General features: G+C 48.4%; 62 protein-coding genes and 1 other annotated feature. Of the genes, 37 read left to right on the top strand and 25 right to left on the bottom strand.

Going from position 1 to position 47,379, the window contains the following annotated elements; all coding sequences use genetic code 11:
* From N7387_RS16725 to N7387_RS16685, 9 genes are all read left to right on the top strand, one after another.
* Positions 1 to 499: phage baseplate protein (locus N7387_RS16725; protein ID WP_347815239.1), on the top strand; the 499-nt coding region annotated here is incomplete at its 5' end.
* On the top strand, positions 496 to 834 hold the full coding sequence (locus N7387_RS16720; RefSeq protein WP_279800370.1) for a hypothetical protein: 339 nt from the start codon (positions 496 to 498) through the stop codon (positions 832 to 834). The genes N7387_RS16725 and N7387_RS16720, both read left to right, overlap by 4 nt.
* Positions 809 to 1,648, top strand: a complete 840-nt coding sequence (locus N7387_RS16715; protein ID WP_279800369.1) for a hypothetical protein — start codon at positions 809 to 811, stop codon at positions 1,646 to 1,648. The genes N7387_RS16720 and N7387_RS16715 overlap by 26 nt, the downstream gene beginning before the upstream one ends.
* A complete protein-coding gene (locus N7387_RS16710; RefSeq protein ID WP_279800368.1) occupies positions 1,635 to 2,291 on the top strand; it encodes a Gp138 family membrane-puncturing spike protein in 657 nt (218 codons plus the stop codon). The genes N7387_RS16715 and N7387_RS16710 overlap by 14 nt, the downstream gene beginning before the upstream one ends.
* Positions 2,291 to 2,653: a hypothetical protein gene (locus tag N7387_RS16705; protein WP_279800367.1), complete on the top strand. Its 363-nt coding sequence runs from the start codon at positions 2,291 to 2,293 to the stop codon at positions 2,651 to 2,653. The genes N7387_RS16710 and N7387_RS16705 overlap by 1 nt, the downstream gene beginning before the upstream one ends.
* Complete coding sequence (locus N7387_RS16700) at positions 2,637 to 3,761, top strand: baseplate J/gp47 family protein (protein ID WP_279800366.1); 1,125 nt, start codon at positions 2,637 to 2,639, stop codon at positions 3,759 to 3,761. The genes N7387_RS16705 and N7387_RS16700 overlap by 17 nt, the downstream gene beginning before the upstream one ends.
* Positions 3,754 to 4,413, top strand: coding sequence for a DUF2612 domain-containing protein (locus tag N7387_RS16695; protein WP_279800365.1), 660 nt, complete (start codon positions 3,754 to 3,756; stop codon positions 4,411 to 4,413). Before N7387_RS16700 ends, N7387_RS16695 begins: the two co-directional genes overlap by 8 nt.
* Positions 4,355 to 5,386: a hypothetical protein gene (locus N7387_RS16690; RefSeq protein WP_279800364.1), complete on the top strand. Its 1,032-nt coding sequence runs from the start codon at positions 4,355 to 4,357 to the stop codon at positions 5,384 to 5,386. The genes N7387_RS16695 and N7387_RS16690 overlap by 59 nt, the downstream gene beginning before the upstream one ends.
* Before the next feature lie 2 nt (positions 5,387 to 5,388).
* A complete protein-coding gene (locus N7387_RS16685) occupies positions 5,389 to 5,805 on the top strand; it encodes a tail fiber assembly protein (RefSeq protein ID WP_279800363.1) in 417 nt (138 codons plus the stop codon).
* Positions 5,806 to 6,318: 513 nt separating this feature from the next.
* Here the strand turns inward: N7387_RS16685 and N7387_RS16680 are convergent.
* Positions 6,319 to 7,401, bottom strand: a complete 1,083-nt coding sequence (locus tag N7387_RS16680) for an acyltransferase (RefSeq protein WP_279800362.1) — start codon at positions 7,399 to 7,401, stop codon at positions 6,319 to 6,321.
* A gap of 238 nt (positions 7,402 to 7,639) precedes the next feature.
* Positions 7,640 to 7,864, bottom strand: coding sequence for a DNA polymerase III subunit theta (locus tag N7387_RS16675; protein ID WP_279800361.1), 225 nt, complete (start codon positions 7,862 to 7,864; stop codon positions 7,640 to 7,642).
* A gap of 318 nt (positions 7,865 to 8,182) precedes the next feature.
* Here N7387_RS16675 and thrS point away from each other — a divergent pair, with 318 nt between their 5' ends.
* The 19 genes from thrS to N7387_RS16580 all read left to right on the top strand — a co-directional run bounded on the left by thrS (position 8,183) and on the right by N7387_RS16580 (position 28,397).
* Positions 8,183 to 10,114, top strand: a complete 1,932-nt coding sequence (gene thrS / locus N7387_RS16670) for a threonine--tRNA ligase (RefSeq protein WP_279800360.1) — start codon at positions 8,183 to 8,185, stop codon at positions 10,112 to 10,114.
* A gap of 3 nt (positions 10,115 to 10,117) precedes the next feature.
* Complete coding sequence (infC, locus tag N7387_RS16665; RefSeq protein ID WP_262859392.1) at positions 10,118 to 10,657, top strand: translation initiation factor IF-3; 540 nt, start codon at positions 10,118 to 10,120, stop codon at positions 10,655 to 10,657.
* Positions 10,658 to 10,748: 91 nt separating this feature from the next.
* On the top strand, positions 10,749 to 10,946 hold the full coding sequence (gene rpmI / locus N7387_RS16660) for a 50S ribosomal protein L35 (RefSeq protein WP_004235358.1): 198 nt from the start codon (positions 10,749 to 10,751) through the stop codon (positions 10,944 to 10,946).
* Positions 10,947 to 10,986: 40 nt separating this feature from the next.
* Entirely contained in the window at positions 10,987 to 11,343 is a 357-nt protein-coding gene (gene rplT, locus N7387_RS16655; RefSeq protein ID WP_004235362.1) for a 50S ribosomal protein L20, read from the top strand.
* Between the two features lie 145 nt (positions 11,344 to 11,488).
* Positions 11,489 to 11,611: a sequence feature (Phe leader region), on the top strand.
* Between the two features lie 88 nt (positions 11,612 to 11,699).
* On the top strand, positions 11,700 to 12,683 hold the full coding sequence (gene pheS / locus N7387_RS16650) for a phenylalanine--tRNA ligase subunit alpha (protein WP_072868437.1): 984 nt from the start codon (positions 11,700 to 11,702) through the stop codon (positions 12,681 to 12,683).
* A 14-nt stretch (positions 12,684 to 12,697) separates the two neighbouring features.
* Complete coding sequence (pheT, locus tag N7387_RS16645; protein WP_262882330.1) at positions 12,698 to 15,085, top strand: phenylalanine--tRNA ligase subunit beta; 2,388 nt, start codon at positions 12,698 to 12,700, stop codon at positions 15,083 to 15,085.
* Positions 15,086 to 15,089: 4 nt separating this feature from the next.
* Complete coding sequence (gene ihfA / locus N7387_RS16640; RefSeq protein ID WP_004235369.1) at positions 15,090 to 15,386, top strand: integration host factor subunit alpha; 297 nt, start codon at positions 15,090 to 15,092, stop codon at positions 15,384 to 15,386.
* 111 nt (positions 15,387 to 15,497) lie between these two features.
* A complete protein-coding gene (gene btuC, locus N7387_RS16635; RefSeq protein WP_262859331.1) occupies positions 15,498 to 16,508 on the top strand; it encodes a vitamin B12 ABC transporter permease BtuC in 1,011 nt (336 codons plus the stop codon).
* The gene (locus N7387_RS16630; protein ID WP_279800358.1) at positions 16,508 to 17,281 is read left to right on the top strand and encodes an ATP-binding cassette domain-containing protein; all 774 of its coding nucleotides are present in this window, start codon (positions 16,508 to 16,510) and stop codon (positions 17,279 to 17,281) included. The genes btuC and N7387_RS16630 overlap by 1 nt, the downstream gene beginning before the upstream one ends.
* A 142-nt stretch (positions 17,282 to 17,423) precedes the next feature.
* Positions 17,424 to 18,569, top strand: coding sequence for a UDP-4-amino-4-deoxy-L-arabinose aminotransferase (arnB, locus tag N7387_RS16625; protein ID WP_279800357.1), 1,146 nt, complete (start codon positions 17,424 to 17,426; stop codon positions 18,567 to 18,569).
* On the top strand, positions 18,570 to 19,559 hold the full coding sequence (arnC, locus tag N7387_RS16620) for an undecaprenyl-phosphate 4-deoxy-4-formamido-L-arabinose transferase (RefSeq protein WP_279800355.1): 990 nt from the start codon (positions 18,570 to 18,572) through the stop codon (positions 19,557 to 19,559). It abuts the gene before it with no gap.
* Entirely contained in the window at positions 19,559 to 21,544 is a 1,986-nt protein-coding gene (gene arnA, locus N7387_RS16615; RefSeq protein WP_279800354.1) for a bifunctional UDP-4-amino-4-deoxy-L-arabinose formyltransferase/UDP-glucuronic acid oxidase ArnA, read from the top strand. The genes arnC and arnA overlap by 1 nt, the downstream gene beginning before the upstream one ends.
* Positions 21,544 to 22,437, top strand: a complete 894-nt coding sequence (gene arnD, locus N7387_RS16610; protein ID WP_262862009.1) for a 4-deoxy-4-formamido-L-arabinose-phosphoundecaprenol deformylase — start codon at positions 21,544 to 21,546, stop codon at positions 22,435 to 22,437. The genes arnA and arnD overlap by 1 nt, the downstream gene beginning before the upstream one ends.
* Before the next feature lie 6 nt (positions 22,438 to 22,443).
* Positions 22,444 to 24,105, top strand: coding sequence for a lipid IV(A) 4-amino-4-deoxy-L-arabinosyltransferase (arnT, locus tag N7387_RS16605; protein WP_279800353.1), 1,662 nt, complete (start codon positions 22,444 to 22,446; stop codon positions 24,103 to 24,105).
* 6 nt (positions 24,106 to 24,111) lie between these two features.
* The gene (arnE, locus tag N7387_RS16600; RefSeq protein WP_262859325.1) at positions 24,112 to 24,462 is read left to right on the top strand and encodes a 4-amino-4-deoxy-L-arabinose-phosphoundecaprenol flippase subunit ArnE; all 351 of its coding nucleotides are present in this window, start codon (positions 24,112 to 24,114) and stop codon (positions 24,460 to 24,462) included.
* Positions 24,459 to 24,854, top strand: coding sequence for a 4-amino-4-deoxy-L-arabinose-phosphoundecaprenol flippase subunit ArnF (arnF, locus tag N7387_RS16595; protein WP_279800371.1), 396 nt, complete (start codon positions 24,459 to 24,461; stop codon positions 24,852 to 24,854). The genes arnE and arnF overlap by 4 nt, the downstream gene beginning before the upstream one ends.
* A gap of 195 nt (positions 24,855 to 25,049) precedes the next feature.
* Positions 25,050 to 26,747, top strand: coding sequence for a lipid IV(A) 4-amino-4-deoxy-L-arabinosyltransferase (gene arnT, locus N7387_RS16590; RefSeq protein WP_279800352.1), 1,698 nt, complete (start codon positions 25,050 to 25,052; stop codon positions 26,745 to 26,747).
* 91 nt (positions 26,748 to 26,838) lie between these two features.
* Positions 26,839 to 27,324, top strand: coding sequence for an NlpC/P60 family protein (locus N7387_RS16585; protein ID WP_262882326.1), 486 nt, complete (start codon positions 26,839 to 26,841; stop codon positions 27,322 to 27,324).
* 56 nt (positions 27,325 to 27,380) lie between these two features.
* Positions 27,381 to 28,397, top strand: coding sequence for a lipoate--protein ligase A (locus N7387_RS16580; protein WP_279800351.1), 1,017 nt, complete (start codon positions 27,381 to 27,383; stop codon positions 28,395 to 28,397).
* Positions 28,398 to 28,487: 90 nt separating this feature from the next.
* Here the strand turns inward: N7387_RS16580 and N7387_RS16575 are convergent, their stop codons facing one another.
* Positions 28,488 to 28,856 carry a helix-turn-helix domain-containing protein gene (locus tag N7387_RS16575; protein ID WP_025153017.1) on the bottom strand — a complete coding sequence of 123 codons (369 nt, stop codon included), beginning with the start codon at positions 28,854 to 28,856 and terminating at the stop codon, positions 28,488 to 28,490.
* Between the two features lie 240 nt (positions 28,857 to 29,096).
* Between N7387_RS16575 and N7387_RS16570 the strand changes: the two genes are divergently transcribed.
* Entirely contained in the window at positions 29,097 to 29,786 is a 690-nt protein-coding gene (locus tag N7387_RS16570; RefSeq protein WP_279800350.1) for a hypothetical protein, read from the top strand.
* Here the strand turns inward: N7387_RS16570 and N7387_RS16565 are convergent.
* From N7387_RS16565 to hemP, 5 genes are all read right to left on the bottom strand, one after another.
* Positions 29,720 to 30,520 (bottom strand): heme ABC transporter ATP-binding protein, encoded by an 801-nt coding sequence (locus N7387_RS16565; protein ID WP_279800349.1) that lies wholly within the window; start codon positions 30,518 to 30,520, stop codon positions 29,720 to 29,722. The two genes, N7387_RS16570 and N7387_RS16565, sit on opposite strands and share 67 nt — an antisense overlap.
* A 1-nt stretch (position 30,521) precedes the next feature.
* Entirely contained in the window at positions 30,522 to 31,514 is a 993-nt protein-coding gene (locus N7387_RS16560) for an iron ABC transporter permease (RefSeq protein ID WP_279800348.1), read from the bottom strand.
* A complete protein-coding gene (locus tag N7387_RS16555; RefSeq protein ID WP_279800347.1) occupies positions 31,511 to 32,338 on the bottom strand; it encodes an ABC transporter substrate-binding protein in 828 nt (275 codons plus the stop codon). Before N7387_RS16555 ends, N7387_RS16560 begins: the two co-directional genes overlap by 4 nt.
* Positions 32,335 to 33,402 carry a ChuX/HutX family heme-like substrate-binding protein gene (locus tag N7387_RS16550; RefSeq protein WP_279800346.1) on the bottom strand — a complete coding sequence of 356 codons (1,068 nt, stop codon included), beginning with the start codon at positions 33,400 to 33,402 and terminating at the stop codon, positions 32,335 to 32,337. The genes N7387_RS16555 and N7387_RS16550 overlap by 4 nt, the downstream gene beginning before the upstream one ends.
* A gap of 107 nt (positions 33,403 to 33,509) precedes the next feature.
* Positions 33,510 to 33,578, bottom strand: coding sequence for a hemin uptake protein HemP (gene hemP / locus N7387_RS16545; protein ID WP_262859390.1), 69 nt, complete (start codon positions 33,576 to 33,578; stop codon positions 33,510 to 33,512).
* A 207-nt stretch (positions 33,579 to 33,785) separates the two neighbouring features.
* Between hemP and N7387_RS16540 the strand changes: the two genes are divergently transcribed.
* Positions 33,786 to 35,009 carry a site-specific integrase gene (locus N7387_RS16540; RefSeq protein WP_279800345.1) on the top strand — a complete coding sequence of 408 codons (1,224 nt, stop codon included), beginning with the start codon at positions 33,786 to 33,788 and terminating at the stop codon, positions 35,007 to 35,009.
* Here N7387_RS16540 and N7387_RS16535 read toward each other — a convergent pair.
* From N7387_RS16535 to N7387_RS16455, 17 genes are all read right to left on the bottom strand, one after another.
* Positions 34,966 to 35,172 (bottom strand): hypothetical protein, encoded by a 207-nt coding sequence (locus tag N7387_RS16535; RefSeq protein ID WP_279800344.1) that lies wholly within the window; start codon positions 35,170 to 35,172, stop codon positions 34,966 to 34,968. The two genes, N7387_RS16540 and N7387_RS16535, sit on opposite strands and share 44 nt — an antisense overlap.
* Positions 35,169 to 35,486, bottom strand: a complete 318-nt coding sequence (locus N7387_RS16530; RefSeq protein WP_279800342.1) for a hypothetical protein — start codon at positions 35,484 to 35,486, stop codon at positions 35,169 to 35,171. Before N7387_RS16530 ends, N7387_RS16535 begins: the two co-directional genes overlap by 4 nt.
* Complete coding sequence (locus N7387_RS16525; RefSeq protein ID WP_279800341.1) at positions 35,473 to 35,727, bottom strand: hypothetical protein; 255 nt, start codon at positions 35,725 to 35,727, stop codon at positions 35,473 to 35,475. Before N7387_RS16525 ends, N7387_RS16530 begins: the two co-directional genes overlap by 14 nt.
* On the bottom strand, positions 35,724 to 35,945 hold the full coding sequence (locus tag N7387_RS16520) for a hypothetical protein (protein WP_279800340.1): 222 nt from the start codon (positions 35,943 to 35,945) through the stop codon (positions 35,724 to 35,726). The genes N7387_RS16525 and N7387_RS16520 overlap by 4 nt, the downstream gene beginning before the upstream one ends.
* Positions 35,942 to 36,550 (bottom strand): hypothetical protein, encoded by a 609-nt coding sequence (locus N7387_RS16515; protein ID WP_279800339.1) that lies wholly within the window; start codon positions 36,548 to 36,550, stop codon positions 35,942 to 35,944. The genes N7387_RS16520 and N7387_RS16515 overlap by 4 nt, the downstream gene beginning before the upstream one ends.
* On the bottom strand, positions 36,547 to 36,960 hold the full coding sequence (locus tag N7387_RS16510) for a Lar family restriction alleviation protein (protein ID WP_279800338.1): 414 nt from the start codon (positions 36,958 to 36,960) through the stop codon (positions 36,547 to 36,549). Before N7387_RS16510 ends, N7387_RS16515 begins: the two co-directional genes overlap by 4 nt.
* A gap of 10 nt (positions 36,961 to 36,970) precedes the next feature.
* Positions 36,971 to 37,699: a Rha family transcriptional regulator gene (locus N7387_RS16505; protein WP_279800336.1), complete on the bottom strand. Its 729-nt coding sequence runs from the start codon at positions 37,697 to 37,699 to the stop codon at positions 36,971 to 36,973.
* 2 nt (positions 37,700 to 37,701) lie between these two features.
* On the bottom strand, positions 37,702 to 37,917 hold the full coding sequence (locus tag N7387_RS16500; RefSeq protein WP_279800334.1) for a hypothetical protein: 216 nt from the start codon (positions 37,915 to 37,917) through the stop codon (positions 37,702 to 37,704).
* Entirely contained in the window at positions 37,917 to 38,123 is a 207-nt protein-coding gene (locus N7387_RS16495) for a hypothetical protein (RefSeq protein ID WP_279800333.1), read from the bottom strand. Before N7387_RS16495 ends, N7387_RS16500 begins: the two co-directional genes overlap by 1 nt.
* Positions 38,110 to 38,457: a hypothetical protein gene (locus tag N7387_RS16490; protein WP_279800332.1), complete on the bottom strand. Its 348-nt coding sequence runs from the start codon at positions 38,455 to 38,457 to the stop codon at positions 38,110 to 38,112. The genes N7387_RS16495 and N7387_RS16490 overlap by 14 nt, the downstream gene beginning before the upstream one ends.
* Positions 38,458 to 38,530: 73 nt before the next feature.
* A complete protein-coding gene (locus N7387_RS16485) occupies positions 38,531 to 38,929 on the bottom strand; it encodes a hypothetical protein (RefSeq protein ID WP_279800330.1) in 399 nt (132 codons plus the stop codon).
* Positions 38,926 to 39,204 (bottom strand): hypothetical protein, encoded by a 279-nt coding sequence (locus tag N7387_RS16480; RefSeq protein ID WP_279800328.1) that lies wholly within the window; start codon positions 39,202 to 39,204, stop codon positions 38,926 to 38,928. Before N7387_RS16480 ends, N7387_RS16485 begins: the two co-directional genes overlap by 4 nt.
* A gap of 10 nt (positions 39,205 to 39,214) precedes the next feature.
* Positions 39,215 to 39,424 carry a hypothetical protein gene (locus tag N7387_RS16475; RefSeq protein ID WP_279800326.1) on the bottom strand — a complete coding sequence of 70 codons (210 nt, stop codon included), beginning with the start codon at positions 39,422 to 39,424 and terminating at the stop codon, positions 39,215 to 39,217.
* Positions 39,417 to 39,596: a hypothetical protein gene (locus N7387_RS16470; protein WP_279800325.1), complete on the bottom strand. Its 180-nt coding sequence runs from the start codon at positions 39,594 to 39,596 to the stop codon at positions 39,417 to 39,419. Before N7387_RS16470 ends, N7387_RS16475 begins: the two co-directional genes overlap by 8 nt.
* Before the next feature lies 1 nt (position 39,597).
* Positions 39,598 to 39,786, bottom strand: coding sequence for a hypothetical protein (locus N7387_RS16465; protein ID WP_195433393.1), 189 nt, complete (start codon positions 39,784 to 39,786; stop codon positions 39,598 to 39,600).
* 1 nt (position 39,787) lies between these two features.
* Positions 39,788 to 40,015: a host cell division inhibitor Icd-like protein gene (locus N7387_RS16460; RefSeq protein WP_279800323.1), complete on the bottom strand. Its 228-nt coding sequence runs from the start codon at positions 40,013 to 40,015 to the stop codon at positions 39,788 to 39,790.
* A gap of 176 nt (positions 40,016 to 40,191) precedes the next feature.
* Positions 40,192 to 40,899: a LexA family transcriptional regulator gene (locus tag N7387_RS16455; protein WP_279800322.1), complete on the bottom strand. Its 708-nt coding sequence runs from the start codon at positions 40,897 to 40,899 to the stop codon at positions 40,192 to 40,194.
* Positions 40,900 to 40,987: 88 nt separating this feature from the next.
* Here N7387_RS16455 and N7387_RS16450 point away from each other — a divergent pair, with 88 nt between their 5' ends.
* From N7387_RS16450 to N7387_RS16420, 7 genes are all read left to right on the top strand, one after another.
* A complete protein-coding gene (locus tag N7387_RS16450; RefSeq protein WP_279800320.1) occupies positions 40,988 to 41,221 on the top strand; it encodes a Cro/CI family transcriptional regulator in 234 nt (77 codons plus the stop codon).
* Positions 41,190 to 41,477, top strand: coding sequence for a hypothetical protein (locus tag N7387_RS16445; RefSeq protein ID WP_279800319.1), 288 nt, complete (start codon positions 41,190 to 41,192; stop codon positions 41,475 to 41,477). The genes N7387_RS16450 and N7387_RS16445 overlap by 32 nt, the downstream gene beginning before the upstream one ends.
* Positions 41,478 to 41,742: 265 nt before the next feature.
* A complete protein-coding gene (locus N7387_RS16440) occupies positions 41,743 to 43,320 on the top strand; it encodes a DEAD/DEAH box helicase (RefSeq protein WP_279800318.1) in 1,578 nt (525 codons plus the stop codon).
* Positions 43,317 to 44,303, top strand: a complete 987-nt coding sequence (locus N7387_RS16435) for a toprim domain-containing protein (protein ID WP_262868499.1) — start codon at positions 43,317 to 43,319, stop codon at positions 44,301 to 44,303. Before N7387_RS16440 ends, N7387_RS16435 begins: the two co-directional genes overlap by 4 nt.
* The gene (locus N7387_RS16430; RefSeq protein WP_279800317.1) at positions 44,303 to 45,082 is read left to right on the top strand and encodes an antitermination protein; all 780 of its coding nucleotides are present in this window, start codon (positions 44,303 to 44,305) and stop codon (positions 45,080 to 45,082) included. The genes N7387_RS16435 and N7387_RS16430 overlap by 1 nt, the downstream gene beginning before the upstream one ends.
* A gap of 169 nt (positions 45,083 to 45,251) precedes the next feature.
* Positions 45,252 to 45,881, top strand: coding sequence for a hypothetical protein (locus N7387_RS16425; protein WP_279800316.1), 630 nt, complete (start codon positions 45,252 to 45,254; stop codon positions 45,879 to 45,881).
* Positions 45,882 to 46,341: 460 nt separating this feature from the next.
* The coding region (locus N7387_RS16420) for a site-specific DNA-methyltransferase (protein WP_279800315.1) at positions 46,342 to 47,379 on the top strand (1,038 nt) is incomplete at its 3' end.

Below are 47,379 nucleotides of genomic sequence, written 5' to 3'. Positions count from 1 at the left end.
TAATGACCTGGCTTTTATGGACGAATATCCGATGCCGATGGAAATACGTGCCAGCACCCGACAGGCCGAGGCCATGTACAACCAGATAGTCGGACAGACGCAGGATATCAAAGAGCAGGCCGGTAAAGTTCTGGCTCCGTGGTACCCGGAAGCCGCAGGCATGGCTAACGATTCGTCACCGTCACTGGACAGGGTAGGTAAGGCCTATGAGGACTTACTCAGCATCCAGAAGAAAGGTGAACCGATAACCGTACAGACCGGCATTAAGCAGTACGAAAACATGCTGATAGTGAGTATCGGTGTCACGCAGCAGTATGACGGATCTGCGGAGTTTTCACTGACACTGCGGGAGATATTCATCGTTGAGTCACAGAAAGCACAGGGTATTCACCCGGACGTGAAAGCATCATCACCCACGAAGAAGAATATGGGTAAGACGCAGCCTAAGAAAGCCGAAAGCAGATCGGCTCTTGAGTCAATAAAAAGGAGTGTGAAGTGACATACGAAATACCGGTATCAACCGAAGAAATTCAGGAGCAGTCGTTTGAAATGTCCGGCCTGAATGTCCGGCTCACGCTGTATTTCAACCGCATTACTCAGTGCTGGCAGTTCGACCTGTACGACACCAATGAAAACCGGTTCATCACGCAGATGCAGGGGCTGGCTGTTAACGCTCCGGCACTGCTGGAGAAAAACATCCCGTTTCTGCTGATTCTGTCTGACGGATCCGGAACAGGTATTAACTCCATGAGCCGCAGTGAACTCGGTAAAAGACTAACTCTGTACGCAGTGGATAAGGAGGAATGGCGTGAAGCAATTCGGGCGATTAATTAATCTCCGCATCGGTAACGAAAAAGAATCCATCGAAATAACCAATCTCCGCATTTCATTCAGTGTTGAAAAAACCTTAACCAGCGAGCCAAACCCGGCTGTTATCCGCATCTGGAACCTGAACGGGTCTAACCGCAATCTGATCACCAGTAAAATCTATAACCGCCTGTCGCTGTCTGTGGCGTACCGGGAGGATGAGCTGCGGATGATTTTCAGGGGCGACATCACGGATGTGGTGACGCTGCGTGACGGGACGGACTTCATCACCGAAATGACCTGTGGTGACGGGCATTCAGCCTACACAAAAGCGAAAGTGAATAAAACGCTGAAAGCCGGTTCGACAGATAAAGACATCATGAACGAAGCCGCAAAATCGATGGGCACTGAAAAAGGCGTGGTATCACTGCCAAAAGACAGGGCTTTACCTCGCGGAAAAGTCATCACCGGCAACGCCCGGGACGTGATGCATAAAGTCGGCCGTAATAATAATGCGGACTGGTCAATACAGGATGGTCAGGTAACCGTGCTGCCAAAAGATAAAGTGGTATCGGATAACGAAGGGTTCGTGGTGTCACAGACAACCGGCATGATTAACAGCCCTGAAAAAACAGATGACGGCTTACAGATAACCATGTTGTGTAATCCGGCACTACATATCGGCGGGCTGGTTCGTGTTGAGTCCATCATTCCGGAGTACAACGGCGATTACAAAATCACAGAGCTGGAGCATGCCGGTGATTTTATGGGTGATGACTGGTACACGAAAATAACCTGTACCGGCGGAAAATATCAGAAGGTGGAAAATGGGAAATCCTAGTTTACTGGATGTATTGTCGCGCCATTCTGCCAATGAGCGAAATGATATTCACACGGCATTACCGGCTAAAGTGGTGTCATGTGACGGGCACAGTGCAACTGTGCAGCTGATGATTACTCAGGTTATGAGGGGAGGCGAAACACTGGCGCTTCCCCCGCTGGTTGATGTTCCGGTCGGGTTTTATCGCGGCGGCGGGTTTTGTGTAACGGTGCCGGTTAAGGCAGGTGATGAGGGGCTGGTGATATTTGCGGAGCGCTGTATCGACGGCTGGTATGTGTCAGGGCAGCAGTCAGCACCGCTTGATACACGGTTTCACGATTACTCAGATGCGTTCTTTTTACCGCAGGGCAGCAGTCAGCCAAACCGTATACCTGATTACTCCGCTGACTCTCTCTCAATGCAAACCGATGACGGATCCACATTCATCCGCATAAAGCCGGGAAAAATCATCATGCAGGGTGATATTGAGCACACCGGTAACCGGACGCAACAGGGAAATTCACTGGTGAACGGTAACCATTCCGTGAAAGGCAACAGTGAATCTTCCGGCGGCACCATCAAGCACAACGGTAAAGATATCGGCGACACGCACACGCACAGCGGCGTTGAAACAGGTGACGGTGATACAGGGGAACCAAACTGATGAGAATGCGACGATTAGACGAAAATCACGACTGGACATTCGGCAGTGGCCGCAGCGACTACGCCACGGAATCCGAGGCCATATCTCAGTCAGTTAAGACGCGGTTACTGTCACTGCACAGTGACTGGTTTCTGAATCGTGATCACGGTTTGAAATGGTTCGATTATCTGAAAAAGAATCCGAATCTGGTGAATATGGAATCCGAATTAAAGAAAACCGTACTGAATACAGACGGAGTAACTGAAATAACCGGATTCAGTATAGCTCTGGATCCGGATACACGGAAAATCACTGTCAGCGTTGATTATATTGATATTTACGGTAACAGCATGGGGGTAAGCACAGATGCTCCAGATAACTGAGACAGGGGTTGTTATCGACCGTCTTGCAGACGTTCATCAGCGGCTTTCTGACGGGTTTAAGCGTATCTATGGTGATGACATCAACCTTGATGCTGACAGCCCTGACGGTCAGATGATAGGGCTGTTCTCGCAGGAGATAGACAACATCAACCAGGCAATCGCAATGATTGTGCAGATGATGGATCCGTACAAGGCAACAGGCTCCTGGCTGGAACAAAGAGCTATGTATGCCGGAGTGGTTCGCCGCGGCGCTGATTACAGCTACATCGATGAGGCCATTTTTACCGGCACGCCCAATATTCAGGTGCCGAAAGACTCGGTACTGGTTGATGATAACCGCGTCAAATGGGTGATGTTGTCAGAAATAAAACTCGATATGAACGGGTCAGCGCGAGCAGGTATGCGAAGTGCAGAGCTTGGCGTGTTCTCACTCCCGGCAGGCAAAGAACTGAAAATGGAAACGGTCACCATCGGCGTTGATAAAATCATCACCACGAAAGCGGCTAAAGAGGGAGCATTTGAAGAAACTGACGGCAATATGTTGCTGCGGTTTATGCGCTCACACTCCATCAATAACCATGATGACCAGCAGGGGCTGGAAGGGGCGCTGCTTGATGTACCGGATGTTAAGCAGGCTAAAGTATATGAGAACTTTACTGGTCAGACGGATGAGAAAGGTGTTCCGGCACACTCACTGAATGCTGTTGTGATCGGCGGCAGCGATGACGACATCGGTCTTACCATCCTGAAAAAGAAAATCGGCGGCTGCGGTGTGTTTGGTGCCATAGAAAACACGCAGATATACGCTGATGTGCCGCGCACCGTCAGATTCGACCGTGCTGAGATGGTCAATGTGAAAGTCCGGCTGTTGCTTGAGCGTACCGGTGGGTTTCATGACATCGACACAGATGGCATTAAATCTGCGCTGTCGGCAACAGAGTTCGGGATCGGTGACTCAGTTTATGCAATGCGTCTTACCTGTCAGGTCAATTCAGTACCCGGTTTTTACATCAAAACTATCAGAGTAAACGGGTCTGATACGGTACCGATCGGATTCCGGCAGTGCGCACAAATCAGGCCGGAAGATGTGGAGGTGCTGATTGAATAAACAACGGGAAGATTTCCTGATATGGCAGTACAGAGGAAAACCCAAAGCCCGGCAGACAGCCGGGCTTTTGCTTTCTGAAACAAAGCGGGCGTTTGAATCGGTTATTGGGTTGTCAGTGATTCTGAATGTAGACCAGTCAACCGGGTATGGACTGGATTTGGTCGGAAAGCACGTTGGCATCAGCCGGATCATGAAATCGTTCATCCCTAAGGAGTATTTTGGCTGGCTAGGTGTGGAGGGGGCGAAAGGTTTCGGCGCCGGAAAATTTTACCGCCACGGAGATGCGCTGACGGAATCATCACTACTGGGTGATGAAGATTACCGGTTTTTCATCAAAGCCAAAATTATCAAAAACTATCAGTCGCCAGATGTGGCAAGCATCACCTACTCAGTCAGAAACCTGCTTGGTGATGAGTCATACATCATCGACAACAATGACATGACGATGAACGTCGTCGTACCTGATACACAGTTAACCCCGTTCCGGATATATGCGATCAGGCAACTGGATATTCTCGTGCGTCCTGTCGGGGTGAATTACCGGTATCTGGTTATCACAAGTGAACGGACGTTCGGCTGGCACGGCGTAAAAGGTGCATACGGATTTAACAAAGGAAAATTTGCGAGGCTACTCAATGTCAGTAATGAATAAACCGGATTACAAAATCTTTGCACAGGACGCAAAGTCAGGGGAGTACGTAGCATTTCCTGATATTTTACGCGGCTGGGGCATCACCCTGGAGCAGTACAACGGTTTTCCGCCGATGGAATTATTTAACTCTGCAGCAAAGCGTATTGATGAATGGCTCATGTACCTGACCCAGCGCGGATTACCGGAGTGGGATGCAGCAGTCGATTACCCGAAAGACGCCATGATCCAGCATGCTGGCATTTATTACGTGTCGCTGAAAGTGACTAAAGGTGAGCAACCGAATAACTCACAGGCATCGTGGAAGAAGCTGACAGAAGCCCTGGGTGTTGATAAAAAGCTCGACAAAACTGCAGTACTTCAGGGGCCGGGTACATCAACAACAGGTGTCATGAGCCAGAAAGCGGTGACTGACCTGGCAAACACCAAAGCCGATGGCGCCCGGTTTTCAACAAGAACATCGGCGGTGATTATGACATCACCGAACGGTAATTATGGGGTTGAAATCGGTAATACCGGAGTTTTTGGTGTTACCGACCAGTCAGGTGAAGCTCCTGTACCGATATTTCGCGTTTCCCCAACCGGTGAAATTAATGACGGTTCGATAGCGCTGGGGAAGGTGATCGGAGCAGGCTCGGCGGCATCAAAAAATACTGGTACAGGTCCCGGACAGATACCTGACATGTCTTTCTTCGGGTTTGCCAACGGCGCTTACACGTTTCCTAACGGGTTAATTTTGCAGGTTTTCAGCGTGACGCCGTCGGCAACAAACACGGTCACTCCGATTACCTTTCCTGTACCGTTCCCGTACGGGCCACATGGCGTGTGGCCTACACATAACTCCAGTTCATCCGGGCAGTACATGACGCTTGATGCGCTGACGAAAACGGGTGCCAATATGCGCGTATTCCGTTCCGATTCAACCAGCCCGGTAACCGGTGCAGGCACTGTAACCATTATGGCATTAGGGAGATAACCATGAATTATGTATATAGCCCGTCAGAGAACCTTTTTTACGCGAAAGACTGGATTGATGATTACGGTGATTCGTACCCTGCTGATGCTATTGATGTTGATGAAAGTGTCTTTATCGAATACACATCAGCGGCACCGGTTGGTAAAGTCCGTGTGGCGGGTAAAAAAGGGATGCCGCAGTGGGTCGATGAACCGCCGCTGACGCATGAACAGCATGTTGCCATTGCTGAATCACAAAAACAGGCACTGATTGCTGAGGCCAGCGAAAAAACGGAACTATGGCGGACTCAGTTAATGCTCGGAATTATTACGGAGGAAGATAAAGCCAGCCTCAAAGAATGGATGCTGTATGTACAAAAAGTTCATGCTATGGAGACCTCGATTGCACCTGATATCAAAATACCATTAAAACCAGTTTAACGACACTGAGAACTAAATTAAAAAACCATGTAGTTTGATAAAAATTGCGTGGTTTTATTTTCTCATTTACAGAGAAATACTTTTTTATTTGACGTGTCGCCACATGCTCCATTTTCGAGAAGCGCCCATTGTTGCCAGATAAATGAATTTTCGTACCGAATCGTCAGTCTGTAATACTTTTAATTTTTTATCGATTATCTGCTCACGCTGCTCAGAGATTCTATCGCTTTTGTTGTGCAAGTAACTTTACTGATATCAGGCAAATAGCCGAAGTACGTGCGGATATTTCCTAGAAAACACGCTAATTTTTGCTGATTTGCGGGTATTTTTATCCCAGATGCCGGTGGATTTACCTAGGCCAGTAGTGCCGGGTCTTGGGTTGCTGCCTGGTATATCTCTTTTATCCCTTTACTTACCTCAACAGCAAGGGGGTTTAGTTTATTTTCGTCCATAAATTTCCTGTCTTTGTTATTGAAGTGAAAATATCAAAAACAGGAAATTACAAAATTTAAATTACAGGGCCTTACTTTTTATTTTCCATTCAATTTTCTTTCCATACTTAATGAATGGCTTTTCAATAAACACATATAATAAAGCTGCAGCCAATATACATAGTGTAGTGACTGACAAGAACTTAGATATGCCAGCATCACTCATCCACCATTCTGGTCTATATTTATTCAATATTTGAATGATGATGTAATGAGATAAATATATTGAATAAGATATATTGCCCATAAAGTTTAGCGCGATATTTTCTTTAAACCCAACAAACTTGTCATAGAACAAGAAGCCAACAATTAAAAATAATGACCAAAAACCAAACCCATACATTCCAAATGATGAATATTTTGAATTAAAATAAAATGATAGGAATGATAATGTTGATATTAATAAAACAAATAATGAAAGCTCTTTGCTTATTTTTATGTTTACATTTTTATATATAAAAAAAAGAATCATACCAATGATAAATTCAATTAATATTGGTGATCCGACAAACCTTAGCATTGCATAAAAACTATTATCTATTGGTATGTTTGGTGATGCATTTCCAGCTAGAGAAAGCGCACCTGAGAAAACAAACTGTAAAATAATTATAGGGGAAGCCAATATTACTGAGGTTATAGCTAGGCGGTACTTCCAGCTAATAGCCATAGAAATCATAAATATGAAGTAAAAGTATATTTCATATCCCAACGTCCAGGCAGGCCCTAGTATGTTAAATCCAAACCCTGGCGAAGTATTTCCATAATCACGATGAACAAATAACATAGATTTTAATAACTCATTACCGCTATACTGCTTGTATACAGTAAATATACCAATCAAAAAAATCACAATAAATGCTGGGTATATTCTAAAAAATCTTCTTGTTGCAAAAACTAGTGAAGATGTCGCCTTTTCAGTGGACAATGCAATTATAAACCCACTAATCATGAAAAACATATCGACACCAAACGCACCAGATCCAAAAAGAATGGTTCCCAAATCTTTTTGAGCGTATGTGTTGTTTAATATGCCTCTAAAGTGAAAAAAAACAACAGATAATGCGGCTATCCCCCGCAAGTGATGAATTGATATAATCTTTCCCACTGAATTTCTCTTATGTAAGTTGTTGTATTGATGCTCTTGATAATTTTAATTTTTTAATGAAATCAATGATGCGTTTAGCATGTATCGCTCTGCCTATGTATGGATCTGTTCTAATACCCTGGCAGACGTCCATCTGGCCTTTTCTGATGGGGTCGAATCATCACATTTGCTCTATAACAGAAATTGGTGCGTGAGTTTACCATCATTGTAAAGATAGGTCAGCATGAACGTGACATAATCACTCCATCTCATATTCAAACCCGCGCGGAAACCTTTTCCCGACCTCCCTGTAGTGCTCAAGTCTCTCTCTGAAGTACGGGCGTAAATGCTCGGGCTGCTGGTTTTCTGTTTCGTACAGATCATACGGCAGTCCGAGTCTTTCTTTGTACGCGATACCGGAGGCGGCTAAATCGGCATTAATTTTATCTTTTTCGTCTTGGGTCAGGTTGGTGATATTGTGCATGTTGGTTTCGGAGTGGTGGGTGATGATGGGAGTATAGCAGGGGGATTTGTGGTGTTCATTATTGGCACTCTGTTTGTGATGCTTACCACCTTTTCATAAATGTAAAGATATAAACGTTTTAATCCACATTTGCTGTGTTAGTATGGATTTCGAGTTCCGGCAATAAGCGTCATGTACATTTGTAGTCTGTGTACATATGAGCGTACATAACTCGCAACGTAAAGTGAGAAATTGCCGGTAACGTACTGAAAATCAAATAAATGAGATTTCTATATGTGATCTTACGTATGGGTCACCACTGTAGATAAGGATTTAAAAATGCCTGTAATTACTCTTCCTGACGGCAGTCAGCGCCAGTTTAACCATCCTGTTTCTGTCCTTGATGTTGCGAATGATATCGGTGCCGGTCTGGCGAAAGCCTGTATCGCGGGTCGTGTCAACGGTACGCTGGTTGATGCCTGCGACATGATTGAACACGATGCAAATTTAGCCATTATCACCGCCAAAGACGAGGAAGGACTGGAAATTATCCGCCACTCCTGTGCTCACCTGTTAGGTCATGCCATCAAACAATTATGGCCGGACATCCGCATGGCGATTGGTCCGGTAATCGATAACGGTTTCTATTATGACGTTGATCTTGATGAGTCACTGACCCAGGAAGACCTCGAGAAACTCGAACAGCGGATGATGGAACTCGCCAAAAAAGATTATGATGTCGTTAAAAAACGCGTCACATGGGGCGAAGCCCGCGAGATGTTCGTTTCCCGCGGTGAAGATTACAAGGTTGAAATTCTGGACGAAAATATCGGTCAGGATGAGCATCCTGCACTGTATTTCCATGAAGAATATGTCGATATGTGCCGTGGTCCGCACGTACCGAATATGCGTTTCTGCCATAACTTCAAATTGCAGAAAGTGGCCGGTGCCTACTGGCGCGGCAACAGCGAAAATAAAATGCTGCAACGTATTTACGGCACCGCGTGGGGCGATAAGAAGCAGTTAGCCGCTTATCTGCAGCGCCTGGAAGAAGCCGCAAAACGTGACCACCGTAAAATCGGTAAGCAGCTTGACCTGTATCATATGCAGGAAGAAGCGCCGGGTATGGCGTTCTGGCATAACGACGGCTGGACAATTTTCCGTGAGCTGGAAGTGTTCGTCCGTGTGAAACTGAAAGAGTACGATTACCAGGAAGTGAAAGGTCCGTTTATGATGGATCGCGTTCTGTGGGAAAAAACAGGACACTGGGAAAACTACAAAGAGCATATGTTCACAACCTCTTCTGAGAACCGTGAATACTGCATTAAGCCGATGAACTGCCCGGGTCACATTCAGATCTTCAACCAGGGTCTGCGTTCTTACCGTGATCTGCCGCTGCGTATGGCGGAGTTCGGCAGCTGCCACCGTAACGAATCTTCCGGTGCGCTGCATGGTCTGATGCGTGTCCGCGGCTTTACGCAGGATGATGCGCACATCTTCTGTACCGAAGAGCAGGTAATGGACGAAGTCAGTGCCTGTATCCGTATGGTCTATGACATGTACTCCACTTTCGGCTTCAAAAAGATTGTGGTTAAACTGTCCACCCGTCCGGAAAAACGCATCGGTTCTGATGTCCAGTGGGACAAAGCCGAATCTGATCTGGCCTCTGCACTGAAAGAAAACAACATCGAATTCGAATATCTGCCGGGCGAAGGTGCCTTCTACGGGCCGAAAATTGAATTTACTTTATATGATTGTTTGGATCGTGCATGGCAATGTGGTACAGTGCAGCTCGATTTCTCTCTGCCGGCTCGTCTGGGGGCAACTTATGTTGCCGAAAACAATGAACGTGTGACCCCGGTGATGATTCACCGCGCGATCTTAGGCTCGATGGAGCGCTTCATTGGTATCCTGACTGAAGAAACTGCCGGTTTCTTCCCGACATGGTTAGCGCCTAACCAGGTAGTGGTGATGAACATCACTGATTCTCAGGCCGATTATGTCCGTGAAGTCGTCAAAGAACTGCAGGATGCCGGCATTCGTGCAAAAGCAGACTTGAGAAATGAGAAGATTGGCTTTAAAATTCGTGAACACACGTTACGACGTGTTCCGTATATGCTGGTCTGCGGTGATAAAGAGATGGAAACAGGCGAAGTGTCTGTTCGTACCCGCCGCGGCAACGATCTTGGCAGCATAAACGTGAGCGAATTTAAAGACGCACTGCTTGAAGAAATTCGCAGTCGCAGACTTGAAGAACAACCGGAGGAATAAGGTATTAAAGGCGGAAAAAGAATTCAAACAGCACGTCCGAACCGCATCAATGCGGAAATCCGTGTCAATGAAGTTCGTTTAACTGGTCTTGAAGGCGAGCAGCTTGGTGTTGTCAGCCTGAAAGAAGCTCTTGAGAAAGCCGAGGAAGCCGGGGTTGATTTAGTTGAAATCAGCCCTAATGCCGAACCGCCCGTTTGCCGTATCATGGATTACGGCAAATTCCTCTACGAGAAAAGCAAATCGGCTAAAGAGCAGAAGAAGAAACAAAAAGTTATTCAGGTTAAGGAAATCAAATTCCGTCCTGGCACAGATGAAGGCGACTATCAGGTCAAACTACGCAACCTGGTTCGTTTTCTTGAAGATGGCGATAAAGCCAAAATCACACTGCGGTTCCGTGGTCGTGAAATGGCGCACCAGCAGATTGGTATTGAAGTGCTTAACCGCATCAAAGACGATCTGAGTGAATTAGCTTCCGTCGAATCCTTCCCGTCGAAGATCGAAGGTCGCCAGATGATCATGGTGCTCGCTCCTAAGAAGAAATAGTCCGGCAATCCAAGTAATAAATGCCGGGGGCAACCCCGGCGTTTATTCGCCGGATTAATTCGTTGTTTAACAATGCGAAGTGGAAATAAAAATGCCAAAGATTAAAACTGTACGTGGTGCAGCTAAGCGTTTCAAAAAAACCGCTAAAGGTGGTTTCAAACGTAAGCATGCTAACCTCCGTCATATCCTGACTAAAAAATCAACTAAGCGTAAACGTCATTTACGTCCGAAAGGTATGGTCTCTAAAGGGGATCTGGGTTTAGTTGTCGCTTGCCTGCCATACGCATAAGCAAGTTTTTTAGCAAAGTTTACGACTTTAGGAGATTAGTATGGCTCGTGTAAAACGTGGTGTCATTGCTCGCGCACGTCACAAAAAAATTCTGAAACAAGCGAAAGGTTACTACGGTGCCCGTTCGCGCGTTTATCGTGTTGCCTTCCAGGCAGTAATCAAAGCTGGTCAGTATGCTTACCGTGACCGTCGTCAGCGTAAGCGTCAGTTCCGTCAGCTGTGGATTGCACGTATCAACGCAGCAGCTCGTCAGAATGGTCTGTCTTACAGCCGTTTCATCAACGGTCTGAAAAAGGCATCCATCGAAATCGATCGTAAGATCTTAGCCGATATCGCTGTATTCGATAAAGCCGCATTTACTGCGCTGGTCGAAAAAGCAAAAGGCGCTCTGGCGTAATTGTTCAGACAGAAGAGGGAGCTTGCTCCCTCTTTTGCTGTCCGGCAGAAAAAATCTGCTGAATGAATAATTTGTCATTGTATATCCGCATGTTTTTCGCGTACTATGACAAAATATGCTCGGTTAACTGATAAATAGTTGAGAAAATGAATAATATCGTTTCTTTCCGCTTCTTTTTTTACTTTAGCGCCTGAACTCAGGGGGCTTTGCGCGTAAAAAAGAAACGAAAAGTAACGCCGTAAGCCTCCTGAATGGAGGCTTTTTTGTTTCAGGGGTTTGCCGGAACGGAAAGATAATGACGTCCGGCAGCGCCGTTGTCATAATTGAAGACCACAGGGTCAGAGGAATAGGAAAACATGCCACATCTCGCTGAACTGGTTGCTCAGGCAAAAGCAGCCGTCGAAGAGGCAAAGGATGTTGCAGCGCTGGAATCGGTACGTGTTGAATACCTGGGTAAAAAAGGGCATTTAACCTTACAGATGCAATCGCTGCGGGATCTGCCGCCGGAAGATCGTCCTGCTGCGGGTGCAGTGATTAACGAAGCCAAACAAGAGGTTCAGACCGCACTGAATGCCCGTAAAGATTCCCTGGAATCTGCGGCGCTCAATGCCCGTCTGGCTGAAGAACGGATTGATGTCTCCCTGCCGGGACGCCGCATGGAAAATGGCGGTCTGCATCCTGTCACCCGTACTATTGAGCGTATCGAAACCTTTTTCGGCGAACTGGGTTTTTCGGTGGAATCCGGCCCTGAAATTGAAGACGACTATCATAACTTTGATGCACTGAATATTCCTGCACACCATCCGGCACGTGCTGATCACGATACTTTCTGGTTCGATGCCAAACGCCTGCTGCGTACGCAGACCTCCGGCGTGCAAATCCGTACCATGAAAGATAAACAGCCGCCAATCCGCATTATTGCGCCGGGCCGCGTTTACCGTAATGACTACGATCAGACACATACTCCGATGTTCCATCAGACAGAAGGCCTGATTGTGGATACTGATATCAGTTTCACCAATCTTAAAGGCACACTGCATGATTTCCTGAATCATTTCTTTGAAGAAGAAGTGCAGGTGCGTTTCCGTCCTTCCTACTTCCCGTTTACTGAACCGTCAGCGGAAGTGGATGTGATGGGTAAAAACGGCAAATGGCTGGAAGTACTGGGCTGCGGAATGGTACATCCGAATGTACTGCGCAATGTCGGTATTGACCCGGACATTTACTCCGGTTTCGCCTTTGGTATGGGGATGGAGCGCCTGACTATGCTGCGCTACGGCGTGAGCGATTTACGCGCATTCTTCGAAAATGACCTTCGTTTCCTCAAGCAATTCAAATAAGGCGGGATACTCTCATGAAATTCAGTGAACTCTGGTTACGCGAATGGGTAAACCCGGCTGTCAGCAGCGACGCGTTATCTGATCAGATCACCATGGCCGGCCTGGAAGTGGACGGCACAGAAGCCGTTGCCGGTCAGTTTAACGGTGTGGTTATCGGGGAAGTGGTTGAATGCGGACAGCACCCGAACGCCGACAAACTGCGTGTGACAAAAGTGAATACCGGCGGTGACCGCCTGCTCGATATCGTCTGCGGCGCGCCAAACTGCCGTCAGGGGCTGCGTGTGGCTGTTGCGACAGTCGGCGCGGTCTTACCGGGCGATTTTAAAATCAAAGCTGCCAAACTGCGCGGCGAGCCGTCAGAAGGTATGCTTTGCTCATTCTCTGAGCTGGGTATCAGCGCTGATCACAGCGGCATTATTGAATTACCGGCAGATGCGCCGATCGGTACTGATCTGCGTGAGTATATGAAGCTGGATGATACCGCGATTGAAATCAGCATCACGCCGAACCGTGCGGACTGCCTGAGTATCCGTGGTGTGGCCCGTGATGTGGCGGTTCTCAATAAGATGGATTATCAGGTGCCGGATATGTCCCCGGTCGCTGCTGTTCATCAGGACACGTTCCCGATCCGTGTTGATGCGCCGCAGGCGTGTCCGCGTTTTACCGGACGTGTGATTAAAAATGTCGATGTGACAGCAAAAACCCCGTTGTGGATGGTGGAAAAACTGCGCCGCGGCGGCATCCGCTCTATCGATCCGGTCGTGGATATCACTAACTACGTTCTGCTGGAGCTGGGTCAGCCGCAGCATGCTTATGACCTGGATACCCTTGAGGGTGAGCTGATTGTCCGTATGGCAGAGCAGGGTGAAAAACTGACACTGCTGGACGGTAACGAAGTCACGCTGACGGATAACATTCTGGTCATTGCAGATCGCCGGGGTGCGCTGGGCATGGCCGGTATTTTCGGCGGTGAGCACTCCGGTGTGTCTGACACCACCAAAAATATTTTGCTGGAAACCGCGTTTTTTAATCCGCTGGCGATTACCGGTCGTGCGCGTCAGTATGGTCTGCATACCGATGCCTCACACCGTTTTGAGCGCGGTGTGGATCCGCAGTTACAGCGTATTGCGGCTGAACGTACCACACGCCTGATTCTGGATATCTGCGGCGGTGAGCCGGGCGAAATCATTGAAGTGGTTTCTGAGGCGGATTTACCTGAAGCCGCAACGATTACGCTGACCCGCAACAAGCTTGATCGTCTGATTGGTCACTATGTGGATGATGCACAGGTAACGGATATTCTGACCCGTCTGGGCTGCGATGTGAAAATGTCTCAGGATCAGTGGCTGGTGACGGCGCCGTCATGGCGTTTCGATATGGAGATTGAGGAAGATCTGGTGGAAGAAGTGGCCCGTATTTACGGCTACAACAATATCCCGGATGTTCCGCTGCGTGCAGATCTGATTATGACCTCGCGTCACGAAGCACATCTGCCGCTTAAGCGTGTGAAAACACTGCTGGTTGACCGTGGTTTCCAGGAAGCAATCACTTACAGCTTTGTCGATCCGAAGATTCAGGCTCTGCTGCATCCGGGCCAGGACGCTATTATTCTGCCGAATCCGATCTCTGCGGACATGTCAGCCATGCGTCTGTCATTGCTGACCGGCCTGTTAAGCACCGTTGTGTACAACCAGAACCGTCAGCAGAGCCGTGTCCGCCTGTTTGAATCAGGCCTGCGCTTTGTACCGGATGCGGCCGCAGACCTCGGGATCCGTCAGGAAACCATGCTGGCTGGCGTTATCGCCGGTAACCGCAATGAGGAGCACTGGTCATCAGAAAAACAGGTTGTTGATTTTTATGATTTAAAAGGTGATCTGGAAGCGATTTTCGAATTGACTGGTAAATTAGATCGTGTATCGTTTAAAGCAACGACGAATCCGGCCCTCCATCCGGGACAAGGTGCTGAGATTTATCTGGAAGATGAGCATATCGGCTATATCGGTGTGGTTCATCCGGAACTGGAGAAAAAACTGGATCTCAACGGCCGTACGGTTGTCTTTGAAATCCGCTGGGACGCACTGACAAACCGTATTATTCCTGAGGCTGAAGCAATTTCACGCTTCCCTGCGAATCGCCGGGATATCGCCATCGTTGTGCCGGAAAACGTCGCTGCGCAAGACATTCTGAATGAATGTAAAAAAGTTGGCGTAAATCAGTTAGTTGGCATAAACTTATTTGACGTGTACTGTGGTAAGGGTGTTGCTGAGGGTTATAAGAGTCTGGCGATCAGTCTGACCTTACAGGATACAGAGCGTACACTTGAAGAAGATGAAATTGCAGCAACCGTAAACAAATGCGTTGCCGCGTTGCAACAGCGATTTAAAGCATCCTTGAGGGACTAAACCTATGGCGCTTACTAAAGCTGAAATGTCAGAAAATCTGTCGGAAAAACTGGACCTGAGCAAACGCGATGCGAAGGACCTGGTTGAGCTGTTTTTTGAAGAGGTACGCCGTTCTCTTGAGAATGGTGAGCAGGTGAAATTATCCGGTTTCGGAAACTTTGATCTGCGGGACAAGAATCAGCGTCCGGGCCGTAACCCGAAAACGGGTGAAGATATTCCTATCACAGCCCGTCGTGTTGTCACTTTCCGTCCGGGGCAGAAGCTGAAAGCCAAGGTCGAGAAATCGACACCGAAAGAGTAAGACCTGAAACGACCTCTTATGAGGTCGTTTTCTTTTCTGTGGTTTGTCAGACATTAACCGCTTTCTGACTCAGGTATACTGCCTCCCGTCTTGAACAATGACAGGGATCTCATGCATATTCACAACCCCATCACGAAGCTGGTACAGACGCGGAAAAAGCGGGATGTACAGCGCATAATTCTTCTTTCCGTTACCTTGCTGATAATGATCGCCGTTGCACTGTGCGCCGGTGAGATGTGGATTTTTCCGGGCCAGTGGTTATCTGAAACCGCACAGCTGTTTGTCTGGGATCTGCGTTTCCCGCGCGTGCTGGCGGTGATTGCCGTGGGCGCTGGTCTGGCAATGGCCGGTGCGGTGATGCAGGCTATCTTTGAAAACCCGCTGGCGGAACCGGGATTACTCGGCGTGAGTAATGGTGCAGGGGTGTTTGTTGTTTTTATCGTGCTGTTTTTCAAAGGCATGCCACCGCTGTGGGTGCTTGGGGGCGGGGCGGTGATCGGGGCGACACTGCTGACCCTGATTCTGCTTTATTTTGCGCATTTCCGGCGGCTGAGTAACAGCCAGTTGCTGCTGGTCGGTGTGGCACTCGGCGTTATCTGCGGCGCATTTATGACCTGGATGGTGTATTTCAGCACCAGTCTGGATTTGCGTCAGCTGATGTACTGGATGATGGGGAGTTTTTCCGGGGCGGACTGGCGGCTCAGCCCGTTGCTGGCGGCGATAGCCGTGGTCGCGGTGTGGCTGCTGTGGCAGGCACCGGTGCTTAACTATCTTGCGCTGGGCGAGGTCAATGCCCAGCAGCTCGGGGTGTCGGCACACCGCTGGCGCAATGTGTTTATTATCGCCGTCGGGTTGCTGATCGGCCTGAGTGTGGCGGTGGCGGGCGCCATCAGTTTTATCGGGCTGATTATTCCGCATATGCTGCGGCTGATGGGTATTACCGATCACCGGACATTATTACCCGCCTGCGCACTATTCGGCGCAGTCAGTCTGCTGCTGGCGGATTTATGCTCGCGGCTGATTTTATCCAATGCAGAGATCCCGATTGGCGTGGTGACCGCTACCATCGGTGCACCGGCCTTTATTTATCTGCTGACCCGTCACCACGGAGGGCGCCGCTGATGGAAAATGTGTTACTTGATGTCAGCGGGATCCGCATCGGCCGCCGTCTCTCCTGTGATGCCCTGCAATTTTTTGCCGGGCAGCAAATCCATCTGCTGGGGCCGAACGGCTCCGGTAAGAGCACATTGCTGGCGGCACTGGCGGATGCTGTGCGCTATGACGGGCAAATCCGCTACCGTGACTCGGATTTAAAAACGATCCCCAAACGGCAGCAGGCACAGTTTCGCGCGTACCTGACTCAAACCACCGATTGCGTCCCGGTGATGACGGTGTTTCAGTACCTGCAGCTCTATATGCCGGCGGTGCAGGAGAATACACAGCTTATTTATCAGCTGTGCGGCGATTTTCAGCTGGAGCTGTTATTGCCGCGTATGCTGACGCAATTATCCGGCGGCGAATGGCAGCGGGTAAAAATAGCAGCCATATTTCTGCAATTATGGACAACGGATGACTTGTCCGGGAAATACGTATTACTGGATGAGCCGCGTAACCACCTGGATATTACCCAGCAGGCGATGCTGGATAAATGGATAGCCCGGTTTTGTGAGCAGCGGGGGACGATTATTACCAGCGGTCATGATTTAAACCACAGTTATCTGCATGCGGACGCAGTGGTGTTACTTAAAGCCGGTCAGGTACTTGCAGCCGGTGAAACTCAGATAATGATGACTGAAGATATTTTGAGCGAACTTTTTCAGTCCGAAATAAAAAGTATCAGACCAACACAAGAAACACAGTGGCAAATAACAGATTGGCATCAACAACGGCGCTGATTTTTGTTATCATGCCGCACTCAATTGCGGTTATTTATGGCCGCAAAGATTAAGATTTATTTAAACAGGGCCCTGGTGTTGAGCGTCAATTGAATCAATTCAGGATATAATCATCACTTCCGATTCTTATTAGGTTGTATTTATGCTTGAGTTTCTTCCGTTTTCCCGGCCAGCTATCGGGGAGTCAGAAATCGCGGCTGTTGAAAAAGTACTGCGTTCCGGCTGGATCACCACCGGCCCGCAGAATCAGCAGCTGGAAGCGGATTTCTGTCAGCGTTTCGGCTGTAAACACGCCATTGCTCTGGCATCAGCAACCGCCGGTATGCACGTTGCGCTGATGGCACTGGGTGTCGGCCCGGGGGATGAGGTGATCACACCTTCACATACCTGGGTGTCCACCATCAATATGATCGAACTGCTCGGCGCGGTACCGGTGATGATTGATGTTGACCGCGATACACTGATGATTCAGCCGGATGCTGTCCGTGCGGCGATTACCCCGAAAACCAAAGTCATCATTCCTGTTCATTATGCCGGTGCTCCCTGTGATTTGGTTGCTTTACGTGCTATTGCGCAGGAACACACTATTTTTCTGCTGGAAGATGCCGCGCATGCCGTCGGTACCCGCTACCGGGATGAGTGGATCGGCGAAAAAGGCACGGCCATTTTTTCCTTCCACGCGATTAAAAACGTCACCTGTGCGGAAGGCGGATTAATTGCGACAGATGATGATGAACTTGCACAGCGTATCCGTTGTCTTAAGTTCCACGGGCTGGGTGTGGATGCGTTTGACCGTCAGATGCAGGGGCGCAAACCGCAGGCGGAAGTGGTCGAACCGGGGTTCAAATATAACCTGTCAGATATCCACGCTGCGATTGCCGTGGTACAGCTGAGCCGGATGGACGAACTGAACGCACGCCGTACACACCTGGCACAGCGTTACCGTGAAGCCCTGGACGGGCTGCCGGTTGAATTGTTATCCGTGCCGGATTATCCGCATCTGCACGCCAATCATCTGCTGATGATCCGTGTGGATAAAGTGGTCTGCGGCATCGATCGCGATACGTTTATGGAGCAGTTAAAAGCGGTCAATATCGGGACAGGCCTGCACTTCCGTGCAGCGCATACCCAGAAATATTACCGGGAACGGTACCCGTCATTATCACTGCCGAATTCAGAGTGGAACACGGCGACATTATGTTCGCTGCCGTTCTTCCCGGATATGAAAGACAGTGATGTGACCCGTGTGACAGACGCAATCAGAGCTATTCTTGCGGAGCAGAAATAAGTGTCATTTAACGAAATTAAGAAAGTCTCAGTGGTGATTCCGGTTTATAACGAGGAAGAGAGTCTTCCTCAGTTGCTGGAACGTACAATCAAAGCCTGTCAGTCGCTGAAACAGGCCTATGAAATTGTGCTGGTCGATGACGGCAGCCGTGATCGCTCAGCGGAATTGCTGACGCAGGCGGCAGAAATTCCGGAAAACCATGTGGTCGCTGTTCTGCTTAACCGTAACTACGGTCAGCATTCCGCGATAATGGCAGGATTCAGACAGGCTGACGGTGATCTGGTGATCACCATGGATGCGGATTTACAGAACCCGCCGGAAGAGATCCCGCGTCTGGTTGAAAAAGCAGAAGAGGGTTATGACGTGGTCGGCACACGCCGCGCAAACCGTCAGGATTCCTGGTTCCGCAAAACCGCCTCAAAAATGATCAACAAAATGATCATTGCCGCAACCGGCAGCGCCATGGGTGACTACGGCTGTATGCTGCGTGCGTACCGCCGTCATATCATCGACGCGATGTTACAGTGCCATGAGCGCAGCACCTTTATTCCGATTCTGGCAAACACCTTTGCCCGTAAAACGATTGAAATTGATGTCAGACATGCTGAACGTGAGTTCGGTGACTCAAAATACAGTTTCCTCAAACTGATCAATCTGATGTATGACCTGCTGACCTGCCTGACCACTGCGCCGCTGCGCCTGTTAAGCATTGTCGGCAGTATCATCGCTGCGTCCGGTTTCCTGCTGGCGCTGTTACTGATTATCCTGCGCGTGGCTTTCGGCGCACTGTGGGCGGCAGAGGGCGTGTTTACCCTGTTCGCCATCTTATTTATGTTTATCGGCGCACAATTCGTGGCAATGGGTCTGCTCGGGGAATATATCGGGCGGATTTATAACGATGTTCGTGCACGTCCCCGGTATTTTATTCAAAAAGTGGTCGGCGCTCAGGCGAAAGAGACCAGTGAAACTGAAACTCAGGAAAAAAACTAATGAAAGCAATCGTATTTGCCTACCATGATATTGGTTGTGTCGGATTGAAGGCTCTGAAAAAAGCGGGCTTTGATATTCAGGCCGTCTTTACCCATACGGACGACCCGGGTGAAAACCATTTCTTCTCATCGGTGGCCCGCGTCAGTGCGGACATGGAATTGCCGGTTTATGCCCCTGAAAACGTTAACCATCCGCTGTGGGTGGATCGCATCCGTGAACTGAAACCGGATGTTATTTTCTCTTTCTACTACCGCGATATGCTGAGCGAAGAGATTCTGGCGCTGGCACCGAAAGGCGCATTCAACCTGCACGGTTCTCTGCTGCCGAAATACCGCGGCCGCGCACCAATCAACTGGGCTGTGCTGAACGGTGAAACCGAAACCGGTGTTACCCTGCACAAAATGGTGGCCAAAGCCGATGCCGGCGATATCGTCGCGCAGGAAAAAGTGACTATCGGTGGTGACGATACTTCCCTGATTGTTCACGGTAAAGTTCGTGAAGCCGCAGAAACACTGCTGAACAAAACCTTACCGCTGATTGAGGCCGGTACCTGCAAAACCACCGCTCAGGATGAATCTCAGGCCACTTACTTCGGCCGCCGTTGTGCGGAAGATGGTCTGATCGACTGGAATCAGTCTGCGGCACAGATCCACAACCTGGTCCGCGCGGTGACAGAACCGTACCCGGGCGCATTTACCTTCCTGGGTGAGCGCAAAATGATCATCTGGCGCAGCCGCGTGCTTGCTGATAACAAAGGCAAACGTCCGGGAACCGTTATTTCAGCTGAGCCGCTGGTGATTGCCTGCGGAGACGGCGCGCTGGAAGTGATCAGCGGTCAGGGTGAATCCGGCCTGTATGTGCAGGGTGCCCGTCTGGCAGCAGAAATGGGTATCGTGACGGATGTCCGCGTCGGCCCGAAAGCCACTGCGCAGGTTGCCCGCCGCAAGCGTGTGCTGATCCTGGGTGTGAACGGTTTCATCGGTAACCACCTGACAGAACGTCTGCTGGAAGACGGCAACTACGATATCTATGGTATGGATATCAGCTCTTCCGCGATTGACCGTTTCATCGGTGACGAGCGTTTCCACTTTATCGAAGGGGATGTCAGCATTCACACCGAGTGGATTGAGTATCACATCAAAAAATGTGATGTCATTCTGCCGCTGGTGGCGATTGCCACACCAATCGAATACACCCGTAACCCGCTGCGCGTGTTCGAGCTGGACTTCGAAGAAAACCTGAAAATCGTCCGTTACTGTGCAAAATACAACAAACGCATCATCTTCCCGTCCACCTCTGAAGTGTACGGTATGTGTGATGACAAAGAGTTTGACGAAGATAATTCACGCCTGATTGTCGGCCCAATCAACAAACAGCGCTGGATCTATTCTGTTTCCAAACAGCTGCTTGACCGGGTTATCTGGGCATACGGCGCGAAAGAAGGTCTGAAATTCACACTGTTCCGTCCGTTCAACTGGATGGGGCCGCGTCTGGACAGCCTGAACTCTGCACGTATCGGCAGCTCCCGTGCTATCACTCAGCTGATCCTGAACCTGGTGGAAGGTTCTCCGATTAAACTGGTTGACGGTGGTGAGCAGAAACGCTGCTTTACTGATATCCATGACGGTATCGAAGCCCTGTTCCGCATCATTGAAAACCGTGACGGCAAGTGTGACGGTCAGATCATCAACATCGGTAACCCGGTGAACGAAGCGAGTATCCGCGAACTGGCAGAAATGCTGCTCGACTGCTTCGAGAAACATCCGCTGCGTGATAACTTCCCGCCGTTTGCCGGCTTCCGTAAAATCGAAAGCAGCACTTACTACGGTAAAGGTTACCAGGACGTGGAACACCGTAAACCAAGCATCAAAAATGCGGAGCGTTTACTGGACTGGAAACCGACTATCGATACCCGCCAGACTGTCGAAGAAACGCTCGACTTCTTCCTGCGCGGTGCGGTTGAAGAGCTGAGGAACGACGAGTAATGAAAAATGTCGGCCTGCGGGTTGACGTGGATACCTACCGCGGCACACTAGAAGGTGTGCCGCAGTTACTGAAGGTATTTGCGCAGCACGATATTAAAGCCAGTTTTTTCTTCAGCGTCGGGCCGGACAATATGGGGCGTCACTTGTGGCGCCTTTTGCGTCCTAAGTTTCTGTGGAAAATGCTGCGCTCCAATGCGGCGTCATTATACGGCCTGGATATTCTGCTGGCCGGTACGGCGTGGCCGGGGAAAAAAATTGCCCGTGACCTCGGCTATCTGATGAAACAGACGCTGGATGCCGGTCATGAAGTCGGCCTGCATGCCTGGGATCACCAGGGCTGGCAGGCGAAAGTCGGCCGCTGGACACCGGCACAAATCACAGAGCAGATTCGCCTGGGCACCGATGCCTTATCACAGGCGACCGGACAACCGGTACAGTGCTCTGCGGTGGCAGGCTGGCGTGCGGATGAACGGGTGATTGAAGCCAAACAGGCGTTTGGTTTTGCCTACAACAGTGATTGCCGCGGCACGCATCCGTTTCGCCCGCTTCTTGCAGACGGGACTACCGGAACCGTACAGATTCCTGTTACACTGCCGACCTATGATGAAGTGGTGGGGCCGCAGGTGGCTGATGCGGATTTCAACGACTTTATCCTCGATGCAATCAGACGGGATCAGGGCGTACCGGTCTATACTATCCACACTGAAGTGGAAGGCATGTCCAAAGCCGCACAGTTTGAGGCATTACTGGAACGGATTAAACATGAGGATTTCCGCTTTTGTCCGCTCAGTGAATTGCTGCCGTCTGATTTATCAACATTACCGACAGGCAAAGTGGTACGGGGTGATTTCCCCGGCCGGGAAGGGTGGCTGGGCTGCCAACAAGAGGGATAGCATTACATGCTGAATAACCGGGCGAGTAAAATCGGAGCCTTTCTGCTGGCTCTTTTTTTCGTGTTAACTTACCTTTTCCCGATCAATGATCGTCTGCTCTGGCATCCGGATGAAACCCGGTATGCGGAAATCAGCCGTGAAATGGTGACACAGGGCGACTGGGTTGTCCCGAAGTTACTCGATCTGCGTTATTTTGAAAAACCGGTGGCCGGTTACTGGGTGAATAATGTCAGCCAGCTGGTTTTCGGTCATACCAATTTTGCTGTCCGTGCAGGCTCGGTCTTCAGCATCCTTATCAGTACTCTGCTGGTTTACTGGATGACGCTTCTGATGTGGCGCAATCGTCACACAGCATTTGTTGCGTCGCTGGTCTTTGTCTCCATGTTTCTGGTGTTCAGTGTCGGCACATACAGTGTGCTCGACCCGATGTTTGCCATGTGGGTGATTGCCTCGATGGCCTTCAGCTTCAGGGCACTGAAAGCCGAAAATATGAAAACCAGGATAACGTCCTGGTGCCTGCTGGGCCTGTCCTGTGGTATGGGCTTTATGACCAAAGGCTTCCTTGCGCTGGCGATCCCGGTGGTGGCAATGCTGCCGGTGATGCTGTACCAGCGGCGTTTTATTGAGTTACTGAAATTCGGCCCGCTGGCGGTGATCTGCGCAGTGCTGATCAGCTTGCCGTGGGCGATTGCGGTTCATCAGCAGGAGCCGGATTACTGGCGCTATTTCATTGTGGTGGAGCATTTCCAGCGTTTTTCAGGTGAAGACGCCCAGCACGCCTCACCGGTCTGGTACTACATCCCGGTGATCCTGCTCGGTTGTCTGCCGTGGCTGGCGTTACTGCCCGGCGCATTGTTTAAAGGCTGGAAAGAGCGGCGCAATAATCCGCCGATGTTCTTCCTGTTCTGCTGGTTTGTGGCTCCGTTCCTGCTGTTCAGTATTGCCAAAGGGAAACTGCCGACCTATATGCTGCCGCTGATGGCGCCACTGGCGGTGATGATCGCCAAATACGGTGTGGATTGTGTGCGTAAGCACCGGATGAAAGCGCTGCAGGCGAACGGTATCCTGAACCTGGCCTTTGGTGCGATCGCCGTCGCAGGACTGATCATTGCCAGCTATCTGGTGAAAAAACCAATTTATCAGCCGGATGAATGGTCCAAAGTGGTTCTGGGGATTGTCGCCTTTACTATCTGGGGCATCATCGGGTATCTCTGTTATCTGCTGAAAGCAAAACACTGGCTGTGGGCAGCTTCCTGTTCCCTGGTGGTCAGTCTGACCTTCGGCAGCGCGGTGCCGGATCACTCAGTGGATTCCAAACTGCCGCAGGCATTTATCCGCCAGAATATGGCTGATCTGGAAAAAAGTCCGTTTATTGTCAGTAACAGTGTCGGCATTGGTGCCGGACTGGCCTGGGAGCTGAAACGCGGTGATATTTATCTGCTGAATAATTCGGGCGAACTGACTTATGGTCTGAAATATCCGGACAGCGAATACCGTCTGCTGAATGATGCGACTTTCGCTGAGTGGCTGGCGGAAACCCGTAAGAAAGGGCAGGTTGCACTGCTGGTAACAGATAAAAATGATACCTACGATGCCAAACTGCCGTCGGCGGACAAACGAACCGAAAACAGCCGGATGACCCTCTATATCTATGATAAACAGCCATAAGGTGTGATGGTGTTCGGGCAAATTGTTTTACTGATTATTGTGAGTTTTCTCACCTGCGGTGGTCAGATCTGCCAGAAACAGGCGGTTGATGTCTGGCAGTCTGCACAGGAAAATGCAAAACGCAGAGGCCTGTACTGGCTGGTGCTGGCGGTGTTTCTGCTGGGTCTGGGAATGCTGCTGTGGCTGAAACTTTTGCAGGTTATGCCGCTGAATATCGCCTATCCGATGCTGAGTATCAACTTTGTGGTGGTTACCCTGGTGGCGCAGTTTTTATACGGTGAACGGGTAACCCGTAAACACTGGTGCGGTGTGGCAGCGATTGTCACCGGCGTGATTCTGATGGGAGCGGGACACTGATGCGCGGATATCTTTGGGTACTCGGCAGTGTGCTGTTTGTCACCGTCGCGCAGCTGTTGCTGAAACTGGGTGTGACACAATTACCGGATATTGCCCTGAGCCCGCAGTGGCTGGATATCCGCTGGTTGCTATCTCAGTGGCAACCGTTCGCAGTCGTTTTCGCCGGACTGGCGGGCTATGTTCTGTCAATGGTGTGCTGGTTGCTCGCGCTGCGGGATTTGCCGCTCAATAAAGCCTACCCGCTTATCAGCCTGAGTTATGTGTTTGTCTATTTGCTGGCTGCGTTCCTGCCCTGGTTTAATGAAGGTGTGTCGCTGATAAAAAGTATCGGTATTATTTTTATTCTGTTTGGGGTGCGTCTGATCCACAGTAAAGAAAAACCCGCCGTATAATCATAATACGGCTTAGTGTTTTATTAAGCCGTCATTAAACGATTAAGCCTGTATTAATCCCTCCGTTTTTTCTTTGTTATATAAACAAAATATTCTGTTACACCGTGAATTATTTTCCCATACCCGGGTCTTAATGGAGGTAACAGAGATGATTACCTTGTTGTGGTAAAATTGTATCCTTGTCCGGAGGTTATATTGGACGTTAACAGCCGTAAGTCCGCGTTTCATGTGGCGTATCCGTCTGCCGCAATGTGGACTGTGTTATTCCTGTTGTTTATTGCAGTAACCTATTTTATTCCTTTGGAATTTCGTGCGTTATGGCAGCCGGATGAAACCCGGTATGCGGAGATCAGCCGGGAAATGCTGGCTGACGGTAACTGGGTGGTGCCGCATCTGCTGGATATCCGCTATTTTGAAAAGCCGGTGGCGGGTTATTGGGTAAATAACATCAGTCAGATGTTGTTTGGTCATACACAATTTGCAGTGCGTTTTGGTGTCCTGTTCTCAACAATGGTCAGCACATGGCTGGTTTACCAGCTGACAATGAAAATGTGGGATGAAAAAGTCATCGCCCGCACAGCCGCCTTTCTGTATGCCAGTATGTTACTGGTTCTCGCACTCGGGACTTACAGTACGCTGGATCCGATTTTGACCATGTGGGTCACGCTGGTGATTTATCTCAGTTATGGGCTGATCACCGCGCAGTCACGCCGTGCATTGCTGAGCTACTGGATTTCCTTCGGGCTGGCCTGCGGCATGGCGCTGATGACAAAGGGTTTTCTGGCACTGGTATTGCCGGTTATTGCGCTGATTCCGGTGCATATTTTCTACCGACGTTTTAAAACTATGCTTTGTTATTGCTGGGCGGGGATCGCTGCAGCCGGGCTTATCACACTGCCGTGGGCGCTGGCGATATATCACGCCGAGCCTGATTTCTGGCGCTATTTTGTCGTGGTTGAGCACATACAACGTTTTATGAGTAAAGAGGCGCAAAATCTCTCGCCATTCTGGTTCTTTATTCCGATTTTGTTTGCCGGTGTTTTACCCTGGAGCGGTTTTTTATTCGGGGCATTAAAACAGGGCTGGCAACAGCGCCGTGAAAATAAGCCGTTATTCTTCCTGCTGTGCTGGACAGTATTGCCGTTCTTATTTTTCAGTATCGCCAAAGGAAAATTACTGACCTATATTCTGCCGGTCATTGCACCACTGACGATCCTGATGGCAGCATATATCCATACCCTGATAAAAAAACAGGCCGTATCTGTCTTTAAACTGAATGCGGTGATCAATATTATTTTCGGTTTCTGCGCGGTTATTGCTCTGCTGGTAATAAACAACCTGGAAAATACCCTGGTGTATTCTGCGGATGAGCGCGGCAAATTTACCGGGGCCATTGCGATATTCCTGTTCTGGATTGCTGTTTCGGTGTTCACCCTGATAAAGGGTTGCCGTTACTGGATGCTGGCGGCATTTTGTACGGTGGCAATCAGTTTATCGGTCAGTTCGCTGTTACCGGCCCGTACGGAACGGGCAAATTTACCGCAGATTTTTATTCAGGATAATATCGCGCTGCTGAAAGATGCCCGTTATATTCTGGTTAACAGTGTTGGTATCGGCACTTCAGCGGCCTGGGAATTGCAGCGCAGCGATATTTATATGTTTGACCGTCCGGGAGAACTGAAATACGGACTGAGTGATATCTATCCGGATACAAAATCAAAATTTATTACACATGATGACTTTGAATCCTGGCTGAATAACGCCCGTAAAACCGGTAATGTTGCGCTGATCCTGCGGGATCGTCACGGGGTGGATGAAAACGATGTCTCACCGGCTGACGAACTGGTTACTGATGAAAATCTGACATTGCTGTATTACCGGAAAATGCCGTAACACCGGGTAAAATACGGCAAATATTGACTTTCACCCGCAGATATTAATACAGTAATGCGGGTTGAAGGTCAGCCGTACCGGGGATAATACAATGAAAATGATATTCCGTTCTCTGCTTTTTATCTGCGTATTAGCCGTTGTCGGCTGTTCATCGACACCGCGTAAATACCACGCACCGCCGATCAAAACGGAATTATCGGATCCGATTATGGTGATTGCCCAGTTGCGGGAACAATTATCGCAATGGTACGGTACGCCTTATCACTATGGCGGAATGGATGTAAACGGTATTGATTGCTCCGGTTTTGTCTACCGGACATTTAATGACCGCTTTGCTATTTCACTGCCGCGCACCACCAAAGCCCAGACCACTTATGGCACCCGGATTGATGTTGAGGATTTACAGCCCGGCGACTTGGTATTCTTTAAAACCGGCGGTGGCGAAAACGGGTTACATGTCGGTATCTATGATTCTGATCGCGCCTTTATTCATGCCTCGACAAGCAAAGGTGTGATGCGTTCCAGCCTTGATAACGTCTATTGGAAAAAAGTCTTCTGGCAGGCGCGCAGACTTTAAAATCATCGGTATAACTATGTTATCTTATCGGCAGCCTATTTTTTCCGGGGGACAACATGTCGTCACTTCGTCTTTTTATTTCTGATTCCTTTGATCCGTGGTTTAACCTTGCTGTTGAAGAGTGTATTTTCCGGCAAATGCCCGCTGACCAGCGTGTGCTGTTTCTGTGGCGTAATAATGACACCGTGGTTATTGGCCGGGCGCAAAACCCGTGGAAGGAATGTAATACCCGCAAAATGGAATCCGACCATATTAAATTAGCCCGGCGCAGCAGCGGCGGCGGGGCGGTATTCCACGACAAGGGAAATACTAATTTCACCTTTATGGCCGGGAAACCGGAATATGACAAAACGGTATCCACCAATATTATTCTCGATGGTTTATCCCGGCTCGGTATTTCGGTATCGGCATCCGGGCGTAATGACCTGGTGGTGAACAGCGGAGATGGTGAGCGAAAAATTTCCGGGTCGGCGTACCGGGAAACCAAAGATCGCGGTTTTCATCATGGTACGGTATTAATTAATGCGGATTTAAGCCGTCTGGCGGATTATCTCAACCCGGATCCGAAGAAATTGCAGGCTAAAGGGATCACCTCTGTCCGCTCACGGGTGACTAATCTGGCGGAAATTATTCCGGGGATTGACCATGAACAGGTTTGTGACGTGATTAAAGCGGCGTTTTTCGACTATTACGGCGAGAAAGCGGAAACGGAACTGATTTCACCGGATTCACTTCCTGACCTGCCGGGATTTGCTGAAACCTTTGCCAGACAAAGCAGCTGGGACTGGAATTTCGGTAATGCACCGGCCTTCAGCCATCTGTTGGATACCCGCTTTAAATGGGGCGGTATTGAACTGCATTTTGATGTGGAGCGCGGCATGATCAGCCGGGCGCAGATTTTTACTGACAGTCTTGACCCGGCCCCGCTGGAGCAACTGGCACAACTACTGACAGGTCAGCGTTACAGTGCTGATGCGGTGACAGCGGTATTTACTGAGCTTATGATCGGTTATCCGGACATGCACGATGAATTGACTCAGTTGCGGGACTGGCTGGCGGCAGAGCTTAAATAAAGCAGGCGGTTAATCGGCTCAGTGATTACAGCAGGATAAAAAAATATCCCCGTTTGACCGGTGACGGCGGCGGGGATATTTTTCAGCCATTTAGTGTGAACCACACTCCATGAAACAGCGCGGTTCCGGCATCTGGCCGTGATCACGGAATTTTGCCGGTGTGGTATTGAAATGTTTTTTAAAGATACGGGTAAAGGTTGCCTGTGAACTGAAACCATACTGCAACGCGATATCCAGAATAGACATATCGTTATCGCGCAGAGATTTAGCGGCCTCCAGCAGGCGACGTTTACGGACATACTCACCTAATGTGCATCCCTTGATATCTTTGAAAATACGCTGAAGATGCCATTTTGAATAACCGCTTTTATCCGCAATAGTATCGATCTTGATCCCTTCATTGCGCTGTAACTGAGTTTCCAGCCATTTGATAATATCGTTCACTACACTTTCTGACATGTTCACCTCCCAAAATCGGGCTACAATCTATAAATTCTAATAGTCACTGATGTTATTAGTCATATTTTATGAATTTTCCAAGAATTGTGTAGGCAAATCGTGCCTTTCATGATTGAGAATCATTATCAGACCAATAGATGAAACCAATTGGTTTATCACCAGCATATAGCACCATATGTCACCAATTACAGATTGGAAATCGATAGAATCCGCTGACGATAAATATAATTCAGGATAGTTATGTCACAGCAATTTCGGTTTCTTTTCGGGGCAATGGGGCGTTTTTTTATGTTGGCACTGATCATGGCTGCCAGCACAGGTCTGTTGTTTATTGATATTTTGGTTCTTAAGAATGATTTGGGGGAAGACTCGGTGACAGAAATTGTTGCTGAAGTGATGCTGCTGGCCGTGATTGTGCTGTTTTTCCGCAAAGGGCTGCGGGAACCGGAGGACAGAGCGGGTTTTTTCCTGATTGCCGGATTGTTTGCCAGCATGCTGATCAGGGAGTTGGATCAGATTTTTGATTATATTTCTCACGGCGCATGGTTCTGGTTCGCGGTTCCGGTCTCACTGGCTGCGATTGTCTATGCTTTTCTGCATCCGCGTACAGCGGTTAGCGGGTTGTACCGTTTTGTCACCCACCCGGCATACGGGATGATGGTCACCGGTTTGCTGGTGGTACTGGTATTTTCGCGCCTGTTTGGTATGGGGATTTTATGGCGCGGCATGATGGGAGATGATTTTAACCGGCTGGCAAAAAACCTGGCAGAAGAGGGCTGCGAATTGCTCGGGTATACCTTATGTTTGCTCTCGGCAATGACTTTTTGCCGCAAACAACGTGTTACGGCAAAAAGTGATGAATATTACGGGGTAAGTAACACAGAATTATTGCCGGTAAGCGGATGGCGGAGCGTTATCAGGTCAGCCTGATAGGTTTCCGTCAGTACCGTTTTTTGTAGTACTTCTCCCGGCGTTCCCTGACGGACAATGCATCCGTTATTCAGCATTATGATGTGGTCAGCATATAAAGACGCTAAATTCAGGTCATGCAGAATACAGAAGACGGCCAGGGAGGTCGTGCTCACCCGCTTTTTCAGCATCCGTATCAGGCGTTGCTGGTGGTGAAGATCCAGCGCGGCAGTGGGTTCATCCAGTAATAGCAGGCGGGGAATGGGTAACGGGCCGCTCAGTTGCATCAGTGTCCGTGCCAGATTAACCCGCTGCTGCTCACCACCGGAAAGCTGATACCAGCGTTTATCGAGCAATGATTCGCAGGCCGTCAGGTGTATCACTTCATCAATGGTCGTCTGACGTGTATATTCTCTGTGCAAATCCCCCAGCGCAATAATGTCTCTGACCCGGTAGGGGGCAGAGATAGAACTTTGTTGTGTCATGACCGCCCTGATCTGTGCCAGAGCAGCGGGCGACCAGGATGTCATCGGTTTTTCGCGCAGCATGATTTGTCCGCTGTCACAGGGGCAATAACCACTGAGTAAACGAAGAAGGGTTGATTTTCCCGCACCATTCGGGCCGGTAACAGCAGTGATGGTTCCGCAGTGTAATGTCAGGGAGATATCACTGATTACCGGCTGTCCGTGGCGGGAAAAACAGATATTCTCTGCAACCAGTACCGGTGGTGTGGTATTTGTGGTTATGCGGGACATATTATTCCTTCACCGAGAAAATCAGCCAGAGAAAATAAGGCGCGCCGAGCAGTCCGGTCAGTAACCCGACCGGAATTTCTGCCGGTACCACCAGGGTGCGGGCAAGAGTGTCCGAAAGCAGTAACAGCAGCGCGCCTGCAAGGGCCGATGTTACCAGCAGAAGCCGGTGATGCCAGCCGAAAATCATACGCATCAGGTGGGGGATAACCAGGCCGATAAAACCGATAATTCCGCACAGTGCCACGGTGATACCGGTAAGCAGAGCACTGATCAGCAGTACACACTGTTGTGTCCGGCGGACATTGACGCCGGCATAATGTGCTTCTTCCTCTCCCAGCTGAATCATATCCAACGGACGTGACAGCCTGAATGCAGCATAAAATACAGGGAGTATCAGTATGATAGCCGGCAGCAGCAGAACCCAGCTGATATGCCCGGTGCCGCCCATCATCCAGAGTGAAAACTGACGTAATTCGTTATCATCACTCAGATAATTGAGTACGCCGACAAAAGACATGCTGATGGCATTAACGGCGATACCGCACAGTAACAGGCGCAGTAATGGCTGACGGCGGCGGTTGAGCATAAAAATCAGCCCGCTGATACAAAGCGCACCACTGAATGCGGTAATAATGTGCAGATACAGTGTGAGTGTACCGCTCAGATAAGGCGCGAGAAAGACAATGCCCAGTGCCACGGCAACGGCAGCACCGCTGCTGATCCCGAGTAAACCGGGATCAGCCAGCGGGTTGCGGAACAATCCCTGCAATAATACACCGGCAGTCGCCAGTGCCATGCCAGCCAGAACAGCCAGTGCAATCCTCGGCAGACGTACAGACAACCAAATCTGCCAGAGTTGCGGGGTGATCTCACCCCGCAGGAATGCACTGACAGAAACCGGCAGTCCGCCGGTATTCATGGCAGTAAATATCATGACTGATAACAGCAAACAGAGGCACAGGCGGCGCAGATGAAAAGCAGGCGGATTGTTCATAGCGCAGCTGTTGCCTCCATCGCTTTGCGTAACTGACGCAGTGTTTCAGGCGTTTGTAACCCGAAGCCGAGAAATCCCATGTCATCGGCTATCAATACGCTCTGGTGTTTTCCGGCGGGGGTTTGCGCCAGTCCCGGTAACTGCCACAGCTTGTCGGTGCTGCCGAGTGAAGCCAGACCGTTGCGGGTGATCACCACTAAATCCGGCTGAGCGGCAATCATCCCTTCTGCAGACAGAGGCCGGTAGCGGCGAAAAGAACCGGCGGCATTTTTTCCGCCCGCACTGCGGATCAGACTGTCAGCAGCGGTATCTGTACCGGCTGCCATCGGGGCGGTACCCGTGTGGCTGAGCAGAAACAGTACATTCACCGGCAGGGGCGTTTGCGGAACGGCATTCAGTTTACGGTCAATGTCGGCAGTCAGGGCCGCAGCTGCTGACTGCAAAGCCAGAGCTTCCGCAATCTGGCTGATTTTAGTGGTGATAGCGGTAAGCTCCGCTTTGGCACTCACGGTGACAACAGGGATACCAGCCATACTGATCTGAGATAATACGGCGGAAGGATAGGCCAGTTCACTGGCGAGGATCAGTGAGGGCTGAAGCGATAATAAACCTTCCGCATTAAGCAGCCGCAGATAGCCGACATCCGGTAACTGAGTGACTTGTGGCGGATGCTCACTGGTCGTATCACGGGCAATGACCCGATCACCGGCACCGAGTGCAAAAACAATCTCGGTGACATCCCCGCCCAGGGTAATAATACCACCTTGAACACTGAGTGCAGACGGACAAAAGCAGAACAGCAGCAGCAAGATATATTTTTTCATGCTACAGCCTTATCGATATTGTCTGACAGCAGGGTATCAATCTGACGACGCCAGACAGTTTGTTCCGGTTCACCTTCGGTGCGCTGGCCGAACAACTGGGCGATAGCCTGGCCGTTTTTATCAAATAATTCCATGCTGGTAACAATACCGTCTTTGGTGGGTTTACGGGTTATCCAGCATTCCGCAATGTGTGATTCAGCTATGCGGAAAGAGAATAACTCATTGAAAATATGAATGTAGTATTTTCCGCTATCCGCGGAGATCATCCTTTCGAGCCGGGTGATGGCGCCGGTGAAAATCTGGACACATCCCCGGTTGGTGACAAAGATCATGATGTCATTCTTATCTTTTTCGCACAGTGCGAGCAGCCGTAATAATGCACTGTTATCTATCCGCTGTGCCAGCGTGTTATCCACATAACGGAATGCCTGTAAGCGGCTGATATTAAATTTTTTCAGCAGAGTAAAGAACTGGTGTACATCGGTCATTTGCTGCCAGTTGCGGGTAAATTCAGTCTGCTGTTCCGGTGTCAGTGGCACGGAAGCCGGAATGACGACAGGCCTGGGGGTAACCCGTGGATTGTCATGCGTGGCAAATTGTGCAGTCAGTTGTTTCCAGACGGTCATATCCGTATTACGTGTAGTATATATTTTGTGGACAGCATAGCCGTGACGATCAAAAAACTGCAGGCTGTGTTGCAGCCCGTTCAGCGTATTTTCTGCTAACACAAATGCAGAGTGCCACTGAGACAGGAAAAAGCGTAAATCCAGCCCGTACGGATTCAGCAGCAGGCTTGCATGTTCCCCGAACTCGACATTAGCATATGTGCCGTAGTGTTCCTGCATCGCATTGTCATTTTCGGTAACGCCGGCCAGGTCGCCGGCAGTGGCAAGTAAACGAAAAATAGCGGGGATATCCGGTGTGAGGCGGCAGGTATCATATCCGACCCGGCAGTGTGCCAGCTCCGCCTCGGATATGCGCATTTTTTTAGCAATATCATAGGAACAGGCGAATAAATCCCGTTTACTCAGGGCGATGTAACGGGAGAGTTTTTTGTCGCTCATGGCAGATCCTTACTTTTTCATGGTTTGTACCAAACAGGTGCAAACCGGATAACAGGTGTCAAAAAGTAAGCTGGCTGCCTTAAGGAAACAGGTGGCTGGCCGGTATATTATTTGGTCAGAATCAGTTTTCCGTTTTTTGTCCGGCGCAGGTGATATTCCTCGTTCTGATGGTGGATGATAACCTGTGTTAATAAACAGTCATTAGTAGTGATGGATATATATGGGATGTATTTTATTTTATTGTATTTATGAGGTATTTTATTGATTTAGTATCATGATTAGTCATAAGTAGTCATCTTGCTTTTCCTTAAATCATGAAAAATGTGTACATATCTGTGTACATAAAATATTATCTTAACAGCTAATTTTTGAGGTTAAGAGATATGGCATTAACAGATTCATGGCTCCGTTCTGTATCAGGTAAAACTGCGGAAAAAATAGTAACAAAGGCTGACCGGGATGGGTTATCAGTCAGGGTAACCCCAAAGGGAAAGGTTATATTTCAGTTTCGTTACCGCTGGGATGGAAAAGCCGAAAGAATTGATATAGGGACATATCCAGCTACCAGCCTGAAAGATGCCAGGGAGACAGCTCTGTTTTATCGCGGTGAACTTGAGCAATTGCGAAACCCGCGTGTCGTAAAGCAGAATAAAATACAGCAGGCAGTTACGGCGAAAACTGTTGAGGTAGTAATTCGTTTATGGTGGGAAAAATCCATGGACGGTGTGAAGGTTAACGCCAAACAGATCCTCCGCTCCTTTGAGATTCATGTATTTCCAAAAATAGGGCGGTATCCGCATGATGAAACTGATCTGCATATGTGGCTTTCATTGATTGAAGCACTGGCCGAACGGTATCCGGCAGTGGCTGATAAAGTATTGCAAAATACGAAACTAGCCCATGCGTGGGGTATCCGTCGTGGCGTGATTAATAACTCTCCTTTGGAGAGAATTTCATCTGCAGATCTTGGTATTGTTGAAAATCAAGGTGAAAGGGTTCTGTCTGATGAAGAAATAAGGCTGTTATTTTCATTGATAGATGAGCCGCGCTACAACCTCAGAAACCGCTGTATTATTAAGTTGTGTCTACTCTACGGGAATAGAATTGGCGAATTGATGAAAGCCAAAGTTAAGCATTTTGATTTCACAGAACGGGTCTGGACTGTTCCACCGGAAAATCATAAAACCGGGCATAAAAGTAAAAAACCAATTTTGCGTCCGATAATTGACCCGGCTGAAGTGTTGCTGCGTGAATTGGTCGCCATTAACAATGGTAGTGAATATCTTCTGCCATCACCTAACGGCGGAAAATTAACACAGGGTGGGCACGTTTATATTTCCGCATTGCTTAATAAAAAAATGGCTCCCCATTTTGATGAATACACCACTTGGTCTATACATGATCTGAGAAAAACTATGCGAACCCGTATGTCTGAAATCACCATGCCACATGTTGCAGAAATTATGATCGGGCATAAATTACCTGGAGTATGGCAGGTGTACGATAAGCACACCTACCTGAACGATCAGAGAAAAGGGTATGAGGAGTGGTGGGATAAACTGACTAAAATTGCTTACCATTCTCCCAGTCAAAAATGTCCTGTTTGAGAAAAACCAATTCAGTTGATTTAAATTTCGGTTTCGGGAAGCCTTTACGTTTTTGTTTCCCGTTACCAGCCCAAACCCTGATAGTGTGGGGCTTCACTTCATACCGTTCGGCCAGATCGCTGGTTTTAAACCATGGTGATTCTTGTTTGCTGGTATCGCTCATTTCTCACACTCCTTTTTATACCCGTTCATCAATACTGCATTTGCCATTGCTGCAGGCGCACCCTCCCATTTTGCCTCAAAGATAATACCGCTCAGGTGGTACTGGCTGAGGTCATCCAACGTTTTAGGCAGTGTGTCAGTAGGGAAGCCGTTCAGCACGGTATCAGCGGTCTGACTGACTGCCATTTCGATAACCTGCTCAGTAGTAAAGTCTGTTTTCCGGTAACCGGCAGCCCAGACAGCATCCGTAATATCAGATGGGTCATTGCCGGCGGCCGTGATAATTTGCACCAGGTGCAGATCAGTTGTTTTCATGGCTCACCTTCCTGACTTTCTTATTCCGTTTTTTACCCGTCATTGTCGGGGTTAACTTTGGCGCAACGACCTGCGGCGCTGGTGGTCGGGGAAGGTATATCCCCGCTCTGATGTAATGCCGCTGGCGCATATCGTGAATGAGCCGCTGGCTGTAATCCCGCCCGTCATCGACATGGTGGATCGCTTTAATCATCGGATGATCGTACACACTCACTTCGTAATCCTTTGCCTGTTGGCTCATAGTGACACCTCCCGGCAGATAATCTTATGTGCCCGGCGGACATGGTTCTGTTTGCCGTACAGGGTCGTCACGCGGAAAAACAGGCCAGTGGTTGATTCGTTGACCGGCTCATGAAATAAGGCAACATCGATCAGGCGATTCAGTTTCCGGTGTTCGGTGATGAAGGAACGGATCACCACCTTGGCTATGTTGCCGTTTGAGATAAATTCGATTTTCATTCGTCCCCCATACCTTCTTCACAGGCTGCACGGCAGACGTCGAGATACTCTGGCATAATTGCCATGGTAACGAGCTGTGGGTCACCGAATATTTCATTGGTAAACTGGTCCATGTTGAACAGAACGGCTTTCCCGTCTTCTGTACATGTTGCATCCACAACACCGGCACCGAACATCAGGTAAGGTAATGCCAGGTATTTGGCACTAACCGGCGGCAGGACGTTTTTTACAAATTCACTTTTCAGAAAAATATCAAAATCAGGATATGTCTCTGAGCTGCGGGTCAGCGCAAATATGTCGAACGGCACAAATTCTGCTTCTGTTTCCTCACGGTAATACACAACAACGCAACGACCATCATCAAGCACTTTGATTTCAGCAAACTCAGCATCATCAGGGACGGGGTCGTTAAATTGCACAACGATATCATGGTGAAAATACGCATTGTGCTTCATCCGAACCAAGGCATGTCCGTTGGTTGACTCGATAAATTCACCGTTAATGTGAACGGCTTTGGTTACCGGTCGCGGATCGTCTTTTGCAGCAATCAGGGTAAGAGCAGCACGCAGTAATCCGGCATCTATGAATGGTAATTTTTCTTTCATGCTTTTTCTCCTGTTTCGCGCTGGTTCCACACACGTAGGGCAGTTTCCAGAGTGTCTTCCGGTTGGCTGGACCCGCAGCAGTCACAGCGAACGGTATACAGGTATTCACCATCCCAGCCGGTACTGTTCAGTTCGATATCGTCATTGCCGCAGAAAGGGCAGGGTTGCAGTTCAATCTCACTGCGTGGCGGGCACATGGCGATTTCAGCCGTCATACTGGTATCGAATCCGACCGGAATTACGGCATAAAGCGTGTGATTGGTTGAGGTAATGCGATCATCAGTAAGTGATTCCAGTGCCTTTTCAATAGCCGAACCTGCATCCTGAGCCGTCACTGTGACAGTCAGGGCATGACGGTGGCCACACGGATAATTGCCCAGGTAAGTTACTGCGTATTTTGTCGTTTCCATTTTCATCACCTCACTTCACACCAAAGAGTTTTTTCAGATCCACACCGTGTACTTCAAGCCATGCTCCGGCAGGCCATGCCTTTACCTCACCCCATCGCGGATCAGGGGCAATATCCGGAACAATGTCACGCTCCTTGCACCATTTACGCATTGGGTATGGGCTGTACTCTTTGCCTGTCAGATTCTGTACGGCGGTAACAGTAGCCTGCTTTGCGCTTTCACCCAGCCGTTCGGCTAACTCACGATTTTTACGGGTAGCGGCACTTAATTTTCCGAGCGCGGAAGCTTCACGTTTGCGGCTGATCTGTGATTTGGTGCGTTCTGCAATATCTGCACGTTTTTTTTCTGCCAGGCGGCCCTCTTCTGATTCAAGGGCCATCTGAAGAATTTCAATTTTCGATAGCGCCGGGGTTACTGCCGGTTTCGCAGTGCCGGTTTCCAGTTCGCGCCAGCGTTTGGCTATTTTGTGCCGGAGTTGCACCTTGTAGCCCATAGTCAATGTCATCGTTAGATCCAGGTCTAAGTCGATAGATTCAATAACTTTACGGCCCCGAAAAACCCCTCGGTGAATAAAAAAACCTTTGAAATCATAATCATCCATTTCTGGATAATAAATCCCGAGGTCGCAAAGCATCTTTTCAATATCGCGAACAACGTGATGGTGTTTTTTACCTGTCAGATCCGCTATTTCGCGACTGGACATCATCGGTTGCTGATTTTGTGTGATTAATTCGTTCATAATTAAACTTCCTTTAATTCAATTTTTAATTTTTTGGCTAACCGGCGTTGCTGTCTGTTTAATGGCATCCGAATTTCATCGCCGTGTTTTTCAAACTGAGATAGGTGTTTGCAGACATTGGTATAATCTTTAACGTCATCCCTTTCTAAACTCATGCCCTGAGGTATAGTCATGCCCGCAAAACCTTGTTGTGTTCTGCTGCGTTTTCTTTTGCCCATCACAGACCCTCTACGATTTTAATTTTTGATTTAATCAGGCAGCGTTCCATTGCCTGTTTACTTGTTTTTTCCTGCTTGCTTAATACGGCACCGTTACCGGGCGCGGCTAAATGAAATGCCTTGTTATATAGCTCTGCTGCACGGCGATATAATTTCCGTTTTTCCAAGCTGCTGCCTGATATCATCAGGTCATTAAACTGGCTCATTCTTAAATTCCTTTCTGTGCATGTTCTCGGCAATTAACTCTGTAATTAAACTGATAAACATTTCCCCATCTGGTGTGATATTTCCATTTTTGTTGTAGTAGTTGGCATATGAGTCAAGTATCTGCTGTACGGTATAGCCCGCGTTTTTACATGCTTTATTTTCATAAAGTGATATCAGCGCCTGAGTCAGTACCTCAGCATCTAAATCAATCTGATATTGCACACCATCTACAGAGCGTTTAAATGATGCTGCTTTACCTTTCTTTTTCAGATGATGAAAGAAAGCATCAGTGAATGATTTTCTTCTGTTTGATAAAATATTGTTATTTTCCATAATAGATATCCTGATTTGAGATAAAGGGATTCCCCAGCGCAGGCGCTGTAATTAAAGTTAATTCAATATTTTGTTATTTATTCTGGGCGGCAATGAGTTCTTTTAACAGCAGCTGTGATTTATCATTTACTGCCTGATATTTCTTTTCCAACTTGGCGATTTCTTTCTCCTGTCTCAGGCTATCAAGAAGAGAAATGAGAACGCCGTCTTTAAATCCCATGAACGAGGCAGTAGGTTCGCCGCGTCTGACAACTTCATCACCGTTTTCATTTTTAACTAACATGTCAGGCTCATTTGTGGGGCGGCCATCTTTGTGGAATTCACGCTGTGTAATCAGTGATGCCAGTTTATTCAGCGCTGCACGTTCTGTAAGCCGGGCACGGGCGGCACCTGATACAACATACACTGGGCGCATTTCGATAGTGATTTCACCCTTTGATGCTTTTTCGATTGCTTCAAATTTATTAGTCATGATTGTTTTCCAAAGTTAAAAAAGACATATGCACGATAACCAAGCTCAGGGCGAAGACTGAAAATAACCTTGCTTTGACCTGAAATTTTGCTGTAATCAGAAAATGAATCAACCAATTCATAATTATTAGATGCTAATTTATATAAATTACATGTCCATCTTGGGTTTCTTGTCTGTTCAAACTCAAGAATGTATTTCGCTTTTGGCGTTTCGTTAACTTGATTGATTGTTTTTTCGTTGTAATTTATATATCTTTCGTTATTGCGTCTTTGCATAATGAAACCCTTATTTTAAAATTTCACCAAGCCCATCTAGTGATTTTATTTGGGAAAATACCAGACGTTGTAAAGTACGGAGCATTAAATGTGTATCTGTTTGTGCTTCATTTTCAACAGCAGTTAATAAAGGAATAAGAAGAGCTTGTAATTCTTCATTAATTTCGACAGCTGTTTCGAAATTAGATAATTCGCCAACCAATAAAGTATATTTAGCCATTTTCTTTCTCCAAAACCTCATCAATTTCGGCCTCTGCCTGGCAAAGTAATTCCAGTGATAACCGGCGTTCTTCTTTATCGCGGGTCAGGTATTGCGCAGCCGTTGTAAATGCCTTAACTCTGGTTAATACATCTATGAGTTGCGCACGATCGGGAATTGCTTTCTGTGACATGTCACGACTCCTTTCTCTGTGCGTTTTCTTCAATCAGCCAGCAGGCGACGCTGTCAGATAACTCATGAGCCAGTTCAATGAGGTTGTCAGTTATCGGGTTGCCTGTGAATTCACCGCTAATCGTGAACAATAAGGCGTTTAATTGAGCTGCTTTATTGGCCGCCGTCTCCAATTTAATTTCATGCGCCATATCACACCGCCTTGACTGGGATCTGTGTTGCCAGCGATAAAATATAATCACGGACAAGTTGTAATTTTGCGGACCGTAAATCCGGCGCCTGCACCTCTTTGCATTCAGGTTTTGCGTTCTGGTCGATGCGCTTGATAGCAAAGAACCGAAAGGTGAACATCTGATTAACCGCTGTATAGGTGTCAGGTTTCGGCACATCACTATTTGATATATAATGTATAATGGGCATTTTTATACCCCTAAAGTTGCTTTGTGTTTTTAGTATCACCGCAGGTAATTAATAAGTCAACACCGCCGGTGATATTATTTTATCACTATAGGTTATACATCTGATTTTTCAGGGAATAAAAAGCAAAAAAAAGCCCGTCACATATATTGTGCGGGCTTGGTTGTATGAGGAAGGGGTTAAAATGTGTCGTCAGGCCACTGAGACTTAACTACTTTTCCGATAATATGACAGTCAATTCCACAGGGTATTAGCTCATATCTGGGGTTTAGTGGTTCAAGGTATGCTCGTCCGGCATCTCTAATTAATCGTTTAAATGTAAACTCATCGCCATTCATCCGGGCAATGCAGAAGTCCCCAGCATCAACACTCTCCTTTGGGTCAACTAATATCAGCATGCCTTCTGGGAAGCTAGGCCTGCCACCCTGAGGGGCTGTCATTGAGTGTCCTTCAACCTCTAACCAGAACGCGGTATCACTTGCTTTCTTGGCTGTGGGGATCCATGAAATGGCATCTTTTTCCGTGTAGGAGTGATCATTTTCAGTGAATGACCCCGCCTGTACTTTCGAAAGCAAAGGGTATTCGTAAGTATTAATGGTCTGTTCTGAGTTTGATAAAACGGACTGGTATACCTCCCTAATTTCTTTGGCTAGAAATGGGCTTATGTCCTCAACGGGAACGTTCAGTATTTTAGCAAACTTAGCAGCATGCTCGTGATTAATGGCATTTACACCATTTAACAATTGAGCCACTCCGCTTTGCCCCATCCCGAGCATTTCGCCAAGAATCTCTTGTGAAAGTCCCAAATCTTTCTTTTTTGATTCAAAGAGTGATTTTAGGCGAACGGCATCTGCTTTCTGTTCATCAGTCAGTTGTTTCTTTTTCATGCGGCAATAATATCACCTCTGGAAATAAAAACAATCACCGCCGGTGTTGATTATTTTATCATTAGCGGTGATAATTAGCGAAGGAGGAATGGTCATGGAAAAAATTGAATTGTCAGTGCTGGTTTCAACGCTAGGGCAAAAAAGGGTTGCTGACCTGTTTGGTGTTCAACAGAGTGCAATCAATAAGGCACTAAAAACTAATAGAAAAATTTTTGTTATTAGAGTGGATGGCGAGATTGTCGGTGCGGAAGAAGTTAAGCCATTCCCGAATAAGCCTGATAGCGGTTTTTATGTGCCAGACATACAACACGCCAACAACTGATCTCCCCGAGCTTCATCATCCGGGAGATGCGGCGTGGATACAGGAAATTCTGACACAGATGCCGTTCCGGATGCGGGAGTACGCGAAGTTCAAATATTCGGAAGTGTTTCAGATCCGCAGCGAAGAAGAACCAGTGTCGTTCGTGAAGGCCAATGCCGGAGCACGGGCAGCAAACAGGTGGCTGAGATTGTATTTCGAGAAGCACTACCCGGCGATTCAGGGTTACACAGCTGAGCCGCCGAAAGTTGCGGGATAAGAATTATCAGGAGGTGTGGAGGTTAAGACGTTTAGCCGTCTGGATGGTTTTCCGGTTTGGGGAAGAGGGGGAAACTTTCTAGGGGGGTAAGGGGGGTGATCTTTGAAAGGGGTGTAGGGGAAGGCACTGCCAAGGGAAGGACTCAGATCTTAAAGATAGATCTCTGTAGGGGTTAAAAATGGCATCAGACGTATAGACGTCCATTTGTAAAAAATACCCTCTCTCCTTGGCAGTGCTACCTGGTCGATAAAATTGAGGTAATGGTATGTTAACTATCACACCAAATTTTGCACAGGAAAGAGCATTGCGGTTATTGCGCAGTGAGTGGAAGTCACACCGCACGTTCATGATCAGCAGTCCGACCGGCAGCGGCAAAACGGCGCTGGCTGCATTCATCACGCACGGTTGCAACAGCCGTGATATGCGGGTGATGTTTGTTGTGCCGTACACGATCCTGATTGAGCAGACCGCTACCCGGTTTCAGGACTATGGCATTCCGATGGAAGATATCGGTTTTGTCTGGCGTGATCATCCGAACTATGACCCTACACGACTGATCCAGATTGCCTCAGCCGATACGCTGATCCGCCGTGAATTCCCGGACAACATCGACCTGCTGTTTATCGATGAGGCCCATCTGCGCCGTAAAAAACTGCTGGAAGTTATCCGCGATAATGAATTTAAGGTGATTGGCCTGTCCGGTACGCCATTCTCCCCGTTTCTGGGGACGTATTACGAAAGACTGATCAAACCCACCACGATGAAAGAACTGATCGAACGCGGGGACCTGAGTCCGTATGAGTTTTACGCCCCGACAAAGCCGGACCTTTCTGCGGTTAAATCCACCAGCAGCGCAGAGTATGGCAGCGATTACAAAGAGGCTGACATTGCTGAAATTATGTCGGGTGCGGATCTGGTTGGTGATGTGGTCAGTAACTGGCTGGCCAACGGTCAGAACCTGCCGACCATCTGTTTTTGTGTGACCGTCAGCCATGCAAATTTTGTCACGGTAGCGTTTAACCGGGCGGGTGTGAATGCAGAGATCATCACCGCAGACACACCGCATGAAGAGCGTCAGCTTATCATCCACCGCTTTGAACAGGGCGGAACAAAAATCATCGTGAACGTCGGCACACTGGTTGCCGGGTTTGACAGTGATGTCCGGTGCATCATTTACGCCCGTCCGACCAAATCGGAAATTCGCTGGGTGCAGTGTCTCGGTCGGGGTCTGCGTAAAGCACAAGGCAAAGATAAATGCCTTATTTTCGATCACTCCGGATCCGTACACCGTCTGGGGTTTCCTGATGATATCGAATATGACGAATTGCCGGGGAAAAGTGACGGTCTGGAGGAGTCATCGTCTGTCCGTGACCAGGAAAAGCGGGAGAAAAAGCCGAAGGAATGCACATCCTGTCACTACATGAAGCCTGCCGGTGTTTACGTCTGCCCGAAATGCGGTTTTAAACCGCTGGCCGGTGAAGACGTTGATGTTGATACCTCCCGTAATATCAAAAAAATGGGCAAATCCGAAAAGGTTTATACCACCAAAGACAAACAGAGTTTTTACTCCCAGCTCAAATATTACCAGAACATCCGCGCCACCGAAGGAAAGCCGGTCAGTGACGGGTGGGTCTCCAATACCTTCAGGGACAAGTTCGGTGAATGGCCACGCAGCCTGCATGCCACACCGCAGGAAATCACCCCGGAGGTCTCCAATTTCATCACGCACAAACGCATTCAGTGGGTTAAGCGCAAACAGAAAACCGAAGCACTGATGCCGCAGAGAATCACAGAGTTAAAACAGCAACTGAATAAAAACGCACAGCAGGGAGAATTATTGTGAATACAGCCGAAGCAGCAAAGGGCCAGTGGGGAAAGATTTTCGCGTACTACGGGCTGCCGCCGATCACTGGGAAACGGCACCATAAAGGAAAGTGCCCGATATGTGAGAAAAAGGGAAAATTCCGCATAGATGATCAGGACGGCCGGGGAACGTATATCTGCACCTGCAGTTCCGGTACCGGATTTCAGTTACTGGAAAAAACGCAGGGTAAGAGCTTTAAGCAGTTGGCAGACGAGATTGATCAGCTGCTCGGAAATAACCGGGGAAAAGAGGCTCCGAAGCCGGTCAGCAGCAATACCCGTTCAGACCGTGAAAAATTTATCAGTTGCTATGCTCAGATGCCTGATCTGAAAGACACCTCAGCGGTGGGCTACCTGCAAAACCGGGGCATATTTACGTTACCGGCAGAACATATCCGGTTTTGTGAGAGACAGCCGACCCGTAAAGGTATGGCGGTTATCAACTATCAGGCCATGTGGGCGCTGGCCACGGATTCAAAAGGCCAGCTGTGTTATCTGCACCGCACGTATCTGGACGGTGACCGGAAGGCCGATATCAACGTGGTAAAGCGCATGACAAGGCTGCAGGAAGATAACTATCTGGATTATGCCGAGTCGGTAGCGATCCGAATGTTTCCGGTCGCATCCACGCTGGGAGTGGCAGAAGGAATAGAGACAGCACTGTCCTGTAAACAGGTTTACGGGGTAAATACCTGGGCAACGATTAATGCCGGATTTATGGATAAATTCACTGCACCGAAAGGAGTGACCCACCTGATTGTTTTTGCTGATGCTGACTGGGGCAGCGCAACCGGACACGCAGCGGCTTTTGCCTGTGCCAAACGTAACCTTGTGGCAAACAATGACGTGGAGAAGGTTAGCGTCCGCTGGCCGGACAAAGGTGATTTTAATGATCTGATCCGCGACGGAAGCGAAGTTCGTGAACTGACATTTTACCGGGAAAAGCACCAGGAGGCTGCGTAATGAAACTCGAAAGCGCATTAAAACAATTTCATCCGAAGTCACCGACATTCAGTGACAGCTCAGACTCCACGGCCCCGGACAGACTGAAAGGCATGGATTCGGCAGCGGCAATGGGTATGGCATCACAGCGGGCCGCGTTCGGCATGCATGCGTTCTTTGGTAAAAATGATGTCAGTATTGAAGATAAATTCAGGACTGTTGAAGCACTGACGCAGTACGCCCTGCGCACGGTACCAAAGCTGGTGGCCAAAGCGGCCGGTAATCGCGTTGCCCAGTGTATGAAGATTCTGTCTGCAATGGCATTTGAGGATTACGCCCGTTCAGCAGGTTCGGTCTGCCAGTGTCAGGACTGCGGCGGAAAAGGGCTGATTTATCGCCGGAAAGAGGTGGTGAAGCACCCGGGCATCACTAATATGGAAGGTGTCGTGATTGTTGAGCCGATAGTGCGTAATGAACTGGTGGATGAACTGTGTGTGACCTGCAACGGCAAAGGGCAGTTAACCCACCGCTGCCGCTGCAAAGGGCGGGGTAAGGTGTACGACGAAGAACAGAGCGGGTTACAGGGCGCACCGGTATTCAAAGACTGCCCGAGATGCTCAGGGCGAGGGTATAAGCGTGTGCCGTCGTCAGTGGCTTATCAGGCGATAAAACACCTGGCGCCGGATTTAAACGAGAGAACATGGCGCAGAAACTGGAAGCCGTTTTATGAAGGGCTGACAGGGAAATGCCATATTGAAGAGAGCCGGGCGGAGCAGTTGTTTAATGGCATCACCCGATAGCCAATAACTGTATTAGATTTAACCTGACACAATCACGGCACAGAGCCAAACCTAATTTGACAGTCAGCTCTGTGCCAAGAAGTGGGCGGCGACTTCGAATGAAATTGCATGCTTCAGCACTTAGATTGTAAGATAAATATACAATAAAAATTTATTCAAGGAGCTCCCAATGACGTCAGATAGTGATTTTTATAAACATCTTGGAACCTTACAAAATGGTTCAATTCTGCAAGGCGCTTATGATTTATATAAAAGTTCGCAAAATAAAAATTCTTTTGTATTGAATGGGATGTTGAGAGCTGGATTAGATCTCGGCGAATACCAAACTGAGTTCAATAAACTTAATGGTATTTTTAGAGCAAAAAATAATAACCCACTATGTTTATATAGGATGACATCAACTGCCGAATTCACGCCGAGTGGCGCAGAAGTTTCCTTGGGATTATCGTTTAGGTATCCTGCTTTTTTATCTACCACAAGAGATATTAACGTATTGCAGGGATTTGTTCCGCCAACTGGCACTCCAGTGATATTGATAATAAATTGTCCCATAAATACTGGGATGGCTCTTATGGAAGGAAATCACAATAAGCTCAGAGAACAAGAAGTTTTATTGCAACCTGGTGCTGAGTATAAAATAACAAACTCTGAAAAAATCGTATGCAAATCAAAAATAGAGCATTTTTTGGGAAAACATAATGCTAACAATCACGAATTAATATATGTAATTACAATGGATGCAATTAACAATTCACCCGTTTTGGATAATGTAAGTGAGGGTGATTTTTATTTATTCTAAATTTGATAATAATATATACCCATGCTTTGTAATTTCGGATGCGGTTCCTTTTGGGAAATTAATCATGTCCACTTGAAATGTCAGCTCCTAGCTCAAAGCAGACCGTCAGATCTGATTGTGTGCTGGCGGGGAGGGCCGTCAAGGGCAAGTCCGAGCCAGTTCACAATAACGCTATTGCATTTTGTCCGAACATGCCTTAGTATCTACCCATAGTGGGAGTTCTATACATATCCGCACTGAATAAATTCTAAACCTCGCATTCGCGGGGTTTTTTTATGCCTGAAATTAAAAGGTGAGATTTCTCACCTTTAACTATTCTCATGCTGTGAAATGGGCGGCTGGTGGGTGTTGGTAGCACCTTCCCAGCCATTCACCCGTTTGTGTGATCACGGATAAACCAAGGCCCACTGCTTGTGTGCACAAAGCAAAGGGAGCTTAACAAAAAAGGTTACTCGGATCTATGAAAAACACTGTTAATTTAAACAGTATTAATTTGGTCAACGACGACTCACTCAGCTATATCAAAACCCTCCCGGATAATTGCATTGATTTAATCGCCACGGACCCGCCGTATTTTCAGGTAAAAACATGTGCCTGGGATAACCAGTGGGAAAATGTCGATGCATACTTATCGTGGTTGGACGAAATGTTGGCTGAGTTCTGGCGGGTACTGAAACCAAACGGCAGCCTGTACTTGTTTTGTGGTTCGCGTCTGGCCTCAGATACAGAAATACTGTTACGGGAGAGGTTCAGCGTTCTCAGTCATATCATATGGGCGAAACCTTCCGGCCCGTGGCGGCGGCAAAACAAAGAAAGCCTACGTTGTTTTTTTCCGTCTACTGAGCGGGTTCTGTTTGCAGAGCATTATCAGGGGCCGGTCAAAGGAAAGGGTAGTGAGTACCACCAGCGGCAGGCTGAACTGAAGAAAAATGTGTTTACCCCACTGATTGACTATTTCCGGCAGGCGCGTGATGCATTGGGTATCACGGCAAAAGAAATTGAGCAGGTAACCGGCAAGCAGATGTCATCCCATTGGTTCGGGTACAGTCAGTGGCAGTTACCGAATGAAGCGGATTACCGGAAATTACAGGCACTTTTTCAGCAGGCAGCCGCAGATTGTCAGCGGAATAACCCTTTATGCCGTGAACATGATGATCTGGTCAGTGAGCAACACACACTCAGGCGTGAATATCACGAACTGGCAGATCAGTATTCGCTGTTACGTCGTTACTTTACGGTATCAGTTGATGTGCCTTATACCGATGTGTGGACATTCCCGCCGGTTCAGTATTACCCCGGCAAACATCCGTGTGAGAAACCAGCCGCAATGATGGAGCACATCATAAAAGCCAGCAGCCGCGAAGGTGACTTGGTTGCTGATTTCTTTATGGGATCCGGAGCGACACTGAAAGCCGCACTGAAGCATAATCGCCGCGTCCTGGGTGTGGAGATGGAAGCGGAACGGTTTGAGCAGACTCAGGCTGAAATAACTCAACTC

This window comes from Morganella sp. GD04133 (assembly GCF_029835375.1).
GTDB classification, from domain to species: Bacteria; Pseudomonadota; Gammaproteobacteria; order Enterobacterales; family Enterobacteriaceae; genus Morganella; species Morganella morganii_B.
Note: the sequence above shows the minus strand (reverse complement) of the source record. Positions and strands in the feature narration are given on the sequence as shown.

Excerpts from the sequence above, each read along its gene's own strand:
- arnE (WP_262859325.1), top strand. The coding sequence starts at position 24,112 with ATGGTGTTCGGGCAAATTGTTTTACTGATTATTGTGAGTTTTCTCACC.
- thrS (WP_279800360.1), top strand. The coding sequence starts at position 8,183 with ATGCCTGTAATTACTCTTCCTGACGGCAGTCAGCGCCAGTTTAACCAT.
- N7387_RS16585 (WP_262882326.1), top strand. The coding sequence starts at position 26,839 with ATGAAAATGATATTCCGTTCTCTGCTTTTTATCTGCGTATTAGCCGTT.
- N7387_RS16475 (WP_279800326.1), bottom strand. The coding sequence starts at position 39,424 with ATGGCTAAATATACTTTATTGGTTGGCGAATTATCTAATTTCGAAACA.
- N7387_RS16700 (WP_279800366.1), top strand. The coding sequence starts at position 2,637 with ATGCTCCAGATAACTGAGACAGGGGTTGTTATCGACCGTCTTGCAGAC.
- N7387_RS16425 (WP_279800316.1), top strand. The coding sequence starts at position 45,252 with ATGACGTCAGATAGTGATTTTTATAAACATCTTGGAACCTTACAAAAT.
- N7387_RS16565 (WP_279800349.1), bottom strand. The coding sequence starts at position 30,520 with ATGTCCCGCATAACCACAAATACCACACCACCGGTACTGGTTGCAGAG.
- N7387_RS16580 (WP_279800351.1), top strand. The coding sequence starts at position 27,381 with ATGTCGTCACTTCGTCTTTTTATTTCTGATTCCTTTGATCCGTGGTTT.
- N7387_RS16465 (WP_195433393.1), bottom strand. The coding sequence starts at position 39,786 with ATGGCGCATGAAATTAAATTGGAGACGGCGGCCAATAAAGCAGCTCAA.
- pheS (WP_072868437.1), top strand. The coding sequence starts at position 11,700 with ATGCCACATCTCGCTGAACTGGTTGCTCAGGCAAAAGCAGCCGTCGAA.
- N7387_RS16505 (WP_279800336.1), bottom strand. The coding sequence starts at position 37,699 with ATGAACGAATTAATCACACAAAATCAGCAACCGATGATGTCCAGTCGC.
- N7387_RS16470 (WP_279800325.1), bottom strand. The coding sequence starts at position 39,596 with ATGTCACAGAAAGCAATTCCCGATCGTGCGCAACTCATAGATGTATTA.
- btuC (WP_262859331.1), top strand. The coding sequence starts at position 15,498 with ATGCATATTCACAACCCCATCACGAAGCTGGTACAGACGCGGAAAAAG.
- N7387_RS16540 (WP_279800345.1), top strand. The coding sequence starts at position 33,786 with ATGGCATTAACAGATTCATGGCTCCGTTCTGTATCAGGTAAAACTGCG.
- N7387_RS16510 (WP_279800338.1), bottom strand. The coding sequence starts at position 36,960 with ATGGAAACGACAAAATACGCAGTAACTTACCTGGGCAATTATCCGTGT.
- N7387_RS16535 (WP_279800344.1), bottom strand. The coding sequence starts at position 35,172 with ATGAGCGATACCAGCAAACAAGAATCACCATGGTTTAAAACCAGCGAT.
- N7387_RS16490 (WP_279800332.1), bottom strand. The coding sequence starts at position 38,457 with ATGGAAAATAACAATATTTTATCAAACAGAAGAAAATCATTCACTGAT.
- N7387_RS16440 (WP_279800318.1), top strand. The coding sequence starts at position 41,743 with ATGTTAACTATCACACCAAATTTTGCACAGGAAAGAGCATTGCGGTTA.
- N7387_RS16430 (WP_279800317.1), top strand. The coding sequence starts at position 44,303 with ATGAAACTCGAAAGCGCATTAAAACAATTTCATCCGAAGTCACCGACA.
- arnB (WP_279800357.1), top strand. The coding sequence starts at position 17,424 with ATGCTTGAGTTTCTTCCGTTTTCCCGGCCAGCTATCGGGGAGTCAGAA.
- N7387_RS16445 (WP_279800319.1), top strand. The coding sequence starts at position 41,190 with ATGTGCCAGACATACAACACGCCAACAACTGATCTCCCCGAGCTTCAT.
- arnT (WP_279800353.1), top strand. The coding sequence starts at position 22,444 with ATGCTGAATAACCGGGCGAGTAAAATCGGAGCCTTTCTGCTGGCTCTT.
- N7387_RS16550 (WP_279800346.1), bottom strand. The coding sequence starts at position 33,402 with ATGAGCGACAAAAAACTCTCCCGTTACATCGCCCTGAGTAAACGGGAT.
- ihfA (WP_004235369.1), top strand. The coding sequence starts at position 15,090 with ATGGCGCTTACTAAAGCTGAAATGTCAGAAAATCTGTCGGAAAAACTG.
- rplT (WP_004235362.1), top strand. The coding sequence starts at position 10,987 with ATGGCTCGTGTAAAACGTGGTGTCATTGCTCGCGCACGTCACAAAAAA.
- N7387_RS16485 (WP_279800330.1), bottom strand. The coding sequence starts at position 38,929 with ATGACTAATAAATTTGAAGCAATCGAAAAAGCATCAAAGGGTGAAATC.
- N7387_RS16525 (WP_279800341.1), bottom strand. The coding sequence starts at position 35,727 with ATGAGCCAACAGGCAAAGGATTACGAAGTGAGTGTGTACGATCATCCG.
- N7387_RS16710 (WP_279800368.1), top strand. The coding sequence starts at position 1,635 with ATGGGAAATCCTAGTTTACTGGATGTATTGTCGCGCCATTCTGCCAAT.
- N7387_RS16675 (WP_279800361.1), bottom strand. The coding sequence starts at position 7,864 with ATGCACAATATCACCAACCTGACCCAAGACGAAAAAGATAAAATTAAT.
- N7387_RS16575 (WP_025153017.1), bottom strand. The coding sequence starts at position 28,856 with ATGTCAGAAAGTGTAGTGAACGATATTATCAAATGGCTGGAAACTCAG.
- arnA (WP_279800354.1), top strand. The coding sequence starts at position 19,559 with ATGAAAGCAATCGTATTTGCCTACCATGATATTGGTTGTGTCGGATTG.
- N7387_RS16555 (WP_279800347.1), bottom strand. The coding sequence starts at position 32,338 with ATGAAAAAATATATCTTGCTGCTGCTGTTCTGCTTTTGTCCGTCTGCA.
- N7387_RS16530 (WP_279800342.1), bottom strand. The coding sequence starts at position 35,486 with ATGAAAACAACTGATCTGCACCTGGTGCAAATTATCACGGCCGCCGGC.
- N7387_RS16460 (WP_279800323.1), bottom strand. The coding sequence starts at position 40,015 with ATGCCCATTATACATTATATATCAAATAGTGATGTGCCGAAACCTGAC.
- N7387_RS16685 (WP_279800363.1), top strand. The coding sequence starts at position 5,389 with ATGAATTATGTATATAGCCCGTCAGAGAACCTTTTTTACGCGAAAGAC.
- N7387_RS16520 (WP_279800340.1), bottom strand. The coding sequence starts at position 35,945 with ATGAAAATCGAATTTATCTCAAACGGCAACATAGCCAAGGTGGTGATC.
- N7387_RS16495 (WP_279800333.1), bottom strand. The coding sequence starts at position 38,123 with ATGAGCCAGTTTAATGACCTGATGATATCAGGCAGCAGCTTGGAAAAA.
- rpmI (WP_004235358.1), top strand. The coding sequence starts at position 10,749 with ATGCCAAAGATTAAAACTGTACGTGGTGCAGCTAAGCGTTTCAAAAAA.
- N7387_RS16570 (WP_279800350.1), top strand. The coding sequence starts at position 29,097 with ATGTCACAGCAATTTCGGTTTCTTTTCGGGGCAATGGGGCGTTTTTTT.
- N7387_RS16630 (WP_279800358.1), top strand. The coding sequence starts at position 16,508 with ATGGAAAATGTGTTACTTGATGTCAGCGGGATCCGCATCGGCCGCCGT.
- N7387_RS16560 (WP_279800348.1), bottom strand. The coding sequence starts at position 31,514 with ATGAACAATCCGCCTGCTTTTCATCTGCGCCGCCTGTGCCTCTGTTTG.
- N7387_RS16705 (WP_279800367.1), top strand. The coding sequence starts at position 2,291 with ATGAGAATGCGACGATTAGACGAAAATCACGACTGGACATTCGGCAGT.
- N7387_RS16455 (WP_279800322.1), bottom strand. The coding sequence starts at position 40,899 with ATGAAAAAGAAACAACTGACTGATGAACAGAAAGCAGATGCCGTTCGC.
- arnD (WP_262862009.1), top strand. The coding sequence starts at position 21,544 with ATGAAAAATGTCGGCCTGCGGGTTGACGTGGATACCTACCGCGGCACA.
- N7387_RS16480 (WP_279800328.1), bottom strand. The coding sequence starts at position 39,204 with ATGCAAAGACGCAATAACGAAAGATATATAAATTACAACGAAAAAACA.
- pheT (WP_262882330.1), top strand. The coding sequence starts at position 12,698 with ATGAAATTCAGTGAACTCTGGTTACGCGAATGGGTAAACCCGGCTGTC.
- N7387_RS16450 (WP_279800320.1), top strand. The coding sequence starts at position 40,988 with ATGGTCATGGAAAAAATTGAATTGTCAGTGCTGGTTTCAACGCTAGGG.
- N7387_RS16500 (WP_279800334.1), bottom strand. The coding sequence starts at position 37,917 with ATGGGCAAAAGAAAACGCAGCAGAACACAACAAGGTTTTGCGGGCATG.
- N7387_RS16515 (WP_279800339.1), bottom strand. The coding sequence starts at position 36,550 with ATGAAAGAAAAATTACCATTCATAGATGCCGGATTACTGCGTGCTGCT.